General features: G+C 62.4%; 38 protein-coding genes (1 of these 38 running past the window's edge). 13 read left to right on the top strand and 25 right to left on the bottom strand.

The features are described 5' to 3' along the window. The 3 genes from KVQ74_RS25720 to KVQ74_RS25710 form a co-directional block, all read right to left on the bottom strand. On the bottom strand, nt 1-1,222 hold the 5' portion of the coding sequence (locus KVQ74_RS25720; protein ID WP_217834173.1) for an ABC transporter substrate-binding protein. 416 nt of this gene lie to the left of the window's left edge; the window shows 1,222 of its 1,638 coding nt (coding positions 1-1,222); it begins with the start codon at nt 1,220-1,222; the stop codon falls past the left edge of the window. 115 nt (nt 1,223-1,337) lie between these two features. Beyond that, entirely contained in the window at nt 1,338-2,612 is a 1,275-nt protein-coding gene (locus KVQ74_RS25715; protein ID WP_217834172.1) for an NAD(P)/FAD-dependent oxidoreductase, read from the bottom strand. 45 nt (nt 2,613-2,657) lie between these two features. Then, complete coding sequence (locus KVQ74_RS25710) at nt 2,658-3,326, bottom strand: haloacid dehalogenase type II (RefSeq protein ID WP_217834171.1); 669 nt, start codon at nt 3,324-3,326, stop codon at nt 2,658-2,660. A 672-nt stretch (nt 3,327-3,998) separates the two neighbouring features. Here KVQ74_RS25710 and KVQ74_RS25705 point away from each other — a divergent pair. Together KVQ74_RS25705 and KVQ74_RS25700 are read left to right on the top strand one after the other, a co-directional pair. Next, nucleotides 3,999-4,853, top strand: coding sequence for a GNAT family N-acetyltransferase (locus KVQ74_RS25705; RefSeq protein ID WP_217834170.1), 855 nt, complete (start codon nt 3,999-4,001; stop codon nt 4,851-4,853). A gap of 49 nt (nt 4,854-4,902) precedes the next feature. Next, nucleotides 4,903-5,610, top strand: a complete 708-nt coding sequence (locus tag KVQ74_RS25700; protein ID WP_217834169.1) for a cupin domain-containing protein — start codon at nt 4,903-4,905, stop codon at nt 5,608-5,610. Nucleotides 5,611-5,710: 100 nt separating this feature from the next. Here the strand turns inward: KVQ74_RS25700 and KVQ74_RS25695 are convergent, their stop codons facing one another. Continuing rightward, on the bottom strand, nt 5,711-6,220 hold the full coding sequence (locus KVQ74_RS25695; RefSeq protein ID WP_217834168.1) for an SgcJ/EcaC family oxidoreductase: 510 nt from the start codon (nt 6,218-6,220) through the stop codon (nt 5,711-5,713). A gap of 172 nt (nt 6,221-6,392) precedes the next feature. Between KVQ74_RS25695 and KVQ74_RS25690 the strand changes: the two genes are divergently transcribed. Genes KVQ74_RS25690 through KVQ74_RS25675 form a run of 4 tightly spaced genes read left to right on the top strand, consistent with a single transcriptional unit; the run spans nt 6,393 to nt 11,015 of the window. Continuing rightward, nucleotides 6,393-7,577 carry a sensor histidine kinase gene (locus KVQ74_RS25690; RefSeq protein ID WP_217834167.1) on the top strand — a complete coding sequence of 395 codons (1,185 nt, stop codon included), beginning with the start codon at nt 6,393-6,395 and terminating at the stop codon, nt 7,575-7,577. Continuing rightward, nucleotides 7,574-8,242, top strand: a complete 669-nt coding sequence (locus tag KVQ74_RS25685; protein WP_217834166.1) for a response regulator — start codon at nt 7,574-7,576, stop codon at nt 8,240-8,242. The genes KVQ74_RS25690 and KVQ74_RS25685 overlap by 4 nt, the downstream gene beginning before the upstream one ends. Beyond that, a complete protein-coding gene (locus tag KVQ74_RS25680; RefSeq protein WP_217834165.1) occupies nt 8,239-10,566 on the top strand; it encodes an ATP-binding protein in 2,328 nt (775 codons plus the stop codon). Before KVQ74_RS25685 ends, KVQ74_RS25680 begins: the two co-directional genes overlap by 4 nt. Next, nucleotides 10,563-11,015 carry a response regulator gene (locus KVQ74_RS25675; RefSeq protein WP_092296368.1) on the top strand — a complete coding sequence of 151 codons (453 nt, stop codon included), beginning with the start codon at nt 10,563-10,565 and terminating at the stop codon, nt 11,013-11,015. The genes KVQ74_RS25680 and KVQ74_RS25675 overlap by 4 nt, the downstream gene beginning before the upstream one ends. Nucleotides 11,016-11,085: 70 nt before the next feature. Here the strand turns inward: KVQ74_RS25675 and KVQ74_RS25670 are convergent, their stop codons facing one another. The 7 genes from KVQ74_RS25670 to sfnG all read right to left on the bottom strand — a co-directional run bounded on the left by KVQ74_RS25670 (nt 11,086) and on the right by sfnG (nt 18,363). Next, on the bottom strand, nt 11,086-11,877 hold the full coding sequence (locus KVQ74_RS25670; protein WP_217834164.1) for an ABC transporter ATP-binding protein: 792 nt from the start codon (nt 11,875-11,877) through the stop codon (nt 11,086-11,088). 6 nt (nt 11,878-11,883) lie between these two features. Beyond that, a complete protein-coding gene (locus tag KVQ74_RS25665; RefSeq protein ID WP_217834163.1) occupies nt 11,884-13,215 on the bottom strand; it encodes an ABC transporter substrate-binding protein in 1,332 nt (443 codons plus the stop codon). A gap of 42 nt (nt 13,216-13,257) precedes the next feature. Next, complete coding sequence (locus KVQ74_RS25660) at nt 13,258-14,325, bottom strand: branched-chain amino acid ABC transporter permease (RefSeq protein ID WP_217834162.1); 1,068 nt, start codon at nt 14,323-14,325, stop codon at nt 13,258-13,260. Between the two features lie 21 nt (nt 14,326-14,346). After that, complete coding sequence (locus KVQ74_RS25655) at nt 14,347-15,228, bottom strand: branched-chain amino acid ABC transporter permease (RefSeq protein WP_217834161.1); 882 nt, start codon at nt 15,226-15,228, stop codon at nt 14,347-14,349. Nucleotides 15,229-15,231: 3 nt separating this feature from the next. Further along, nucleotides 15,232-16,035 carry an ABC transporter ATP-binding protein gene (locus tag KVQ74_RS25650; RefSeq protein ID WP_217834160.1) on the bottom strand — a complete coding sequence of 268 codons (804 nt, stop codon included), beginning with the start codon at nt 16,033-16,035 and terminating at the stop codon, nt 15,232-15,234. Between the two features lie 13 nt (nt 16,036-16,048). Continuing rightward, nucleotides 16,049-17,134: an AMP-binding protein gene (locus KVQ74_RS25645; protein WP_217834159.1), complete on the bottom strand. Its 1,086-nt coding sequence runs from the start codon at nt 17,132-17,134 to the stop codon at nt 16,049-16,051. Nucleotides 17,135-17,262: 128 nt separating this feature from the next. After that, nucleotides 17,263-18,363: a dimethylsulfone monooxygenase SfnG gene (gene sfnG, locus KVQ74_RS25640; protein WP_217834158.1), complete on the bottom strand. Its 1,101-nt coding sequence runs from the start codon at nt 18,361-18,363 to the stop codon at nt 17,263-17,265. Nucleotides 18,364-18,435: 72 nt separating this feature from the next. Between sfnG and KVQ74_RS25635 the strand changes: the two genes are divergently transcribed. Both KVQ74_RS25635 and KVQ74_RS25630 read left to right on the top strand, forming a co-directional pair. Continuing rightward, nucleotides 18,436-18,654, top strand: coding sequence for a hypothetical protein (locus tag KVQ74_RS25635; protein WP_217834157.1), 219 nt, complete (start codon nt 18,436-18,438; stop codon nt 18,652-18,654). 31 nt (nt 18,655-18,685) lie between these two features. Then, the gene (locus KVQ74_RS25630; RefSeq protein WP_217834156.1) at nt 18,686-19,918 is read left to right on the top strand and encodes an acyl-CoA dehydrogenase family protein; all 1,233 of its coding nucleotides are present in this window, start codon (nt 18,686-18,688) and stop codon (nt 19,916-19,918) included. A gap of 59 nt (nt 19,919-19,977) precedes the next feature. Here KVQ74_RS25630 and KVQ74_RS25625 read toward each other — a convergent pair whose 3' ends face one another. The 4 genes from KVQ74_RS25625 to KVQ74_RS25610 all read right to left on the bottom strand — a co-directional run bounded on the left by KVQ74_RS25625 (nt 19,978) and on the right by KVQ74_RS25610 (nt 25,996). Next, the gene (locus KVQ74_RS25625; RefSeq protein ID WP_217834155.1) at nt 19,978-21,360 is read right to left on the bottom strand and encodes an efflux transporter outer membrane subunit; all 1,383 of its coding nucleotides are present in this window, start codon (nt 21,358-21,360) and stop codon (nt 19,978-19,980) included. Continuing rightward, complete coding sequence (locus KVQ74_RS25620) at nt 21,353-24,535, bottom strand: efflux RND transporter permease subunit (protein WP_217834154.1); 3,183 nt, start codon at nt 24,533-24,535, stop codon at nt 21,353-21,355. Before KVQ74_RS25620 ends, KVQ74_RS25625 begins: the two co-directional genes overlap by 8 nt. After that, on the bottom strand, nt 24,532-25,671 hold the full coding sequence (locus tag KVQ74_RS25615) for an efflux RND transporter periplasmic adaptor subunit (protein ID WP_217834183.1): 1,140 nt from the start codon (nt 25,669-25,671) through the stop codon (nt 24,532-24,534). The genes KVQ74_RS25620 and KVQ74_RS25615 overlap by 4 nt, the downstream gene beginning before the upstream one ends. Nucleotides 25,672-25,858: 187 nt before the next feature. Continuing rightward, nucleotides 25,859-25,996 carry a hypothetical protein gene (locus KVQ74_RS25610; protein WP_217834153.1) on the bottom strand — a complete coding sequence of 46 codons (138 nt, stop codon included), beginning with the start codon at nt 25,994-25,996 and terminating at the stop codon, nt 25,859-25,861. Between the two features lie 232 nt (nt 25,997-26,228). On the opposite strand from KVQ74_RS25610, the gene KVQ74_RS25605 reads away from it, so the two are divergent. Next, on the top strand, nt 26,229-26,909 hold the full coding sequence (locus tag KVQ74_RS25605; RefSeq protein WP_217834152.1) for a hypothetical protein: 681 nt from the start codon (nt 26,229-26,231) through the stop codon (nt 26,907-26,909). A 163-nt stretch (nt 26,910-27,072) separates the two neighbouring features. Here KVQ74_RS25605 and catA read toward each other — a convergent pair whose 3' ends face one another. The 3 genes from catA to KVQ74_RS25590 are packed head-to-tail and all read right to left on the bottom strand — an operon-like array spanning nt 27,073 to nt 29,467. Next, nucleotides 27,073-28,008 (bottom strand): catechol 1,2-dioxygenase, encoded by a 936-nt coding sequence (gene catA / locus KVQ74_RS25600; protein ID WP_217834151.1) that lies wholly within the window; start codon nt 28,006-28,008, stop codon nt 27,073-27,075. Nucleotides 28,009-28,039: 31 nt separating this feature from the next. Continuing rightward, complete coding sequence (gene catC, locus KVQ74_RS25595; RefSeq protein WP_217834150.1) at nt 28,040-28,330, bottom strand: muconolactone Delta-isomerase; 291 nt, start codon at nt 28,328-28,330, stop codon at nt 28,040-28,042. Between the two features lie 15 nt (nt 28,331-28,345). Next, nucleotides 28,346-29,467 (bottom strand): muconate cycloisomerase family protein, encoded by a 1,122-nt coding sequence (locus tag KVQ74_RS25590; RefSeq protein WP_217834149.1) that lies wholly within the window; start codon nt 29,465-29,467, stop codon nt 28,346-28,348. A 141-nt stretch (nt 29,468-29,608) separates the two neighbouring features. Between KVQ74_RS25590 and KVQ74_RS25585 the strand changes: the two genes are divergently transcribed. The 4 genes from KVQ74_RS25585 to KVQ74_RS25570 all read left to right on the top strand — a co-directional run bounded on the left by KVQ74_RS25585 (nt 29,609) and on the right by KVQ74_RS25570 (nt 32,867). Next, nucleotides 29,609-30,499 carry a LysR family transcriptional regulator gene (locus KVQ74_RS25585; RefSeq protein ID WP_217834148.1) on the top strand — a complete coding sequence of 297 codons (891 nt, stop codon included), beginning with the start codon at nt 29,609-29,611 and terminating at the stop codon, nt 30,497-30,499. Nucleotides 30,500-30,614: 115 nt separating this feature from the next. Next, nucleotides 30,615-31,130, top strand: coding sequence for a GNAT family N-acetyltransferase (locus KVQ74_RS25580; protein WP_217834147.1), 516 nt, complete (start codon nt 30,615-30,617; stop codon nt 31,128-31,130). 38 nt (nt 31,131-31,168) lie between these two features. Next, on the top strand, nt 31,169-32,209 hold the full coding sequence (locus tag KVQ74_RS25575) for a GSCFA domain-containing protein (protein WP_217834146.1): 1,041 nt from the start codon (nt 31,169-31,171) through the stop codon (nt 32,207-32,209). Continuing rightward, nucleotides 32,178-32,867, top strand: a complete 690-nt coding sequence (locus KVQ74_RS25570; protein WP_217834145.1) for a hypothetical protein — start codon at nt 32,178-32,180, stop codon at nt 32,865-32,867. The genes KVQ74_RS25575 and KVQ74_RS25570 overlap by 32 nt, the downstream gene beginning before the upstream one ends. Before the next feature lie 49 nt (nt 32,868-32,916). Here the strand turns inward: KVQ74_RS25570 and KVQ74_RS25565 are convergent, their stop codons facing one another. The 7 genes from KVQ74_RS25565 to KVQ74_RS25535 all read right to left on the bottom strand — a co-directional run. After that, nucleotides 32,917-33,786, bottom strand: coding sequence for a TauD/TfdA dioxygenase family protein (locus KVQ74_RS25565; RefSeq protein WP_217834144.1), 870 nt, complete (start codon nt 33,784-33,786; stop codon nt 32,917-32,919). Between the two features lie 74 nt (nt 33,787-33,860). Beyond that, entirely contained in the window at nt 33,861-34,097 is a 237-nt protein-coding gene (locus KVQ74_RS25560; RefSeq protein WP_217834143.1) for an MbtH family protein, read from the bottom strand. Next, the gene (locus KVQ74_RS25555; protein WP_217834142.1) at nt 34,090-34,770 is read right to left on the bottom strand and encodes a hypothetical protein; all 681 of its coding nucleotides are present in this window, start codon (nt 34,768-34,770) and stop codon (nt 34,090-34,092) included. Before KVQ74_RS25555 ends, KVQ74_RS25560 begins: the two co-directional genes overlap by 8 nt. Further along, complete coding sequence (locus tag KVQ74_RS25550; protein WP_217834141.1) at nt 34,767-43,883, bottom strand: non-ribosomal peptide synthetase; 9,117 nt, start codon at nt 43,881-43,883, stop codon at nt 34,767-34,769. The genes KVQ74_RS25555 and KVQ74_RS25550 overlap by 4 nt, the downstream gene beginning before the upstream one ends. Next, the gene (locus KVQ74_RS25545; RefSeq protein ID WP_217834140.1) at nt 43,880-47,998 is read right to left on the bottom strand and encodes a non-ribosomal peptide synthetase; all 4,119 of its coding nucleotides are present in this window, start codon (nt 47,996-47,998) and stop codon (nt 43,880-43,882) included. Before KVQ74_RS25545 ends, KVQ74_RS25550 begins: the two co-directional genes overlap by 4 nt. After that, nucleotides 47,995-57,087 (bottom strand): non-ribosomal peptide synthetase, encoded by a 9,093-nt coding sequence (locus KVQ74_RS25540; protein WP_217834139.1) that lies wholly within the window; start codon nt 57,085-57,087, stop codon nt 47,995-47,997. The genes KVQ74_RS25545 and KVQ74_RS25540 overlap by 4 nt, the downstream gene beginning before the upstream one ends. 326 nt (nt 57,088-57,413) lie before the next feature. Further along, nucleotides 57,414-57,671, bottom strand: a 258-nt coding sequence (locus KVQ74_RS25535; RefSeq protein ID WP_217834138.1) for a hypothetical protein, incomplete at its 5' end; no start/stop codon positions are given.

Raw genomic sequence — 57,671 nt, 5'->3', positions numbered from 1 at the left:
GCTGCAACAGCACGGCGATGTCCACCGAACCGGTGGCGGCTGGCGAGGCGACCAGCGGCATGCTGATGTTTTCCATGCCCGCTTTCTTGAGCAGGAACCTGGCTTTTTCCGGGTCGTAGACGGTTTGCGGCAGGTCGGCGTTGTAGTAACGCGAACCGGGCGCAATCGGATGGTCGTTGCCAACCACGGCGAAGCCACGGAATACGGCGGACTTCACTTGCTCGCGATCCAGCAGGTACTTCATGGCCTGGGTGAATTCGGCGCTTTTGCCCGGCATCTGATCCTGGCGGATGATCAAGTCAGTGTAGTTGCCCGACGGCGCATCGACGACCCGATGCTTGGCGCTGGCCTTGATCCGGCTGGTGGAGCGCGGGTTGACCTCGTTGATCATGTGTACGTCGCCGGACAGCAGCGCGTTGACTCGCGACGGTTCGTCGGCAATCGCGATGAACTCGATCTCGTCCAGATACGGCAGGCCCGGTTTCCAGTAACCGGTGTTGCGCGCGGCAATCGAGCGCACGCCCGGTTTGAACTCCTTGACCTTGAACGGCCCGGTGCCGATGCCCTGGTTGAAGTCGGTGGTGCCTTCGGGAACGATCAGCAGGTGCGATACCGCCAGGATCGACGGCAGCTCGGCGTTCGGCGCACTCAGGCGAATCTGTACTTCGTTGGTGCCGGTGGCCTTGATCTCGGCAAACTGCTCCATCAACGGCATGACCTTGGAACCGGTCAGTGGATCCTTGTGCCGCGACAACGAGAACACCACATCGGCGGCGCTGAGGGTCTTGCCGTTGTGAAACGTCACGTCCTTGCGCAGGGTGATGGTCCACAGCGTTGCGTCGACGTTATCGATGCGCTCGGCCAGCTCCAGTTGCGGCACCAGATGCGAGTCAAAGCGGGTCAAGCCGTTGTAGAACATGTAGTGACGCACATAGTCCGTAGACAGCGCGCCTTTGGCCGGGTCGAGTGTGTCGGCGGTAGAGCTGGACATACCGGCGACGCGAATCCGACCGCCCGGCTTGCCCTTGCCCGAGGCGGCGGCTTCGTCGGCAAACAGCTTGCCGGCAGCACCGAACAGGCTGCCGGCGCCGGCAGCCGCGACCCCGGCCACGCCGAGCATTTGCAGAGCGTGACGGCGTGACATGCCGCGATTGAGGCCTTCGAACACCCGCAGGCTTTCTTCGCCGGAAATCAGCGGTGAGTCGTTCTTGTTGTCAGTCATATCAGTGGTACCTGTCGAAGTTAAGAAGGCTCAAGTGTTCCGGTTGACCGGAACGTCCTGGAAACGCAAACGACGGTGAAGCCACAACAGCAACTCAATGCAAGCAGTCCTGAACTCAATGCAAATAGTCCTGGAAGCGGTAATACGCGCCCACGAACGGCAGGAACCACGGTTTGCCGAAATGCCCCGGGATCGCCGGCCAGTCGAGTTCGCGCCAGGGGTTGGCCTCGACGTTGCCGGCCATCACGTCAGCCATGACCTGCCCCATGTGGACCGACATCTGCACCCCGTGGCCGCTGTAGCCCATGGAGTGATATACGCCGCCATGCTGGCCGGCCCGAGGTAACCGGTCGGACGTCATGTCCACCAGGCCGCCCCAGCAATAATCGATCTTGACGTGCGCCAGTTGCGGGAACATCTGGATCATCGCCGCCTGCAGCACTTTGCCGCTCTTGGCGTCATTGACACTGTCGGACATGGCGAACCGCGCGCGGCCGCCGAACAACAAGCGGTTGTCCGGCGTCAGGCGGAAGTAGTTACCGATCATCCGGCTGGTGACATAGGCGCGCCGGCCCGGCAGCAACTGGTCAATCAGCGAACGTGGCAGCACCTGCGTGGCAATCACGAAACTGCCCACCGGCACAATCCGCCGCCGATACCAGCCCAAGCCACCGTGCTGACAGGCGCCGGTCGCCAGCAAGACTTGCCCGGCGTGCAGCGAACCCTTGCTGGTGTTGACCTGATAGCCGCCGGCCTGGGCTTTCCAACCCAGTACCGAGGTGCCTTGGTGGATCAGCGCACCGTGACGCACCGCCGCTTCAGCCAGACCGACACCAAAACGCCCGACGTGCATCTGCACGCCATTGCGCTGCAGCAAGCCTCCGTGGAATTGCGCCGAATTGACTTCGGCGCGGGTCTGTTCGGCTGACAGCAACTCGACGTCGGCATCGACTTCCTTGCGAATCAGTTCGCACGTGCGGGCCAGGCCTTCGTAGTGCATGGGCTTGGCGGCCAGCTTCAGCTTGCCGTTGCGCAGCAGGTCGCAGGCGATCTGTTCCTTCTCCACCAGCGACACGACGCTCTGCACCGCACTTTCGTAGGCCTGGTAATAGGCCCGCGCCCTGTCGGCACCGAGACTGGCGCTGAGGCTGGCGTAGTCCTGGGCCACCCCGGTGTTGCACTGCCCGCCATTGCGTCCGGAAGCCTCGCCGATCACCCGCCCGGCTTCCAGCACCACCACACTGGCGCCCTTCAAGACCAGCGCCCGGGCCGCTGCCAACCCGGTGAAACCACCACCGACGATGGCCACATCGACTTGCCCGGGCAACCCGCCCAGTTGTGCGCCGGTGAACGCCGGTGCGCTGTCGAGCCAGTAGGATTCACTGCCCATGTTCAATCCGCCTTTGCCAGTAAGCCTTGCCAATTAAGGGTGCCGTTACAGACCGACCAGCCCAGCCAGACCACCGATGTCCGGGATCTGGTGGTAGCTGTAGAAGGCATTGCCCGGGACTTCGTGGCCGCGAGCGACGAACGCCTTGTTCTTGATCTTCATGTCGTGGGCGGGCATCAGGTCGTAACGGAAGCTGGAGGACACATGCAAGATGTCTTCCGGGCCGCAGTTGAGGTTGTCGAGCATGTACTCGAACGCGGCCAGACGCGGCTTGTAGGCTTGAGCCTGTTCAGCGGTGAAGACCTTGTGAAATGGTGCGCCCAGCTTGTCGACGTTGGACATGATCTGGCTGTTGCTGGCGTTGGAGAAAATCACCAGAGGAATCTTGTCAGCGATTTTCGACAGACCGGCCGGTACATCCGGGTGTGGTCCCCAGGTCGGCACGGCGTCGTAATACAGCTGGCCTTCCTCGCGGTACTCGATACCCCAGCGCTTGCAGGTCCGCGCCAGGGCGGTCTTGAGGATTTCGTCATACGGCATCCAGTCGCCCATGACCTGATCCAGACGATAGGCCGAGAAATCCTTGACGAACTGATCCATCTGCTCCGCCGGAACGCGATCAGCGAAGAGTTCGCGGGTCATCGTGCCCATGTGGAAATTGGTCAGCGTACCGTAGCAATCGAACGTAATGAATTTGGGGCGAAGAAAGCTCATTGAATGCGTTCCTGAAGTTCGTTGAGGTCATGGCGCGACGAGCATTTGGCTTCGTTGGCGAAGCAGTGATGCAACGCTGCAGCACACCGTCATTACAACACCGTGAATTCAGCAGATGGCGTTAAAAGCGACCTCCGTTCGATACAAATCACCGTTTTGGCCACCTGCCTCAGCAGACTTTGCGGCCCGCTCCAGACTTGGGCAAACCCTGCATTTATGCGCCCTGATGGGCATTTATAGCGCTGTACACCCGGTCTGTGTCGCGGTTGACCGCAGAAACTGCGCCGGGCCGAATGAAAACGGGCGCTGGCGTGCAGACGCGCCCGTTTGGCCGCAGTCGAATCTGTTGTGGCGGCTTGCAGCTATCGATCAAATCGCGTTATACGAGGCGAACGCACAGACCCGCTTTGCCCATCAAGCCTTCATTAATGCGCGTACTTTCGGACAGGCCCGACGACGCATCGAACCAGGTCTTCGGGACGAAAAAAACGCCAAGCATTTGCTGCCGGGTCCAGGGTGTAATTTGGTAGTAAGTATGGTCTTGTGACCTCCCTTTCACTAAATCTGCCGAAGTTTCGCCAGCCTCTTGTCAGGGCTTTGTCCAGGTGGGATACAGGCATCAATACGCCGGACAACCGGCCACCCGCGCACATTGTCTATCGGAGACTCGCCATGTCCGCCCCGCTCCCTGCTTACGTCTATCGCCCGATGATCGCCAACGACCTGCCGCTGGCCCACGCGCTGGCCGTGCAATTGAAGTGGCCTCACCGGCTGGAGGATTACGCCATGCTGCAACGCGTCAGCAAAGGCGTGGTGGTGTTTGATGGCGAGCGCCTGATCGGAACGGCGTTCACCTGCCCTCAGGGGGATTTCAGCACCATTGGCCTGGTGATCGTCAGCGACGACTATCAGGGCAAGGGCATCGGCCGCAAACTCATGGAGCAAGCGCTTGATGCTTGCGAATCGAGTACCCCGATCCTCAACGCGACCCTGGCCGGCGCACCGCTTTACAGCAGCCAGGGCTTTGTCGAGTTTGGCCGCATCGAGCAGCGTCAGGGCCAAGCACTGGCCGCTGCACCCGGGCCGCTGGCCGATGGCGAAGAATGCCGGCCGCTGCACGAGACAGATCAACCACGCCTGCTGGAACTGGCCAACGCCGGCAGCGGACTGAATCGGCAGGCCGTGCTCAGCGATCTGCTCCCGGTGGTAGAACACTCGGTGGGGATTGTGCGTGAGGGCCAACTACGGGCCTTCGCCCTGCTGCGTCCGTTCGGTCGCGGTCGTTGCATCGGCCCGGTGATTGCGGAAAACGTCGAGCAAGCCAGGCATCTGATTGCCGTATTACTGGCGACAGTGCCGGACGCCTTTGTGCGCATTGATATCCCGGCCGATTGTGGTCTGGGCGACTGGCTGGAAACGGCCGGACTGAAAAAAGTCGACACCGTGGCGCAGATGGCCAAAGGCACACCGCCGCAAGCAACCGATGGTGTTGAGCAGTTTGCGGTGGTCACTCAAGCCATCGGCTGAGCGTTTGGAATCTTCCGATCTGCCCTCATTCAACTGGAGTGTCACCCGCATGTCCCAACCTGCCATTCTGCTGTTGGCTCGCGCCGACGGAAGCCGCGTCGCCACGCCTTTCAAACAACAGCCATTGAATGCCGCTGATCCATTCGCTGACGGTCGCAGAGTCGCCTGGTCAGGGACTGACGGCGTGTCTGGCGGTATCGTCGATACTGCTGAAATCGTTGATATCGAGAACTTTCCCCACAGCGAAGTGATCGTGGTTCACACCGGGCATCTGACCCTCAAAACCGCGAACCAGACGCTGGAGCTGAGCATCGGTGACAGCGTCGTTATCGGTCGCGGCACCGCCGTGCGGATCGAGGCACAGGCCGGCACGCAATGGGCGTTTTGCGCCGTCGCCACGCAAGCGCCAACCCCCGGTCTGACGTTGCTTGATCCACTGGCCCTGCTGTCGCCCTCGGCCGCTCCGGAACCGCAGATACTGATTGGCCCGACGCCGCAATGCCGCTCACGCAACGCCTTTGAAGATGCCGCGACCGATCTGCGCGTCGGCATCTGGGACTCGACACCTTACGAGCGACATGGCCGAGCGCACAAACTCAACGAACTGATGTATTTGATCGAAGGCAGTGTGACGTTGCAGGCAGCTGATGGATCGAGTGTAACGATCAACGCCGGTGACAGTGTATTCGTCCCGCAAGGTGCGCCGTGTGCATGGAAGAGCACGCGGTATGTGCGCAAGGTGTATGCCGTTAAGTAGTAACGCTAGCCTCATGCATCGTTCAGCAGACAACTGAATACGAAAACGCCGGGCACCCGTCCCGGCGTTTTCGCGCAAGCGGCTTTGAACGACCGCTGACTTACAGGCTCGCCTGCGCCTCAGGCATGGCCGAAGAGTGGTGGTCGAGGATCTTCCACTCGCCATTGATACGCTCATAGACGAACGTGTAGCGCGCCTGCACCTTGCGGGTGGCGCCGTTGGCGTCGTGCAGCGTGAAGGTGTACACGCCGCTGTCCATGGCGGCATCCGGGCCCAGGCGATGGATTTCCCGCAAGTTGATCTGGCCCACGGGCTTGCCCGCGAGAAAGTGCTCGAAGTAGTCCTGGATCTCCGCCGGCGAAGTACGTACCTGATTGGACACGGTCGGCAGGAGCATCGCATCGGGGGCGTAGAGCGCGGTCACGGTTTTCGCGTTTCCGGTTTTCAGGGCCGCATTCCAGTGGTCGAACAGACTGGCGATCTCCTGATCGCTCTTGCTTTGCGGCTGCTCGGCGACGGTGCGATACACATAAGGACTGGCATCCAGGGCATGGGCCAGGGGAGCAGCCAGGGCAAACAACAAGACGATGGCGCTGTTTTTCATTTTCATCAGAGTGCTCCGGTGGGTTTCAATGCGTACACTTTGCCCACTCGGCTCACCGTCACCATCGGCCAACCGGCGCCATCGGCCTATGCTGATCGGCAGATAGGCCCCTCCCCCTCAACCGGGTCTAATACGCCTTCTCTCATGAGCGTTCGCTCTCAACGCCGGAGCATCATCCATGTCCACCCCACCCCATGATCCCGGCAGTGCCCTGGCCATTCGCAGCCACTATCGTCAGTCGCAAAGCCGCGCGGCACGCTTGCGGCTGCTGGTGGATACCGGCCAGGAGCTCACCCAGCTGCGCCCCTCGGCCATGCGCCAGCGCGCCTTGCAGCGAGCCTGCGCCTTTATGGCAATGGACCAAGGGGTACTGCTGGAATGGAGCGCAACCCAAGCCCCGCGAGCCACGGCGGAACATGGCAATAGCGAACGCCTGGCTGCGCTTTATGGTCTCGCCCGGGTTTCGACCCTGCACCCTGAGTGGTTGCCGCAGACAGACGCTTCCTTGCCTCAGGTGTTGAGCATTCCTTTGCCGGGGGCGGACGGACAACCGTTCGGCGTTCTGCTGTTGACCAACAGCGTGGCCCTGACCGGCCCCGACCGCGAAGACATGGAGTCCCTGCAACTGCTGGCGACCCTGCTGGCAGCCCACCTGGAAAACCATCGCCTGCTCGAAGCCCTGCAGGCCCGGGAGCGCACCATGTCGGAGCTGGTACACCGTTTGTTCACGGCTCAGGAGGATGAACGCAAGCGTGTGGCGTATGACCTGCACGACGGTCTGGCACAGACTCAGGCCGGTCTGCATCAGCGCCTGCAGGGTTTTGCCGGACGCTGCCCGACGCTGCCGCAGCCTCTGCAAAGCGAATTGCAGGCCATCCTCAACCTCGCCCAGGCGTGCGTGGGTGAAGGTCGGCAGTTGATCGGCGGCCTGCGGCCCGGCGTGCTGGATGACTTTGGCCTGTTCAAGGCGATCGACAAGGAAGCTGATCGCCTGCGCGACGCCGGCATCGAGGTGTTCTGGCAGCAGCAGTCCAGCGCACGCCTGCCGGGAGCCTGCGAAATCGCCCTGTTCCGCATCGCCCAGGAAGGTATCAACAACATGCTCAAGCACGCTCACGCCAGCCGCGCCCTGCTGAGCCTGCAACTGACAGACGGCCAGGCCTCGTTATCCCTGCAGGACAATGGCCGTGGCTTCGCGCCGGATACTCCATTGCCCGGTGGTGACAACCATCATCTGGGGCTGGCGGCGATGCAGGAGCGCGCCAGTCTGCTGGGGGGCGAGTTGTCCTGGCACAACGTCCCTGAAGGTGGCACCCGCCTGCATGCCCGCGTACCCCTGCCCACTGCCGAGGAAACCCGATGAACCCTGTCCTGCGTCTGGTCCTTGCGGACGATCATGAAGTCACGCGTACCGGTTTTGTCGCGCTGCTGGCCGGTCATCCGGAGTTCGAGGTCGTGGGTCAGGCCCGTGACGGCCAGGAAGCGCTCGACCTGTGCGAGCGCCTGCAACCTGACATTGCAATCCTCGACATCCGCATGCCGCTGCTTAATGGCCTCGGCGCCGCACGCTTGCTGCGGCAACGGCAACCGGCAATCAAGGTGGTGATCTTCACCATGGACGACAGTCCCGACCACCTGGAGGCGGCCATTGCCGCCGGTGCCGTCGGCTACCTGCTCAAGGATGCCAGCCGCGCCGAGGTGGTCGACGCCCTGCAACGGGTTGCCCGAGGCGAAGAAGCGCTGAACAGTGCCGTCAGCGCGCGTCTGCTGCGACGGATCGCCGAGCGCAACACTGGCGCAGGCGCCCCGGTCACTGCCCTGACCGCTCGGGAGCGCCAGGTACTGGGGCTGGTGGCCGGTGGTTTCAGTAACCGGGAGATCGGTGAAAAGCTCGGCATCACCACCGGTACTGCCAAGGTCCATGTCGAACGGGTGATCGGCAAATTCGGTGCGGCGGACCGCACCCAGGCCGCCGTTCGCGGCATCGCTTTGGGGTTGGTCGCGCAACCGGCGGGAGAGTGGTCATGAGGTTTGCGGTCATTCGGCATTGGGTCGATCTGCCGCTGCGGGGCAAGGCGTTGGTGGTGATTTCCCTGCCGCTGGTGATTCTCCTGTTGTCGTTGGTGCTGATCTACATCACCGAACGCCAGACCGCCCGCGCCGAGGAAGACGTGCGTCGGGTGCTGCTGGTACAGGGTGACATCCAGACCGTACACACCCTGCTCGCCGAAGCGGCGGCCAGCGTGCGTGGCTACCTGCTGACCCGGCGCGAGGACTTTCTGCCCGGCTACGAACAGGCTCGTCCGCTGATCCAGGACGCACTGCTGCGGCTGGACAAAAATATCCGCGACACACAAATGCGCGAGCACCTGCTGACCATCACCCCGCTGATCGCCGACAAGCTGGACGGGCTGGTCGCCCTGCGCAACAGTCAGCCCGGTGACCGGGCAAACATCACGGCGATCCTGATCGAAAACAAGCAGGTGCTGGATGTATTGCGCGAGCAGATCAGCGCCATGCGCATCCGTGAAGACGGCTTGCTGGCCGAGCGCAGCGCTGCGGCCTCTGCCACGCGCATGCGTCTGTTGATGGCCACGCTGCTGGCGGCGGTCTGCGGCCTGTTCGGGGCGATCGTCGCGGTGCTGTTCCTGTCCAAGGGGATCGTCGCCCGGGTGCAGCAGGTTCAGCGCAATGCCCAGCGCCTGGCGCTCGGTCAACCGTTGCGCCCCCAGGCGCCTGAGAAAGATGAAATCGGTCAGTTGGGCACCCGGCTGGTAGAAGCCGGGCAATTGCTGGCCGAACGCGAGCGGGCCTTGCGCGACAATGAGGAACGCCTGCGACTGATCATCGACGGGGTCAAGGACTACGGGATTTTCGCGCTCGACACCACGGGCCGGGTGACCAGTTGGAACGCCGGCGCCGAGCGCATCAAGGGCTACAGAGAGCAGGAAATCATCGGCCGTCACTTCTCGCTGTTCTACCTGCCGGAAGAATGCCCGGCGCACCCGGACATGGCCCTGCGCGAAGCCACCCGCAACGGTCATTACATGGAAGAAGCCTGGCGCTGCCGCAAGGACGGCAGCCGCTTCTGGGCCAGCGTGGTGATCACCGCACAATACGATGCCAGCGGCGCGCTGCGTGGTTTCTCCAAAATCACTCGCGACATCACTGACCGGCGCGTCGCGGAAATTGCCCTGCGCACCGCCCGCGAAGAAGCCGAAAGCGCCAGCCGCGCCAAAAGCGAATTCCTCTCGCGCATGAGCCACGAACTGCGTACTCCGCTCAACTCCATCCTCGGTTTTGCCCAGTTGCTGGAAATGGACTCACCCAACGGCCAGAGCCCACAGGTCGGCCATATCCTGCGCGCCGGCCGGCACCTGTTGACCCTCATCAATGAGGTGCTGGATATCGCCCGCATCGAAGCCGGGCACCAGCCGCTGAACGTCGAACCGATTGCGTTGGGGGCGATCCTGCAAGAAGTCCTGACCCTGGTTTCGCCGATGGCCAACGACGCCGGCATCCATTTGGCCGCCCTGCCCACGCTGAACGAACACTGCGGAGTGGTTGCCGACCGCCAGCGGTTGATTCAGGTATTGCTCAATCTGTTGTCCAACGCCATCAAATACAACCGGCCTCAGGGGCAGGTGCGAATCTCGGTGCAACTCATCGACAACCGCCTTGAGGTGGCCGTCAGTGACACCGGCCAGGGCATTCCACTGGATCGCCTGGATCAGTTGTTCCGCCCCTTCGAGCGTCTGGGCGCCGATCCGCGTGTGGAAGGCACCGGCCTGGGTCTGGCGCTGAGCAAGAATCTGCTGGAAATGATGGATGGCAGCCTGCGGGTGCACAGCACACCGGGCCAGGGCTGCTGCTTTACCCTGCAATTGCCTTTTGTGCAGGTCGCGGCAACCGATGCGCCTCCGGCGCCGCAGCTGCCGGAGCCCGTGCAACCGCCGCGCGTTGACCCCGTGGAATATCGCGCTCAGGTGTTGTGCATCGAAGACAATCTGTCGAGCCTGGCGCTGATCGAAACCTTGCTGCAACGCCGTCCGGGGATTCGCCTGCTGTCGAGCATGCAAGGCCAGATGGGTCTGGATCTGGCGCGCCAACATGGGCCACAGTTGATTCTGCTCGACGCCAACCTGCCGGACCTGGATGGCCTGCATGTGCTGCGCCGACTGCGTGAATCGCCTGCCACCGCCGATACCCCGGTGCTGATGATCACCGCCGACGCCAACGCTCTGACCCACCGCGATTTGCTCCGGGCCGGTGCGACAGCGATCCTGACCAAACCCATTCATATTCCGGCGTTTCTCGCCCATCTTGAGCAGCACTTACCGGAGCCTGCATGAACCACGATTTGCGCATCCTGATCATCGATGACCAGCGCCCCAACCTCGATCTGATGGAGCAGTTGCTGGCTCGCGAAGGTCTGCACAACGTCTTGAGCAGCACTCAGCCACTGCGAACACTCGACCTGTTCAACAGCTTCGAACCGGACCTGGTGATCCTCGACCTGCACATGCCCGAGTTCGACGGTTTCGCGGTACTCGAACAGCTCAACCGACGAATCCCGGCAAACGATTACCTGCCGATTCTGGTGCTGACCGCCGACGCCACGCGCGACACCCGCCTGCGCGCACTGGCGCTGGGCGCACGTGACTTCATCAGCAAACCGCTGGATGCCCTGGAAACCCTCCTGCGGATCTGGAACCTGCTGGAAACCCGTGCCCTGTACAAAGCCTTGCGCCAACAGGTGCCGGCAGAACAGATCGAACTGCTGCGTCGACATCGGGAGTAAGCGGCACTAGCCGAGTGATGTCCGGAACCTGCGAAACCCGTTGCCCGACTTGTGGACGTTCACGGTTCAATCAATGCATGCGCTCTGATACGCCAAGTGCCCCAAGGTAATAGTTCTGAATCTCCTCGCGCCCGGCGAGCTCAGCGACCGGGCCAGAGTCGACGACTTGGCCGTTTTCCAGCACATAGGCAAAATGTGCGTAGTCCAGGGCCAGATTGATGTTCTGCTCAGCGACCAGCAGGCTCAAGTGTTCATCACGATTGAGTCGAGCCAGAATGTCGAAAATTTCCTCGACCACCTGCGGCGCAAGGCCCATTGACGGTTCATCCAGCAATAACAGTCGCGGGGCGGACATCAGCGCGCGTCCGATGGCCACCATCTGTTGCTCGCCTCCCGAGGTGTAACCGGTCAGGCGCTTGCGCAGTAACCGCAGCCTGGGAAAGTAGCCGTAGACCCTTTCCAGTCTGACTTTGAGTTCGGCGCGAGACGGCCTGGAGATGAACGCGCCTATCAACAGGTTCTGCTCGACGCTCAGGTGACTGAAACAATGTCGCCCCTCCAGCACTTGTGCCAGCCCGGCTCGTACCAGTGTCGCCGGATCGGCGCGGGTGATCGACTGCCTCAGATAATGAATCTGCCCGGCAACGACGTCACCCCGTTCGGCGCGGATCAGGCTGGAAATGGCCTTGAGCGTAGTGCTCTTGCCTGCACCGTTGGCGCCCAGCAGCGCCACGAACTGGCCTTCGCCAACCTGCAGGCTGACACCGCGCAGGGCGAGAATGACTTGCTCGTAAAATACCTCGACCTGTTCTACCGACAATATCACCGGTGTCGACAAGTGCTCGCGCGGGGTCTGGCTCATGGATACTTATTGCTCCTTGCTGCAATCGCGGGGCGTGATGCCCTTTTCCTTGGCGTACTGCGCCGCCGATGCTTCAATTATCGGCCGCAACAAGCCACGATCGGCCTGCACCCAGTCGCTGATCAGATTCCAACGCTGACCATCCCATTGCTGGAAGCGCACGGCACCACCACCTTCATGATCGGCGCACGACAGTTTCAAGGGCTGCACCAACCCCTTGGCGCCTAGCGCTTGCAGGCGTGCGTCGTCCAGATCCAGATGTTCGAACCCCCAGCGTACCTGCTCACCGGTCAACGGCTTTTCACCAAACTTTGCCTGGGCGATGCGTAGCGCTTCGACGTTGAGAATGCCGTTCACTACACCGAGGTTGTAATACACGGTGCCAAAACGCTTGGCGTCGGCAAGATTGCCCTGGCCTTTGTCGGGAACATCCTTCTGAATGCCTTTGAGCACCGGAAAGTCCGTACCCGACGGGTGCGTGGTGATCGAGATAAACCCCTTGGCGGCAGCACCGGCCGGGATCACGTCTTCTTCGGAGTTGCTCCAGATATTGCCGATGATGTGATCGACCGGATAACCGACTTTTTGCGCCGACTTGAGCGCCACCGGATTCATCACCCCCCAGCCGCGCAGAATCACCCAGTCCGGTTTCAGGCGACGGATATTCAGCCACTGCGATTGCTGCTCGTTGCCGGGATGCGGCACCTCGAGCGTCGTCAACTCGAAGCCGTAGTTTTTGGCCAGGGTTTCCAGCACGCTGTTGGTTTCCTTGCCGTAAGGCGAGCCGTGATAAAGCACAGCGATCTTCTTGCCCTTGAGCGTCGCAATGCCGCCGTCACGCTGACCTATGTAATTGACGATGGCCGACACTTCGGAATACGGGTTGAGCTGCAACGGAAAGACATACGGAAACACGCTGCCGTCAGTGGAGTCGGTGCGCCCGTGATTGATGGTGATCAGCGGCAGCTTGTCGGCGGTGGAACGCTCCAGCGTTGCATAGGCAATGCCGACCGAAAGCGGATTGGTGGCAGCGGCTGGGGCGCCATTCAATCCGCCCTTCAGACGCTCGTAGCACTCGACACCCTTCTCTACCACGTACTCGGTTTCGCACTCCGACCAGGTCAGCTTGACCCCGTTGACTCCGCCATTGGCATTGACGTACTGCATGTAATCGATGAACCCACCAAAGAAACCGGTCCCACCGGCGGCATAAGGCCCGACCCGATAACTCTGCAACGGGAAATATTGCTCGTTGGCCGCCTGCACGGCAGACGCAAGGCCTGAACCCAGCAACGCCAGAGCAAGCGCCACGCGTCGCAGGGAAGTTCGGTGGTTCATAGGCAAACTCCTTGATGATTACGAAGTGTTTAAAGGGATGAGTCAGTAACGCAAAGGCCATACGCGCAGCCGCAGCCGAAAGCGCTGCCACAACCGCGCCAGGCCTTCCGGCTCTTTGATCAGAAAGACAATGATCAAAGCGCCAAAAAGCACTTTCTGGAGGTTTTCCAGCTGTCCGGAATCGATCACGCCAACCGGTAGCAGCGCACTGAGATTGCCCAGCAGGATCGGGAACAGGACGATAAAGGCGGCGCCGAGAAAGTTGCCCAGCACACTGCCCAGCCCGCCAATAATGATGATGAACAGCACTTGAAACGAACGGCTCAGATCGAAACCGTGGGGTTCGACGGTGCCCAGATAAGCGAAGGCCCACAATGAGCCGGCAATCCCCAGATAGAAGCCACTGATGGCGAAAGCCAGCAACTTGGCCTTGAGCAGGCGGATGCCGATCACCGCAGCGGCGGTGTCCATGTCGCGCACCGCCATCCAGTTGCGCCCCAACTCGCTGCGTACCAGGTTTTTGCCGAGCCAGAACAACAGCACCAAGAGTCCGAGGGTCAGCAGATAGCGACCTTGCGGCGAACTGAAGTCCACCCCTGCGATAATCAGTGGCGGCGAAGTAATCACTCCTGAGGCGTTGTCATTGGTGAACCAACTGAACCTGGTCAGTACCCACTCCACCACGAACTGCGCAGCCAGGGTCGAGACCAGGAGGTAGAAACCCTTGATGCGCAAACTCGGCAAGCCAAAGACCAGTGCAACCAGCCCCGCTATGACGCCGCCCAAGGCAAAGCTCAGCAGCAACGGCATGCCCGCCACCCGCAGCTGCAAGTTGTAGGCAGCGAACGCGCCCACGGCCATGAACGCCGCCGAACCCAGTGACAACTGCCCGGCAAAACCGGTCAACAGGTTCAGGCCCAAACCGGCCAGGGAAAGCACCATGAAAGGAATCAGAATCGCACTGAACCAATAATCGTTGCCCAGCCAAGGCACGCCGACGAAGGCAAACACCAACAACAGCAACAAGCCGATCCGGTCCTGGCGCAAACGAAAGATTCGACGCTCGGCTGCATAGCGCCTGGCGAGTTGTCCGGCTTCTTGATAAAGCATTGCAATGATCCTTGTTGAAAGTCAGACGCGCTCGATGGCCCGCTCGCCAAACAGGCCGGCAGGACGAACCAGCAGGAACACCAGCGCCAGCACATACGGCACCCAGTTTTCGATACCGCTGCCAATGATCGGACCGAGGTAGATTTCGGCAATCTTTTCCGCCGCGCCGATGATCAGGCCGCCAACGATCGCTCCACCGATCGAAGAAAAACCGCCAATGATCAACACGGGCAGTGCTTTGAGCACCACCAGCGACAGGGAAAACTGGACCCCGAGTCGTGCGCCCCAGAGCAGTCCCGCTACCAGGCCGACGAAACCCGCCGCCGCCCAGACCACCGCCCAGATTCGAGGCAAACGAATGCCGACGGCCAGCGATGCCAACGGATCATCTGCCACCGCGCGCAGAGACAAGCCGATGCGTGTGCGGTTGAACAAAAACGAGAGGACAATCACCAGCAATGCGGCAGTGCCTGCGGCAAACAGATCGAACTGCGATATCAACATGCCGTGGATTTCCAGCGGCTCATCGGGTATGCCCAGCTCCAGGCCGTGTACCTGCGCGCCCCATAGCGCCTGAGCCAAACCTTCGATCATGTACGACAGGCCCAGCGTGGCCATGAACAAAATGATCGGCGGGCGGTTGACCAGCGGCCTCAACACGGCTCTTTCGATCAGCAGGGCCAGCACGACCATGCTCGTCAGGGTCACAAGGAACGCCCCCCAGAACGGCAAACCGCGCTCGAGCAGGCTGACAAAAGTCAGCGCGGCGAACAGCACCATCGCGCCCTGGGCAAAATTAAACACGCCCGAAGCCTTGTAGATCAGGACGAATCCGATCGCGACCAGCGAGTACATGACTCCGGCCAACAGGCCACCAATCAATACCTCAAAGAAGAACTCCATCACTCATTGACTCCGGGCAGGCTGCGAACGGCGGGTGCCAAGGTAGGCGGCAATCACCTCAGGGTTGTTGCGCACTTGCTCCGGTGTGCCATCGCCGATCTTGCGGCCGTAGTCGAGTACCACGACGTGATCGCTCAGGCCCATCACCACGCCGATGTCGTGTTCGATCAGAACCACGGTGGTGCCCAACTCACGGTTGATATCGCGGATGAACTGGCTCATTTCCAGTTTTTCCTGCGCGTTCATGCCCGCCATCGGCTCGTCCAGCAAGAGCAGTCGCGGTTCGGCCGCCAATGCCCGAGCCAGTTCGACGCGCTTTTGCAGGCCATAGGACAGCTTGCCGACCAAGGCGTGGCGCCACGGATGAATGCGCAAGAATTCGATCACCCGTTCGGCATGTTCGCGTTGCTCGTCATCTTCCGCCCCTGCCCGCCCGATGCGCAGCATCTGCTCGATCCAGGTGCTGCGGCGTTTGAGATTGCGACCGGTGAGCACGTTGTCGAGCACGCTCATGCCTTTGAACAACGCAATGTTCTGGAAGGTACGGGCGATGCCTCCTTCAGCGGCCTGATGCGGACGCATATGGTGTCGTGTTTGGCCCGCGTAGGTAATCGAGCCGCTTTGCGCTTGGTAGACGCCATTGATGACGTTGAGCAACGAACTTTTACCGGCGCCATTGGGGCCGATCAGGGCGCAGATTTCCCCGGTGGCCACTGCAAAGCTGATCGAGGTAACGGCTTTGACGCCCTTGAACGACAGAGAAATATCGTCAAGCGTCAATAACGGCACAGGAGCGACTGCTGTCATGGATCATGGCCCGTCAGGCAGATTGGGGAATGAGAGTGATCGCCGGCTCGGCCTGCACTTCAATATTTTCATCGTTGCGCAATGGCTGAGGATGTATACCCAGGGCCGCATAGAACACGGCGCTCTGTGGCGTCAGTGAATCCCCCACCAGCAACGCTGTACTCAAGCGACTCATGCCCAGCACATCGCGCAGCGGGCGGCGTATCAGCCAATAACCGAGTGCGCGGCGCAACAATCGGGGTCCGGGCTGCATCGCCCATTGGTAAAGCCGATGACTGAAACTGCCCGCCGGCGGCAAACGCTCTCTGGCCCAGCCTTCAAGACGTGCGTAGGACTCACGAGTGCCCAGCACCAAGGTCGGGCCGAGCTCACGTCGGTCGCTATCGCGAGTGCTCAGTGCCTCGGGAAAGTTCAGGCAAAAACCGGCCACCAGCCACGGCGCCAGCAGATAGCGAGCCTGTCCGCTGGCGGCAAACACTCGAGCAGCCAGGGCCTGATCCCGGTTCGTGAGATGTTCCCGGGCCACCAGTCGCCGCGCGTCGAACAACAGATCAGCGTCAGTCAATTGCACATCACGCTGGCCCTGGGGCGATGGCAAAATAAATGCGGGCCTGATCCCTCGGGCAACCGGCTGCGCAGATTCGCCGGCAACAGCGCCGAGCAATTGCTCGTAGGCGATCAGCCCCGGAATGCTGCCAACGCTCAGGCCGCGTTTGTCCAGGTAGATCAGCCGAACAGGTGCAGTCTGCTGCACTTGCAACACTTCATTCAGTCCTTGGGCAAATACCCATTCAGGCGTTTGCGCGAGCAGCCATTGACGATTATCCGTAGCCGGATCAAGCAGGCTGACGCTCCCGCCCAGCCATTGCGCGGCCAATGCCATCAGCAAGGCTTCAGCCTTCGCCTCGCTGACAATCACCAGTGTCTGCGTCGAAGCAAAACCTTGCTCGCGCAAGGCCGTCGCCAGACGCTGCACATCATCTGCCAGCTCGCGCCAGGTGCGTGCCTGCCAGATGCCGAGTCGTTTGTAGCGCAGGGCAATCTGCGCACCACGATTGTTCGCCTGCTGCAATAAAGCGTCGGCCAGCGAGTGGGTCATGTTGAACGTCCACGGTTAAAGGAACAGAAAATGCAACCTGATCAGCGACCCTGCATTCCTTGCCGGCTCATCCAACCACTGCTAGCCACGAGATGCCGCGAGTCTGACCCGCGACATCCTTTGCAACCTCACGCCGGCACGCCGAGTTTCTGTTCCACGGCGGCGGCTTCCAGCTCGCGCACCAGCGGCAGGACTTTTTCGCCGAAATACACGACCTCTTCCTGGAAGTGCAGAAACGCCGACAGCACCAGGTCGACCCCCACGGACTTGAGTTCGACGATGCGCTCGGCAATCTGCCGTGGCGTGCCGATCAGGTTAGTCTTGAAGCCATCGTTGTACTGCACCAGATCCTGGAAGGTGGACTTGGCCCAGTTGCCCTCGCCTTCAGGGCTGGACTTGCCCGCCTGTCTGGCCGCATCACCGAAGGCGTTGACGGCTTCCGGGTCGGCCTTGTCGATGATTTCGGCAAGCACGGCATGGGCTTCTTCTTCGGTGTCACGGGCGATGATGAACGCGTTGACCCCGACCTTCACCGAATGCCCGTTGGCAGCGGCCTTGGCACGGATGTCATCGACCTGGGCCTTGATCCCTTCCACGGTATTGCCGTTGGTGAAATACCAGTCGGACACCCGTGCCGCCATGTCCCGCGCGGCACGCGAGCTGCCGCCCTGGAAGATTTCCGGATGCGGTTGCTGGATCGGCTTGGGCCGCAGGTTGTAATCATGAAAGCGATAGAAGTCGCCTTTGAAGGTGAAGTTATCGGTGGTCCAGATGCCTTTGAGCGCACGGATGAATTCTTCGGAACGGCGATAACGCTCGTCGTGCTCAAGCCAGTGTTCACCAATCGCGGTGAACTCACCCTTGAACCAGCCGCTGACGATATTGACCGCCACACGCCCAGCGGTGAGCTGATCGATGGTTGCCAGTTGTTTGGCCGCCAGTGCCGGGTTCCACGGCCCTGGCAGAATCGCGGCGATGACCTTGAGTTTTTCGGTGGCCGCCAGCAACGCGTGACTGAACGCGACTGACTCATGCTGATATTCGGCACCGTAACCGGCGGTGAAACGGATCTGCGTCAAGGCATATTCGAATCCGGAACGTTCGGCGAGCTGAGCCAGTTTGCGGTTGTAGTCGATGGTCCAACTGGTGCGTTGTTCGATTTTGCTGACGACAAGGCCCCCACTTACATTGGGGACCCAGTAGGCAAACTTGACGGGTTGCTGACTCATATGAAACTCCTCGGATGGGAAGTTCCGAACGGCACGGCATTCGGATCGACAGGGTGCACAACACAAGGAGACATGAGCAGCAACCGTGCCATCGCAATAACTTCAATAAAAACAACAAGCTATTCAAAGCATGGGAATTTCGTCGCTGTACGGATAGTCGGCAAGCTGCTGAGCCACTGTTTGCCAGACAACAGCCACATCCTGAATCCGAAAACAAAACGCTTTAAAAACAGCCTGTTACGTTCAGGCATGGTGTATGCAACAGCGCATGGGACCCGTTCGTTCGGCTGATCGCCGATCAATTCGCCCCCAGGAGCACGCCATGACTGAGACGACAGCAGCAAACCCACTTTCGCTGGGAACCGACTACGAAACGCTCGCCAACCGCTTCCGTCCCATTTTCCGTGAGATCAGCGCCGGGACTGTCGAGCGCGAGAAAACCCGCGCCCTGCCCCACGAACAGATTGCCTGGCTCAAACAGGCCGGCTTCGGTGCCGTGCGGGTGCCAACGCAATACGGTGGCGCCGGGGCTTCCATTGGCCAGCTATTCGAACTGTTGATCGAGCTGGCCGAGGCCGATTCAAATATTGTTCAGGCGCTGCGAGCGCATTTCGCTTTTGTCGAAGACCGCTTGAACGCACCGCCCAGTGACGACCGCGATCAATGGTTCGCGCGTTTCGTGAAGGGTGACCTGGTCGGTAACGGATGGACGGAAGTGGGCAGCGTCAAGCTTGGCGACGTGATCACCAAGGTCACTGGCACAGGTGATCGCCTGTTGCTCAATGGCACCAAGTACTACAGCACCGGCAGCATTTTCGCCGACTGGATCGACGTCTATGCGCAACGAGCCGACACCGGCGCCGACGTCATCGCCGTGGTCGACGCCCGTCACCCTGGCGTGCGTCACAGCGATGACTGGGATGGGTTCGGTCAGCGCACCACCGGCAGCGGCACCTCGGTTTACGACAATGTGCCGTTGCCGGCCGAACACGTCATCCCGTTCGAAGAGCGCTTCAAATACCAGACGGCGTTTTACCAACTGGTGCTGCTGGCCGTGCTCGCCGGCATCGGTCGCGCGGTGGAGCGTGATATTGCCCGGGAAGTACGTGACCGCAAGCGGGTGTTCAGCCATGGCAATGCCGGTAGCGTCAGTGAGGACGCACAGATCCAGCAAGTGGTCGGCCAGATCGCCGCGCAGGTGTATGCGGCCCAGGCAGCGACCCTGCGTTCGGCCGCCCCCCTGCAACGCGCCTACGTGGCACGGTTCGGCAATGATGCCCAGGTCGAGAAGGCAGCCAACATCGATGCCGAAATCGAAACCGCCAAGGCGCAGGTGATCGTTTCGCAGCTGATTCTGAGCGCCGCCACAGACCTGTTCAACGCGCTGGGCGCCTCAGGTGTCAGCGTCAACAAGGCACTGGATCGCCATTGGCGCAATGCCCGGACAGCGGCCTCGCACAACCCGCTGGTCTACAAGGCACGGATCGTCGGCGACTGGCACATCAACGGCACCGAGCCGCCGTATGTCTGGCAGATTGGCAGCGGCAAAGCCTGACCTGAAAAGCACTGCCTGGAGCGCTTCCAGGCAGTGAGCGGGGCAAGTGGCACTGGCGTCTATCCACCCAATGCGTTCACCAGAATCGCCTGATTCTGCCACTGCGCGGTTTTGACCTGGGACAGGGCATTCTGCGCCGCCAGTTGCACCCGCTGCGCCTGCAACACGTCCAGGAACGGCGCCTCCCCTGCCCGCCAGGCTCGCTGAATCTGCTCGGTGGCAGAACTGGCCTGCGTGGCGGCGCTGGCGAGAAGGGCCTGACGCTCGGCATTGCGTTGAGCGGCAGCCAGGGCCGATTCGACTTCCGAAACGGCCGTCAATACCGTCCGCCGATAGCTCAGCAGTGCCTGCCGCGCCTCGGCATCCCGAAGGTCAACCACATTGCGCCGACGCCCACCATCGAACACCGGCACGCTGGCATTCACCCCTGCCAGCCAGAAGGTCGAGCTGGCCAGATTGGCGGCGCTCACACCATCGATCAATGTTCCCAGTGCCGCCGACAGACTAAGACGTGGCAGCAAATCCGCCCTGGCCACACCCACCCGGGCATAGGCTGCAATCACGCGCGCTTCCGCTGCGCGAATGTCTGCACGACGGCGCAACAGGTCGGCGGGCGTTCCGGCGTCCGGCAGCGATACCGTGGAAACATTGGCCCGGTTGTCCTTGAACTGTTGGTACAGCGCCTCGGTCGGTTGCGCGAGCAACACCGACAGCCGATGCAGCGAGCGCTGCCAGTTGAGTTGCAGCGCCGGCACCTGGGCCGCTGTGGAATCCGATTGCGACCGGGCGCGCAACACATCGGACTCCGGCGCATCCCCCGCCGCATACAGGCGCTCCGTCAGTTGCAAAGTTTCGGCTTGGCTGGCCGCGCTTTGCCGGATGATGGCCAGCCGCTCCTCCAGACCGCGCGCCTCGGCATAGGCCTGGACCACTTCCGAAATCAGCGCCACCCGCACACCGCGTGCCTCTTCGCCGGTGGCGTCGAGGTCGGCATCGGCGGCTCGCACGCCTTCGCGGATACGGCCGAACACGTCGATTTCCCAGGCTGCACTCGCCCCCAATGACAGCGGTTCGGTGATCAAGGAGTCCGTGTAACCCGCCTGGTCAGCAGAGATCCGCTGACGCGCCGCGCTCGCTGCAAGATCGACTTGCGCAGCGCCTGACGCTGCGCTGATGTTACGCAGTGCTCGCCCGGCATCAATGCGTGCCAAAGCGATTTGCAGGTCAAGGTTCTGCCCTTGGGCACGCTCGACGAGACGATCCAGCAACGGGTCCTGGTACAGCGTCCACCAACGATCGGCGACACCGACCGGGCGCTCCGTCGGTGTGTTGACGAAGCTGTCGACCGGCGGCTCGCTCTGGGGTGGCAGCACCTGCGAAGCGCAGGCGCTCAACAGCGCGGCGCCCAGCATCAGGCCCGGAATGCGAAGGAAGTTATTCATGAGCCAGACCCCGTTCACTTGCAAAAGATTGAGCCGGAGCCTTGCGTTCGCCCCCGGCCAGACGACGGATCATCACGTAGAAGACCGGAGTAAACAGCAGACCGAACAAGGTCACACCGATCATCCCGAAGAACACCGCCGAGCCCACGGCCTGACGCATTTCGGAACCTGCGCCTTCGGACATCACCAGCGGCAACACGCCAAGGATGAACGCCAGCGATGTCATCAGAATCGGCCGCAGGCGCAGGCGACAGGCTTCGACCACTGCCTCGACGATGCCTTGCCCCTCGCTCTCCTGCTGACGCGCGACTTCAACGATCAGAATCGCATTCTTCGCCGCCAGGCCGACCAGCACGATGAAACCGATCTGGGTCAGGATATTGATATCCAGGCCCATCAGGCGTACGCCACCGGCGGCCGCCAGCAGGCACATCGGCACGATCAGCAGGATCGCCAGGGGCAGACTCCAGCTGCCGTACTGCGCGGCCAGCACCAGATAGACAAAAATCACACACAGCGGGAATACCAACATGCCCGTGTTGCCGGCGGTGGTCTGCTGATAGCTCAGGTCAGTCCACTGATAAGTAATGCCGGCAGGCAGCGTTTCAGCGGCCAGACGCTCCATGGTCTTGATCGCGAACTCCGAACCCAGCCCTGGCAATGTATCGCCATTGACCTCGGCGGTCGGGAACAGGTTGTAACGGGGAAACCGCTCTACGCCGAGAGCTTCATGCAGGCGCGTGACGCTGGCAATCGGCACCATCTGCCCGGCCTCGTTACGGACTTTGACCCGGGCCAGGTCCTCCGGCGTGACCCTGTAGGGCAGATCGGCCTGAGCCGTGACACGGTAAGTTCGCCCCACCAGGTTGAAGTCGTTGATATAGCTCGAACCGAAGTAGGTTTCGATCGCCTGGTTGATCTGGCTGCTGGGCACACCGAGCATTTCGGCACGCTCGCGATCCAGTTCAACGAACACCTGTGGGGTTCTGGCCGAGAACGGTGAGTAGACACCGGTCATACCCTGAGTCGCGTTGGCGGCGCTGATCAAGTCCTCGGTTGCCTTGGCCAATGCTTCGGTACCCAGCCCCGCGCGATCCTGCAAGCGCATGGAAAAACCACCGGTGCTGCCGAGGCCTTGGACCGGTGGTGGCGTGGCGACAATCACTGACGCACCGCTGACTGCTTTCAGGCGCTCACGCAGATCCGCAGCGATTTTGTCAGACGTCAATCCGTGCAACTTGCGCTCCGACCACGGTTGGAACACCGGCGCCAGACCGGCCGAATTCGATGAACTGGTCCCGGTGACCATGGAGAAGCCGGAGAATGTAGGCACCCGATCCACGCCCGGTACTTGCAGGGCAATCGCCTCGATCTGTTGGGAGATTTCGTTGGTGCGCTCCAGCGAAGCGCCGTCGGGCAACTGCACGATAACCACCAGGTAGCCACGGTCCTGTGCAGGAATGAACCCCTTGGGCGTGGACACCAGCAAATACGCCGTCCCCGCAATCAATACCGCGTAGATCGCCAGCATCAGCGGCGTACGCGCCACCAACCCGCGCACGCTGTTCGCATAGGCGGTAGAGAGCCGCAGAAAACCACGGTTGAAGCCATCGGTGCCGCGTTTGAGCCAGCCCATCACGCCGGATTTGGCGGCTTGATGCTTCAGCGGTTCGTGGCGACGCAAAATCATTGCCGCCAGCGCTGGCGACAGGGTCACCGAGTTGAACAGTGAAATGGCCGTGGCCACTGCGATGGTGATCCCGAACTGACGGAAGAACTCACCGGAGATACCCGGAATGAACGCGGTCGGAATGAACACCGCACATAACACCAGGGTGATGGCGAACAGCGCACCGCCGATTTCCTGCATGGTAATCAGGGTCGCTTGCAACGGGGTCTTGCCTTCGGCCAGATGCCGTTCGACGTTTTCCACCACGACAATGGCGTTGTCGACCACGATCCCCACCGCCAGCACCAGGCCGAACAGCGTCAGGTTGTTGATCGAATAACCGAGCATTGCCATGACCGCGAAGGTGCCGACCAGCGACACCGGAATCGCCAGGATCGGAATGATCGACGCACGCCAGCCTTGCAGGAACAACAGGATCACCAGCACCACGAGAATGACGGCCTCGTAGATGGTCTTGCCCAACTCGCCAATGCTGTCGGCGATGAACGCAGTCGGGTTATAGCCGACGCTGTATTCGATGCCTTCAGGGAAATCCTTGCTCAGGGTCTGCAGGGTTTCTTCGACCACCTTCATGGTCGCCAGCGCGTTGGCACCCGGACGTTGCAGGACTTGCAGACCGATAGCCGGGTTGCGCAGATAGTAGGTGTTGTTGACGTAGGCCAGGCCGGCGATTTCCGTACGCGCCACATCCTTGAGTCGCACCAGCCGCCCCGCTGTACCGGACTTGATGACGATATTGTCGAAGTCCGCAGGCTCTTTCAGCCGGCCCTCGAAAATCAGGTTCGGCTGGAAGGCTTGCGAAGCCACTGGCGGCTGAGCAATCACGCCACCGGCGACCTGGGTGTTCTGCGCACGCACCGCGCCAATGATGTCGGCCGGTGTCAGGTTGAACGCAGCCACACGCTCCGGATCGAGCCAGATACGCATGGAGTATTCCCGTGCGCCCAGTGGATTGATGTCACCGACCCCATCGATACGCTTGAGCACATCGGCCACGTTACGGATCGCGAAGTTCGAGACATAGAGCTGATCGTAGGTGCCCTTGGGCGACGAGATGAAAATCGTCGACAACTGCGTCGGTGACGACTTGCGCACCGTCACCCCACTGCGTTGCACCGGCTCCGGCAGGCGCGGCGTGGCCAGCGCCACGCGGTTCTGCACCAGCACCTGAGCCTTGTCGACGTCAGTGCCACTTTTGAACGTGACGGTGAGGTTCAGGCTGCCATCAGACGTCGCCTGGCTGTACATATAGAGCATGTCTTCGACACCGTTGACTTCCTGCTCGATCGGAATCGCCAGCGTTTCCGCCACCGTCTGGGCAGAGGCACCAGGATAGGTCGCGGTGACCACCACGGTCGGTGGTGCGATGTCAGGGTATTCGGATGTCGGCAAGACCAGATAGGCGAGCCCGCCGACGATCAGCAATACGATCGACAACACGATTGCCAGCACCGGCTGCTCGATGGAAGTACGCCCAATGTTCATAGCGAGCCCTCCTGCTTCTCTGCTGCCTTGGTTGTCTGCGCCACCGCCAGTTCCCGGGCGGTAGCCGTGTCACCGGCGCGTACGCGCTGCAGACCATCGACGATCACCCGGTCCTGTTCCTGCAAACCGCTGGAGATTTCGCGCAGACCGTCGTGCAGTTTGCCGAGGGTCACCGGACGGATTTCCACTTTGTTCTGCGGGTTGAGCACGTAGACGACCTTGCGGGTCGCATCGACGCTGATCGCGGTATCCGGCAGAAGCAACGCCGGGTAAGCCGCCTGACTGGAGAACTGCACCCGGCCGAACTGGCCCGGACTCAGGCTCAGTGCCTGATTGCCGACCCGCGCGCGCTGGCGCAAGGTGCCGGTGGAGGGATCGAGGCGGTTATCGATAAAGTCCATGCGCCCGGTCATGCTCGGCTCGGTTTCTCCCGGCAAGGTGATCCGCACCTGGCTCTGATGGGGGCTGGCACCGACCTGACGGCGATATTTGAGATAGCTCTGCTCGTCGATATCGAAGTAGATATCGATCGGGTCGAGCGAGACGATGGTGGTCAACAATGTCGCACTGCTGTTGCCGCCATTGACCAGATTGCCCTCACTGATCAGCTTGCGGCTGATGCGTCCGCTCATCGGTGCGGTGATGCGAGTGAACTCCAGATCCAGCCTTGCGTTGCTCAGCGCACCTTCGGCGCTCAACACTTCGGCCTGCGCCGCCTGGCGCGCCTGCAAACGCTGATCGTAGAGGCTGCGGGCGATGGTTTTGGATTCGATCAGGACATGGGCGCGGGCGAACTCCTGCTCGGCCAAGGCCAATTGCGAACGCACTTGCGCCAGTTTGCCTTGAGCCTGTATCACAGCCGCCTGGAACGAGCGTGAGTCGATCACGAACAGCAAATCGCCCTTCTTGACGATGGCGCCGTCCTTGAACGCGACTTTCTCCAGATACCCGCTGACCCGCGAACGGACTTCGACCGAATCGGTGGCCTCGAAACGACCGGTAAAACTGTCCCAGTCAGTGATGACCGACTTGACCGGTTTGCTGACGGTGACGCTCGGCGCCGCTGGCGCGCTGCTGGCCTTGTCCGGCTCACAACCGCTCAAGGCCGCGATCAGGGCAAGGCTCACGGCGGACATGGCCAGGCCTTTGACCACACTGGATTTCAATGGGCAAGACACAGCCGACTTACCCGTTTTTGACGAGTTCACTTGAGTAATCTCCGAAGTTGGCCATTGAGTCATCGAACTTCAATGCCAAATGGATGGACTGAATCGGAAACTCAGGCCACCTGATTAAGAATCGACAAAGCACGAAGTGATCGGCTCAGTCTTCAGCTGCTTGTTCGTTGTGAGAGTTGTTACGTTCAACAAAAGCGCCGGACTCTTCAGCCTGTGCAGCCAACTGCGCAGTAAGCGTGAACAGCGCAACGATCAGGGCAACAGTCTTTTTGAAGTCATGCATGTGTGCGGTCTCAGTGGGTTTGGATGGAAAGAATTTTCCGTAACCACAGGGCGTGGATAAACCGCTGAAAATCGAAAAGAATTTTGACCGGGGGACAAGAACGCAGCGCGCCGACTGGTTGACCTGCCCGCCAGGTACTAGCCTGCATAGCTGACAGGCAAACCAACAACGCATGCAAAACACATGGAGTGTCATCCGCGCAGCCACGGTTGTCATGACAAGGAGTTCAAAAATGCCATTGGATAAAACGTGCTTCTCTCACGCCAAAGATTTTTCTGAATTCAAGCAGGCCAATTACCTGGGCCCAGGCAATGGGGTCACAGTGCTGACAATAGGTAGCGGGGGCATTTCTCACTCAGCGACCATTGAACCGGTCGACGAAGGCATGTGTTGGGCGTATTGCTGTTTATGGGTGCGGAACATCAAAGCCAACAAACGCTACAAGGTAACCACCCTCGACAATATTTCGGCATCAGAGATCCAGCGAGACATGATGTCGCGCCACTCGAGATCCGACACATCGAACGCCCTGATCCTGGCATTGGGCGGGCAACAGACCGCCCATGAAGATGTTCCCGGTTTATTGACCAGTGCTGACACCATTGCGGCGTGCTTGAACAGCTACGCAAAAGCGAAGGCGAACTTTCTGATGCTCACGCTCAAGGGCGGAACCCAATGGGCACATGCCGTTGTAGTGAAGCTCAATCGAAGCTCGACGGGGGGATACCTGAACTGGAGTTATCCCTGTGCAATGTTCGACCCCAACATCGGACAAGGCATGTACAACAATCACGCCGATATGGCGGCGGACATACTTGCCCTTAATCAGGCCTACTCGATAGATTTTGCCAGCCAGTCGGTGGTGACGTCGGTCAGGGCTCAATTGATCTCGTACAGCAGTGGGGTGAATTGAGGCTCGGCGTCGACCAACCGGAGTCAGCCCGGTAATCCCTTGCCCCGCTTGTCTCCCGCGCAGACGGAACAAAACGTTGTCCCCGCACGATGCTGGCTTTGCTCGTGTAACTCACCGGCGGCAGGGAGAAGTCTGTTCTCGCTGCCGCCGTTTTCGCTCTGGCTCAGCCTTCCTGCAAAGCCCGAGGACGCTGGCTGCGGGCTTCTGAATCCGCGCTTTCCGCGGCCTGCAACTGGAAGTTGAACTCCAGATCGGCGAAGCGCTTGCCTTCCAGACCACGGGCCTTCGCCGCCTCGGCGTCATCAACGAAGTTGAGCGTTCCGATCAGCCCGTCACGGGTGGCGTAGGCAAAATCATCCCAGAGGTACTCATCGCCGTTGAAGTTGATTTGCGTCGTCAAATGACGCTGGCCCGCTGCGGAAATGAAGAAGTGGATATGCGCCGGGCGCTGGCCGTGACGCCCCAGATGATTGAGCACTTCCTGCGTCGTGCCGCCTGGCGGGCAACCGTAGCCGCTCGGCACGATACTGCGGGCGCGATAGCGGCCCTGATCGTCGGTGACAATGCGTCGACGCAGATTGAACGCCGACTGGCTGGGGTCGAAATAGGAGTAAGTGCCGTGGGTGCTGGCGTGCCACACATCGACGATCGCGCCCGCCAACGGGTTGCCCCGCTCATCGAAAACCCGGCCATGCAGGTACATCGGCGTGCCCGGATCGGTGCCGTCGTCCATACGCGCCTCGCCTTGCGAAAGCGGCGCACCCGCCACGTAGAGCGGGCCTTCGATGGTGCGCGGGGTGCCCCCCGCCAGACCTGCCTGGGCATCTTTCGCGTCCTGGAGCAGATCGAGGAAATGCTCGATCCCCAGCCCCGCCACCAGCAACCCGGCCTCTTGATTGGCACCCATGCGGTTGAGGTAATCCACCGCTTTCCAGAACTCGTCGTCGGTGATTTCCAGGTCTTCAATCAGCCGCGCCGCATCCTGCAACACACGCAAAATGATCTGTTTGAAACGAGGGCTGCCCTGGTCGTTGTCGACACCGGCCACCTCCTGGAAGAACGTTTGTACCTCAGGCGTTTGCGAAATCTTCACGGTCATTTGTCATCACCTCATTATTCTTGTTGGCGCATTATCGATCAGTCGCGTGAATCGAGGACGGATGGCGGCAAAGGCCATCGACCTCGATGTCCATGTACGGAAACAGGGGCAATTGCATCAGGGTGTCATGCAGCGCCTCGACGCTCGGTACATCGAACACGCTGTAATTGGCGTAATGCCCGGCGATGCGCCACAGATGACGCCAGGTGCCTTCGCGTTGCAGCCGCTGCGCCAGTTCTTTCTCGTCAGCCTTGAGCTGCGCGGCCTTCGCCGGGTCCATGTCCAACGGAAGTTTTACGGTCATTTTTACGTGAAACAGCATGGGGGTTCTCCTTGATCAACGGCGAGCAAAACGACGCAGGCGTTCTTCATCCAGCGTCAGCCCCAGGCCGGGGGTGCGCGGAACATGAAGCTGGAAATCGCGGTAGACCGGCGGCTCGGTGACAATTTCCTCGGTCAGCAACAGCGGGCCGAACAGCTCGGTCGCCCAGGTCAGTTGATTGAGGGTAATGAAGGCGTGAGCCGAAGCCAGAGTGCCAATGGCGCCTTCGAGCATGGTGCCGCCGTACAGCGCGACGCCCGCAGCCTCGGCAATCTGCGCGGTACGCAGCACCGCACGTGGGCCGCCATTCTTGGCGATCTTCAGGGCGAATACGCTGGCGGCGCCGTCGATGACCAGACTCAACGCGTCCTCGACACTTTCAATCGACTCATCAGCCATGATCGGCGCCGGGCTGCTTTGATTCAGCCGCACCTGGCCGGAACGATTGGTACGGGCAATGGGCTGCTCGATAAGATCGACACCGTTGTCACCGAGAATCCTGCACGCCCGCAGCGCCTGTGACTCATTCCAGTATTGATTGACGTCAACGCGCACACTGGCGCGATCGCCCAGGGCTTTCTTGATGGCGATGACGTGCGCCAGATCCTGATCGACAGGGTTGGCGCCGATTTTCAGTTTGAAGATTCGATGGCGACGAATATCGAGCATCTGCTCGGCCTCGGCGATGTCCCGGGCGGTATCGCCGGAGGCCAGCGTCCAGGCCACTTCCAGGCTGTCCCGTACACGCCCGCCGAGCAGTTCGCTGACCGCCAGGCCCAGGCGCTTGCCCTGCGCATCCAGCAACGCGCTTTCGAGGCCGGACTTGGCGAACGTGTTGCCCTTGGCGATCTTGTCCAGTTTCAGCATGGCGGCGTTGATGTTACCCGCCTCCATACCTTTCAAGGCAGGCGCCAGATGAGCGTCGATGTTTTGCTTGATGCTTTCCGGGCTTTCGTAACCGTAGGCCAGGCCACCGATGGTGGTGGACTCGCCGATGCCTTCCACACCGTCCGAGCAACGTACCCGGATGATGACCAGGGTCTGCTGCTGCATAGTGTGCATCGCCAGCTTGTGCGGACGAATGGTCGGAAGATCGACAATGAGGGTCTCAACGCGTTCGATCACAGCATGTGTCATTGCAGGCATCCAGGACTTGATGGCTCCGTCCGCCATGGGGCGCGTGGGAGCTGTTGTATTTATTCGGCCCCTGAAGCATTGCGTGGCAGGGCCGTTTACGTCCAATATCGATTGAATATCCTTGTATACCCGGGAGGTATGATGGAGCTTCGACATCTGCGTTACTTTCAGGCGCTGGCGCAGACACTGAGCTTCACGCGGGCCGCCGAGCAGTTGCACATGGCGCAGCCACCGCTCAGCCGCCAGATCAGTCAACTGGAAGATTTGCTGGGCACCCCGCTGGTGGTGCGCGAACGCCCATTGCGCCTGACCGAGGCCGGGCGTTTTTTCTACGAGCAGAGCGGCAGTCTGCTGCTGCAGCTCAACAGGATTGCCGAAAATACCCGGCGCATCGGCCTGGGGCAGCGCCACTGGCTGGGTATCGGCTTCGCGCCCTCGACCCTGTACGGCGTCCTCCCCGAACTGATCCGCGAACTGCGGCTCGACACCGAACTGGAACTGGGCCTCAACGAGATGACCACCCTGCAACAGGTCGAAGCGTTGAAGGCAGGGCGAATCGATATCGGTTTCGGACGCATTCGGATCGACGACCCCGCCATCCAGCAGATCGTCATCACCGAAGACCCGCTGGTTGCCGTGCTGCCGGCGGGTCATCGATTGCGTGGAGCGCCGGCATCGCTGGCCACGTTGGCCGAGGAATCGTTCATCCTCTACCCGGCCAACCCTCGCCCCAGCTACGCCGACCACCTCATCGCCCTCTTCGCCAACCATGGGCTGGGGATTCGCGTCGAACAGTGGACCAACGAACTGCAAACCGCGATCGGCCTGGTGGCGGCCGGCATCGGAATCGCAATCGTGCCTGCCTCGGTGCAACAGCAACATCGCACCGACATCGACTATGTGCCGATCATCGAGCCTGAGGCGGTGTCCCCGATCATCATCAGCCGCCGGATTGGCGATATGAGCGTGATCGTTCAGAGGTGCATGGCGCTGATTGAGAAGACCGATCAGCGCACGGCATGCGAGGGCTGACAGCGAGAGGCAAGGCTGTGCTCAGTCAGCACCCGGTGCCTGGGCCGTTGATTGATCTTTGCCTCCATACCCAGTAAAAAACCCTCTCCCCTTTTGCCCTTGCAAGGAGCACCGGATGCTCGAACTCACCACGGAACGCCTCGACCTGCGCACGATGGTCGAAGCCGACTGGCCGCTGTTTCTCAGGCTGCATTCCGAGCCGCAAACCATGCAGTATGTGTTCGGCGAAATTGCCGAGGAGCAGATTCGCAAAGGCTTCGAGCATCGGCTCCCGGCGTGGGGGCCGCAGTCGGATCACTGGTTGTGTCTGGTGGTGATCGACAAGGCCAGCGGGCAGGAACTGGGAGTGACCGGTTTGCGGATTCTGTCGCCGGGACATGCCGAGGTGGGTTGTCTGCTGTTGCCGGAACATCAGGGCAAGGGCTTTGGCACCGAGTCGCGCCAGGCGATCATCGACTATGCTGCGGCCATCGGACTCGACTCACTGGAGTCGACCGTGACCGACGGCAATATCGCGTCCTGCAAAGTTCTGGAGAAATGCGGCTTCGTGTTCGAACGCCGTGTGCCGCAGGCCTATCAGATTGGCGACCGATGGTTTGACGACCTGATCTACCGCTATCAAATCAGCTGACCCTTTTTCTCCGCGACCCGCCAAGGAGGCCTCTCGTCGTGAATCCCTATCAATGCCTGCCGCCCCGCGCCTTCTGGCGCACGGCCGTGGCCGACAAGTCCGTGCAGGACATCAGTGAACTCTGGACCCCGGAATTCGAGATCGGCAACAAGGACACCATCGTCACCGCCGGCTCGTGTTTTGCCCAGCATATCGGCCGGGCGCTGGTGGAACGCGGGATGAACTGGCTGGACGCGGAACCGGCCCCGGCCGGGTTGCCGGAGGCCGACTGGAAAGCCCGCAACTACGGCGTGTTTTCCTTCCGTACCGGCAACCTGTACACCCCGGCGATGTTGCGCCAGTGGCTCGAATGGGCGTTGGGTGTGTGCCCGCCCTCCAGCGAAATCTGGACTCACGACGGACGCTTTTATGACCCGTTCCGCCCGGCTGTGGAACCAGAAGGTTTTGCCAGCGAGCAGGCGTTGCTTGAATCCCGCGAGGCAACCCTGGCAGCCATCCGCACGGCCATCACCCGCGCCAGGGTGTTCGTGTTCACCCTCGGCCTGACCGAAGCCTGGGAGCATCGTCAGACCGCCCTGCTTTATCCCGTGTGCCCCGGCACCGTGCGCGGCAGCTTCGATCCGCAGCTTCACCGGTTTCGCAATTTCGGCTTTCTCGATACCTATCGCGAGATGACCAGAGCGCTGGAACTGATGCGTTCGGTCAATCCGCAACTGCGTCTGTTGCTCACCGTTTCGCCGGTGCCGTTGACCGCGACCGCCACCGGACAACATGCGTTGAGCGCCACCACTTACTCGAAATCGGTGCTGCGCGCCGTCGCCGGGCAACTCTGCGAGGACCTGAACGACGTCGATTATTTCCCGTCCTACGAAATCATCACCGGCACGCCGTTCAAGGGCGCCTTCTACCAGCCCAACCAACGGGAAGTCACCCCGGATGGCGTGGCGTTCGTCATGCGGCAGTTTTTCGCCGGGCTCGACGCCGTGCAGTCGGTGCAAACATCGGCCGGCGCGCCCTCCACTTCCGTGTCCAGCGAGGATCTTGTCTGTGAAGACGCCGTACTCGACTACTACGCCTAGATTCCTGCTGTTGGGCGACTCCCATGCCGGTGTCATCGGCAAAGCGGCGCAGGCTCGTCAGGTGCCTTTCAGCGGTGGCCCGCTGGGGACCGGACGGGATTTCGCCGTCGACTTCTTCAGCCTGACCCGCCAGGACGTGGTCTTTCGGGATGCCGAGATGCAGCGCCTGTACCGCCAGGCCCTCGAACCGTTCGCCGTGCCACAACTGGCCCATGTAGCGGTGCCGCTGGTGAGTACTTTGGGCCTGAGCCTGCACTACCTCGCCACGGCGCCAAACTGGACCTGTTACCAGACCCCGGACGGTGAGTTCGACGAAGGTTTTTTCGCCGGGCCATTGTTCGCATCCATCATCGATACCCTGTCCCGGCCCGCGCTGGCCTTCTACGAACAGGCGCTGGCACTGAACCTGAAGGTGTTCGCCGTGCTGCCACCGCAACGGGTGCCGGAGCTGTCCAACCCGCAAGTGTTCATGGCCGCCCAGCGGCTGCTGATCGAGAGTCTGCACAGCCTCGGCGTCGAGCTGATCGATGTGCGCGCGTCGGCGAACGATGAACACGGCTTCCAGCAACCGGCGTTCTGCGAAGTGGATGACCCGCTGCACGGCAATCTGGCGTTTGGCGTGTTGATCGTCGAACAACTGCTCCGGCGCGGCCTCTAGAGGCCCGCTCTCACAAGGGCAACCCATTCCAATGTGAAAGCGTTGCGGCTCAAGCCTTGGGCTGTGTCCCCAGGATCGTCACCCGCTCGCCATAACGCGAATGCGGGAAATAGTCCCAGACCGCGTGATGCTGGGTGCAGCGGTTGTCCCAGAACACCAGGGTGTTCGGCGCCCAGCGCACGCGGCAACTGAGCACCGGTTCCCGGGCGACCAGATCGAACAGCATGTTCAGCAGCACCTGACTTTCGCCTTCGGACAACTGGACGATGTGCGAAGTGAATCCAGAATTGACGAACAACGACTTGCGCCCGGTTTCCGGGTGGCGGATCACCACCGGATGTTCGGTTCTGGGCAGGTTGTCCGGCGCCTTATAGCCCTTCCACGGAATCGCGCCATCGTGGATCGCCGTCAGCTCACCGAGAAACTGCTGCATCGTCGGCGAGAGCATTTCGATCGCCAGGTGCATGTTGGCAAACAGCGTATCGCCGCCGGTGCCAATGGCCGGGGTTTCCTTGACGTACAGCATCGAGCCCATGGACGGCGCCAGGTCCGCCGTACCGTCGGTGTGCCAGGTTTCGCCGGCGACGTAGCGCGACTGGGCATTGGCGCGGATCACCACCAGCTCCGGGTCATCGCCGTCGATGTCCTCCACCGGTAAAGCACGCAGCTCACCGAACAGCCGACCAAACGCCTTGTGCTCGTCCACCGTCAGATGCTGGTCGCGAAACACCAACACATGATTCTCCAGAAAGGCCCGGCGGATTTCCGCGAGTTGCTCGTCATTCAGCGGCTGCGCAAGATCAACGCCGCTGATTTCGGCGCCGATGATCGGCGTGATCCGCTCAACACGAATGCGCTGGTACGGCGCGCGCTTTTCTGCGGCGATGCGCTCGATTGCCTTGAGTGCCAATTGATCCATGTTCCCTCACCTTTTTATTGAAGCCCCCAGCTCTACCCTGTGGGAGCGGGCTTGCCGCGAAAGCGGTTTGTCATTCAAATCCGTTGTGACCGATCCGACGCCTTCGCGAGCAAACCCGCCCCCACAGGGTCGCGCAACGAGCGTGGCCGCATGTCGGTCCAGTGTTGATTGATGTAGTCCAGGCAAGTCTGGCGCTCGCCGCGCATCCCCGCCTCATTCCAGCCGCAGGCCATCGGCTTGCCCGCCGGCCACAGGGAGTACTGACCCTGGGCATTGATCACCACCTCGAATTGCAGCTCTGCGTCACGCATATCGTTCTCCTGTTGAATGGGATTGCAGCGTTGCCAGGCTTCGACCCAGCCCTTCGGCGAGCGCGTTGAGCAGCGAACATCGCTGCTCGTCCGTCGGCGCACAGGCCCGCACATACACCCGCACCGACGCCCCGCAGACCTCTGCGTAGACCTGGGCGTCCTCAGCGGCGAAGGCCCGGGCCGAGATTTCCGCGTTGGCACTGGCGTGGGTCTGGGCAAATGACGCGGCACTGGCCTCGGTGTTCAATTGCGCGTAGTAGTCGGCGAAGGCTTCGGCATTGCCAAAATGCTCGGCGATCATCGCGGTGTTGGCCGGCGCGAGGCCGTAGCTCAGCGCGCTGGCATGGGCCTGGGCGTAAGCCGCGTCGTAGGCATAGGCCCGTCGATACAGCGCCAGCAACACCGGTTTGAGCGTGGCCCGCCATTCACCCTGGCGCCCGAGCAGACCGAGTGCCGCTCGCCGATGCAGACTTTGCAAAGCCAGCAGCGCCGGCCGATGCTCCGGCAATGCCTCGCACAACAACGGCATGACCACCTCGGCTTGCCACTGATGCAGCAACCGGAACGGCACAGGGCCGTCGAAGCGCGGAACCAGGGTTTCGGTCGACCGGGTTTCGTACAGCACGTGCGTCAGTGTCAGCAGCCATCGCGGCGCGGCGATCGGTTCAGTCATGTCGACGCCTCCCGCGCGCCGATCACCTCGGCAATCATCCGCGCCCAGCGCCCCGCGACGATGCCGTAGTGGTCGGTGTCCAGCCGCTGCCAGCTCAGCAGCCGCGGCAACAACGCTCGCCAACTGTGTTGCAGGTCGTCCATGTTCCAGGCATTGCCCAGGCCATAGGGATTGGCGTGCCCGGCGATGAACATCCGCGCCGCCGTCGCGGCCAGTGCCGGCGGCTGGAAGTCGGCCATGCTGCTCATGTTGTTGCGGCAGCAAACCGTCAGCCGTTGCAGATAGGCCAGACGCTCGTCGGACATCGCCTGCCCTTCACCGTCCGGCCAGCGCTGGGCAAACTCGCGCTGGAACACCTGCTCGATGGTTTGTTCGTCGATGCCCACCAGTTCGGCACCGGCATCTGGCGCCGGTGGATCGATCAGGTACAACAGCGGCTGTCTGAACCCGGTTGTCTGCGCCTGCTGACACAGCGCCTGCGCCACCCAGGCGCCGAACGACCAACCGGCCAGACGCCATGCACTGCCCGCCGGGAGATGGGCCTGAATCGCATGCAGATACCACCGCGCGCGCTCGACCACGCTGATGTTCGGCAACGCCGGCAGGCGCAGCGCCGGGTCGGCGATCACGCAGACGCCCAGATCAGGATGCAGCGCCGACACCAGTTCGCGGTAAGCCTGAACATCGCCGCCCACCGGATGGATCAGGTACAGCCACTCCTGGCCGGCGCCCGCGTGCCATTGATCGATCCGCACCGCATCGCTCCAGTCCTGTGGCGCAGCGATTGGCACCTCGACCGTGCAGGCCTGCACCAAGGCCAACACCTCGTTGAGGCTGACCTTGTGACTGAACTGCGACAGCTGGAACACCTCGCCGGTGGCCGCTTGCAACTCGTCGATCAGATCGAGCAAGGTCAACGAATCCGCGCCGAGGTCGTACAGCGAATCGTCGTCATCCAGCTCGCCAACCCCGAGCCACTTGCACAGGCACTCGCGCAGGCGTGCCGGCAGATCGGTGCCTTTCGGCGCCTCGACTGGCGCACTCCCGGCACCATGGCGAACCGGATAAAAGCGGCGCGCCGTGTCGATCCCGGTGGTGGAAATCAGCAATTGCGGCAATTGCGTCGCCATCGCCAGATCGAACACCCGGCAGCCCTCTTCAGTCGACAAGCCGACGGTCAAATGCTCCTGATGCGCGGCATCCCCGCCGTTGTTGGTCGTCGCCATGCCGATATCGCGCCAGATATCCCAGTTGATGCCCAGGCGCACGCAAGCGCTGGCGGCATTCGGGCAATAGTGAGCGAATCCGTCGAGTACGCCACTGGCCGCCGCGTAATCCAGGTGACCGGCACCGCCGAACAGCGCCGACATCGACGAGCAGTACAGAACGAAACCCGGCGACAGTTGCTCGATCAGGGTTTCGACGGCCAGCATGCCGCGCGTCTTGGCCGCCGTGGCCTGAGCCATTTGCCCGGCATCGCGATGACGAATCAGGCTGCCCGCACCGACACCCGCCGCATGAATCACCCCGGCCAGACGACCATGACGCCGGGCCAGTTGGTCGAGGACTTGCGGCCATTGCGTCAGGTCGGCGATGTCCGCCTGAACGCAATCGATCCGCGACGCATAAGGCGCCAGCGAAAGCGGCAACTCAGCCTGGCGCGAGAGCAGCACCACCCGCCGCGCCGGTGCCTGTAACAGGTGTTCGCACAAGGTACGACCGATCCCGCCGCTGCCGCCCAACACCAGGAATGTGCCGTCCTCCGGCAGCAGGCTGGAAGCCACGCTCGCGCTCGGCGACGAATGAGCAATCAAACGCGGTTGCCACACATAGCCATCGCGAACCGCCAGCCGCCGAGGCAGTGATGCCGGATCGCTCAGCACTGCCGCCAGTTCCCCGGCCTGTGCGCCGATGGATGGAGAAGACCAGTCGAGCCAGTGACAACGCACCGGGTATTCCTGTGGCACCACTTCGCAGATCCCGGCCAGCGCCGCCAGTTCAGGGCGCCGTACTTCGCCCGCCACCGGACACGCCTGCCACGACATCAACCACAGCCGCAGCCGGGTCGTGCGCGAGGTTTGCCCCCACGCCTGCATCAGCGCGCTGACCGTATCCAGGCAAGCCCACTGCGCCAGGTCGAGGCTTTGCTCATTGACCGCGCCGGACACCGCCAACGGCAAGGCATGCAGCCAGTCCATCTCGACCAACGCGGGTTCAGCGACTTCATCGAGCAACCGGGCCAGGGCGTCGGCGTCCAGCGGGTCCAGTTCGAAACGATCCGTGCCCAGTCGCTTGAAACCGTTGCCCGCACGCACCTGGATCACTCGCCGATAAACCGTGCCCAACGACTCCAGCAACGTGGCGTTGGGTGCTTCATGGCTGCACAGAATCACCCCTTCACGCCTGGCCCCTTTCGCCATCGCACTCAAGCGCCGGACACGCATCCACTGCCGTTGATGGAACCAGTCGGCCAGCGGCTGCCGCTCGATACCCGGCGACGGTTCCTCAACGACCGCTGCCGTCGCAGCCGGCTGAAAGCGACAGGTCTGCAGATCGAACGATGACGGCGGCAGATCCCACGGCGGTGGCGCCGAGCGCTGCGGCCAGTCGAGGTTCACGCCTTCGTACCAGGCCTCCAGCAGCACCAGCGGCGAATGATCGCGGGCAATCAGTTTTACGCCCGAAACCGCGACGTCCCTGATCGATGTCGGCTGCAACGGAACGTCGTCACCGGGCCGGCAGACCATCGCGAAACGCCAGCACAATTGACGGCGACCGGACTGCAAGTGCCGTAACAGCGCGCCGTGCTGCTCGGGAAACCTTTGCAGATGCGCCTTGACCGCCGCGATATCGCGCAACAATTCCGCGCGGCTGTGGGCCGAGATCATCAGCAACGGCAGCGTGTCCTCGGCCGTATCCGGCGTCTTGGGCGCGGCGCCGACAATCACATGGGCGTTAGTGCCGCCGATGCCGAAGCTGCTGACGCCGGCCAGACGCCGGCGCCCTGGCGACCATGGCCGGGACGTGGTGGGTATGTAGAACGGTGAATGCTCAAGGTCGATCTGCGGGTTGATCCGGCCAAAACCGAGGTTCGGCGGCAGCACGCCATGGAACACCGCGAGACTGGCTCGAATCAACCCCACCACCCCCGCTGCCGCACCGAGGTGACCGATCTGGCTTTTCACCGAGGCCAGCGCGCAACTGTCGGCAGGCGCGTCGCCGAAAGCCTTGGTCAACGCCGCGACCTCGATCGGGTCACCGAGCAAGGTGCCGGTGCCATGGGCTTCGACGTAGCCGATGTCCGCACCGGTCAATCCGGCCCGGCTCAAGGCATCGCTGATGACCGCGCTCTGCCCGGCCACCGATGGCGCGGTGTAACTCATCTTGGCCCGGCCGTCATTGTTCAGCGCCGAGCCTTCGAGCAGCGCGTAGATCCGGTCGCCATCCGCCCGGGCCTGGGCCAACGGCTTGAGCACCACCACCCCGTAACCACTGGCGCCGATGGTGCCGCTGGCGTCGTCGCTGAACGGACGGCACAAACCGTCGGCGGAAAAAATGTGCTGCGAACGATGACGATAGCCATCGCTCAGAGTCGGGTCGATCAACACCCCGGCCGCCAGCATCACATCACTGTCGCCCTGGCGCAGCATCGCGCTCGCCATGTGGACGGCGATCAGTGAACTGCCACACGCCGCCTGGACGCTCAGGGCCGGGCCGTTGAGGTTCAGGTGGTAAGCGGCTTTGGTCGCGAGAAAATCCTTGTCGTGATGCAGCGCCATTTGAAAACCGTCCGGCAGATCGCCTGCGGCGGTGTCGCGCAACATCTGCTGGAAGTACGTGGTTTCGCCGCAACTGGCGATCAGGCCGATACGCGGGCCGTCGGCCGCCGGAACGATGGCCGCGTGTTGCAGGGCCTGCACGCAGCCCATCAACAGATGGCGTTGTTGCGGGTCCATCAGGCGTGCTTCCTGGCGACTGATGCCGAAATACTCGGGGTCGAAATCGAGCATGCCCGCCAGTTGGCTGCGGGCGCCGACCAGACCTTCGCTCGCGGCAAAACGTTCGATACCCAACGCGTTGCCTTGCACCATCGCCCAGAACTCGCCGAGGTTCTGCGCCCCGGCCACGTTCACCGACATGCCGATGATCGCCATCGGCTGATGCCCCGCATCGGCTTGCCGCACACGCTCGACGGCCGTCCCCGGCGCTGCCGACAAATGCGCCGCCAGCCGCCGGATCGTGACGTGTTCGAACAGATCGGCCATTGCCACCGGGTTCGGCAGTTCCTGGTTGTAGCGCGCGTGCAGACGCATCAGGCCGAGACTGGTGGCGCCGGCCTCGAAAAAGGTTTGCTCCGGTTCGATGTCCCGGCCGATGACGGCGCTGAACAGCTCGCTCAATTGCCGCTCCAGCGCGCTCAACGCCACGACCGGTTGCGGCGGACTGCGCCGCTCCAGTGCCTCGCCCAACCCCGGCAAGGCCTTGCGGTCGACCTTGCCGCTGGGGGTGCGCGGCCAGAGGTCGATCCGGCGATATTCGTCGATCCGCACATGCGCCGGCAGTTGCCGCGCCACCTGGCGATCCAGTTGCCGGGAGGTCGCCGGCTCGCCATCGAGTTGCAGCCAGGCGATCAGCCGGGGTGGTTCGGCCTGAACCGCCACCACCGCGTTGACCACTTGCGGCACGTGCATCAGCGCCGCTTCGATCTGCCCCAGCTCCAGGCGATGGCCGCTGAGTTTGATCTGCTGATCGTCGCGGCCCAGGTAATGCAGGCAGCCTTGTGCGTCGGCCCAGGCCAGATCGCCCGTGCGATAGAACAAGCGGCTGTCGCCCTCGGCCTGTGGCAGTTCGACAAACCGCGCCGCGTTCAACGCCGGATCCGCCAGATAACAACGGGCAACCATCGGCCCCGCCACCAGCAGGTAGCCCCGGCTGCCGCTCGGCACCGGGCGGTCGTGCTCGTCCACCAGCAGCAAACGGGCATTACCGACCGCGTGGCCGATCGGCGCGCGCAGCGGCCAGTCCCGGGCCGTTGCCGGCAGGCGCAAGGCGCTGACCACGTGGGTTTCGGTCGGGCCGTAGTGATTGAACAGCGATGCGTGCGGCATTGCGCTGAACCACTGGCGCAGCGCGTCGGTGCAGAGCAATTGCTCCCCGGCGGTCACCACTTCGCGCAATGCCGACGGATAAACCCCTCGGGCGACGGCGGTTTGCGCCAGATGCTGCAACGCCACGCACGGCAGGAACAGACGCTCGATCCGTGCCTCCACCATATACGCCAACAACGCCTCGGCATCCTGGCGCCAGCGCGGCGTGATCAAGTGATAACAACCGCCACCGCAAAGGGTGCTGAAAATCTCCTGGAACGACACATCGAATGACAGCATGGAAAACTGCAAGGTCACCGACTTCGCCGGCAACTGACCTTCGGTGCGCTGCCATTGCAGCAGATTGCACAGGGTTCGTTCCGACACCTGCACGCCTTTCGGCGTACCCGTGGAGCCCGAGGTGAACAGCGTGTACAGCGGCCGCTCGCCGGCATGACGTGGACGTTCGAACGGCCGCGCCTCTGCCTGCAAATCGACGCGGTGCAGATCAAAACGTCCGCCATCCAGATCATCCAGCGCCGCTTCGGTCGCGCGGCTGAACAACAGGCAATGGGGCTGTGCCTGCTCCAGCACCTGACGCTGGATCGCCAGCGGGTACGCCGGATCGAGCGGCACGGCGGTCAGATTGAGTTTCGCCAGCGCCAGCAAGGCGACGATATGCTCCACCGAGGTATCGAGGAACAGCACGACATGCAGCGGCGCGTCGTTGCCGACCGGCAGCGGATGACGCTCGATCACGGTGGCGGCCAGGGAATCGGCCAGCGTATTCAGCTCGGTATAAGTCAGGCGACGCGAACCCTGCACCAGCGCAGTGGCGTGCGGCGTACACAGCACCTGATGCTCGAACCAATCCGCCAGCGTATTGAACGGCAGCTCGCCGCCGGGGCCTTCACTGGCGACCGGCAATCCGAGTCGATACGGCCCGAGCAGATCGTCCAGAGTGGCCGTCGGGGTTTCCAGCAACAAGTCCAGACCACGGCGGAACAACGCGTTCACCGCGCGCATCTGTTCGGCATCGAAGTAACTGCACTGATATTCCCACCAGCATTCCAGTTGCGACCCCGAGCCGACCATCAACAAGGTCAGCGGGCATTTGGCGTGCAACCGCTCGCTGAATTCCAGGTTGGCGTGCAGGCTCGAATCGGCCAGAGCGGCGTAATCGGTGTTTTCCAGCACAAACATGAAATCGAACAGCGCGTTGCTCGACGACAGCCGCAGGTCTTCCACCAGATCCGCCAGGGCCACGTCCTGCAGCGCCAGCACCTCGCGCACGCTGGAAGTCTGCCTGCGCAGTTGCTCGCCCAGCGTAAGCGCGTGTTCGACGGCGGCAGGAATCAGCACGGTGTTGGCGAACATACCGACGCTGGCCTCGAACTCCGCCAGCGGCCGGTTCGACACCGGGCTGGCGATCCGTGGCCGCTCGACCCCGGTCAGCGCATACAGGCTCCAGGCAAAGACACTGAACAGCACTTCGAACCGGGTCAGTCGCTGTTGCGTGCAGAACCGTTCGAGGGCGGCACTGCGCACCACGCCCAGCGGCTCCCGGAACAACCTGGCGTCCGCGCTGATCGCGCGCATCGGTGTCAGCGCGGACGACGGTTCTTCCTGACGTCGGTGCAGCTCGGCCAGCGCGCGGCGCTGATCGCGATAATGCGCATCGACGCTCCACTGCCGCTGCCACTGACCAAACTCCAGCGCGCTCAGGCGTGGTGCCGGATCAGGCGTTTCGCGATTCTGCACAGCGTCGGTGTAAAGCTGCGTCAGGTCGTCGAACAACAAGTTCACCGACCAGCCATCGACAACGATGTGATGCAGGTTCAACAACAGCCGACAGCTGCCATCAACGAACGGCAACAGCCACGCCTGAAACAGGGTCGGCGTGGTCAGGTCGAACGGCGTATCGAATACCAGCGCCGCGAAGGCCTGCCAGTTGTCTTCGGTGAAGTGCCCTGGAGCGAAGGTACGACAGGTCGGCCCCTGATCGGCAATCACTTGATCGAGCCCCTCGGCGCCGGCCACGAATGCCGTGCGCAATCCCGGATGACGCGCCACCAGACGCCCCACCGCCTCGGCCAGCGCCGACACATCGGCGCCCGCCGCCAGGTGCAGAATCAACGGCACGCTGTATGCGGTCGAGGTGGGTGTACGTTGCTGAAGCAGCCACAAGCGGCGTTGTTCAGCGGTGGCCGGCAGGCGTCGGGCATTGCTGATCGCTGGTGCGGGGGGATAGAACGCCTGGCTAGTCAGTTCATCGCTCAGGTGTTCGGCAAGTGTCGTGAAGGATTGGTCGAGCAACATGCCGATGCTGATTTCGCGCTGCCATTGGCGGCGAATCGCTGAACGCAGGCGCATGGCCTTGAGCGAGTCACCGCCACTGCCCAGCCAGTCGTCCTGTGCGCTCAGGGCCGGTTGCCCGAGCAGCGAGCGAACCTCGGCCAGCAACCAGCTCAGGGCCGGCGATGTCTGGCCCTCGCCCACTGCATCAGCCACCACCGGATGCCATGGTTTCAGCGTTTGGGCGAGCAAGCTGTCGCGGTCGATCTTGCCATTGGCAGTCAGTGGCAAACGCGCCAGCAGAAACAGTTGATGCGGGCGCATGTAGGGTGCCAGATGCGTGCGCAAATGCGCTTCGAATTCGTGGAAGTCGAGTTCCCCGCGCGGCACGATGAACGCCAGCAACTGGTGGTCTTCGGCCGCCTGGCGCCGGGCGCAGACGAACACCTGCGCCACCCCGCAATGCTCGAGCATCCGTTGCTCCACCTCGCCCGGCTCGATACGAAAACCGCGAATCTTCACCTGACGGTCGACCCGCCCCAGGTACTCGATCAAACCTTCGGCGTTGCGCCGCACCAGATCGCCGGTGCGGTAATGCACCTGGGCGCCGCCATCGAGTTCTGGCAGGCGCAGGAACTGACGGGCCGTCTCTTCGGGACGGTTGCGATAGCCACGGGCGACCCCGCTGCCACTCAAATACAGTTCACCGACCTCTCCCGCAGCCACGGGCCGCTGGTGCTCATCCAGCACCCACACGCCGGTGTCCGGCAACGCTCGGCCGATGGGCGCCGAGTCACCGGCAAAGTCCCGGCCAATCGGCCAGCACAAGGCGAACGTGGTGCATTCGGTAGGGCCATAGACGTTGAAGATCCGGCAGCGGCTCTGCGGGTTGGCGCGATACCAGGCACGCACGGCAGCGGCGCTGATCTGCTCACCGCCGATCAGTACCTGACGCAGGCTGGAGAAGCACGCCGGCCAATCGGCAATCAAGGTGTTGAACAGCGAAACCGTCATGAACAGGTTGTCGACCCGCGTTTGCTCCAGCACGGAGGCCAGACGCCGTGCATCCAGCACGTCCTCGTCGGCGATCATCACGCAGCAGCCGCCATTGAGCAGCGGCGCCCACAGTTCGAAACTGCACGCGTCGAACGCCGGGTTGGACAGGCAGGCAAAACGATCCGTCGGACGAATCTCGATATAGGCGTCGGTGTGCGCCAGTCGCAGCAAACCGCGCTCGCCGACTTCCACCGCTTTCGGCGTGCCAGTGGTGCCCGAGGTGTAGAACAGGAACATCACCTCGGTGAAGTCTTCTGCCAGGGGTTGTGGCGGGTAATCCGGCTGATCCAGCAACGCGTCGACGCTGGCCTGCCAGCAGGACGATAAGGCCGGCTCCTCGTTCAGCGTGATCAAGCCGACACACGCGGCATCGGCCAGCATCAATTCACGACGCTTGCTCGGGCTGGCGCGATCCAGTGGCACCACCACGGCACCGATCTTCAACGCACCGAGAATCACCGCCAGCCATTGCCAGCCGCGTGGCATGCACAGCGCCAGCGACTGGCCGGGCCGTATGCCGCGCGCCTGCAAGCCTCTGGCGATACGTTCGCTGGCACTGGCAAGTTCGGCGTAAGTCAGCGTCAGCGATTGATCGATGACCGCCGGGGCCTGCGGATTACGCTGCACCTGTTCGGCGAAACGCGCGAGCAAGGTCGTCTGATTGGCAGCCCTCATGACTTCACCTCCTGTGCGTCAAAGCGTTGCAGCTCCTGCCCGATGACCTGCGAGACCCGATGGATTTCCGCACTTTCCAGCATGTCCCAGTGTCCGCCGCTCACCAGTTTCGCCAAATAGCCGTCACCGGCCCGACGGCGCCAGAAACCGCGCAACTCATGCAACTGACGGCGGCTGAAATCCTCCCGCGCCTGGATCAACACCACGCGCCCCGCCCGTGGTGCGCACTCATAGGCCGCCATGGCCAGACGATTGTGGTTGTAAATATTGAAATAGCGCTCGACCTGCGCGTCTTCGATGCCGGGGTACATGCCGTTGAAGCGCACCAGTTTGTCGCGGAACTCGGCCATGTCGACGGTGCCGATCTGCTCGCGGAAACCCGGATCGTCGCTGCCCTGAGTGTCGAGCAGCACCACGGTCACCTGGAGATGCCCCGCCGCCGTCAGCAGCCGGGCCATCTCATAGGCCACCAACCCGCCGAACGACAAACCGGTGAGGATCAGCGGTTGCGCTGTCAGCGGCTCGATCAAACGCAAGTACGCCTCGGCCATCGCTTCGACCGTCGGCTCGGTGCTCTCCCCCGGATTCAGCCCCGGCGATTGCACGCCATAGACGCCGATCCCATCGGGCAGCACCTTGGCAAGCGACAGGTAACAGAACGCCGTACCGCCCGCCGGGTGAATGCACACCACATTGCTGCGGCCTGCGCCACGGCGGAATTCGATCAGGTTGCCTTGCGCCACGGCCGGGTTGGCCCCGACCCGCAGCCAGCCGCCGAGCGCTTCGATGGTCGGGTAGCTGAGTACCACCCGCACCGGCACTTCGACGGCAAACATCCGGCTGATTTCATGGGCCATCTTGATCGCGGCAATGGAGGTGCCGCCGACATTGAAAAAGTTGTCGCGGATGCCAATCTGCGGCGCCAGCAACAGGCTTTTCCAGATCTGATACAGGGCCAGTTCAATGTGATCCCGAGGGCTGCTCAGGTTGACCTGCCGATTGGCCATTTGCTGATCCGCCAGTGCCGTCAGCGCAGCGCGGTCGACCTTGCCGTTGGCCGTCAACGGCAAAGCATCGAGCCACAGGTAACTGCCAGGGATCACCGCTCGCGGCAGCGTTGTCGCCAGATGCGCATGCACCGCCGCTTCATCCGGTTGCCCGGCGACCACGCAACAGGCCACCAGACGCTGCTCCTGCGCCGTTTCGCCGAGCATCAGCACCACCGCGCTGCGAATGCCGGGAAACGCTTCGAGCCGGGCCTCGATCTCGCCCAGCTCCAGGCGCACACCGCGCAGCTTGACCTGGAAGTCGTTGCGCCCGAGAAACTCGAGTTGGCCATCGGGGCGATAACGCGCCAGATCGCCGCTGCGGTAAAGCCGATCTCCGGCCACGAACGGATTGTCGATAAAGCGCTCGGCGCTGAGCTGCGCCAGTCCCAGATAACCACGGGCCACACCGACACCACCGATGTGCAAGTGCCCGGTGACGCCTACCGGCACCGGCGCATCGCGCTCATCAAGCACGTAAAAACGATTGTTGGCGATGGGCCGACCGATCGGCAGTTGCCGGGCCGGCACCTCGGCGCCCGGCTCCAGCGTCCAGAGGCTGTTGATCACCGTGGTTTCGGTCGGGCCGTAGACGTTGTGCAGACGCGCATGGGGCAAACGCTCCTGAAAGCGTCGGGCCAGGGCTGGCGGCAGCTCGCCGCCGCCGCTGAACACGTCGGTCAGGGTCGAACACAGACTGACGCCCTCGACCTCGAGAAACAGCTGCAGCATCGCCGGCACGAACACCAGCGCCGTGACCCGTTGCTCGCGCACTTCGCGCGCCAGATAGGCCGGTTCGTAATGCCCGCCAGGCCTCGCGATCACCAGCCGTCCGCCGGTCGCCAGCGGCCAGAACGTCTCCCAGGCCGAAGCATCGAAACCAAACGGGATTTTGTGCAGCATCGCCCCGGCCTCGCCGCAGACCTGCAAACACCACAGCAGCAGATTGCTCAGGCCACGGTGGGCAACCATCGCCCCCTTGGGCAGACCGGTGGTGCCCGAGGTGTAGATCACGTAGGCGAGATGATCGGGCGTGACTCCGACGCTGCGCGGGTCAAGGTTGTCCGGCGACAACGACGCCCAATCCGCGGCATCGTGCTGGAGGTCGAGCAGCGGCGCTTCCCAGGTCGAACCCTGCAGCGCCTGGCGCAAAATCCCGTGTGCCGCACCCAAGGTCAGCAACACCGCCGGGGTGCTGTCGCCGAGCATGTGGCTCAGGCGCCCCAGCGGATAATCCGGGTCCAGCGGCACGTAGGCGCCGCCCGCCTTGAGCACCGCCAGCAACGCCACCGGCAACGCCAGCGAACGCTCGACGCACACCGCCACGCGTACATCCGGACCGACACCCAGACTGCGCAAATGCCGCGCCAGACGATTGGCCCTGGCATTCAGTTCGGCGTAGCTCAGCGACTCATCTTCGAACACCACCGCACAGGATTGCGGGTTACGCGCAGCCTGGGTTTCAACCAGTTGATGCACGCACTGCGCCGGTTGTGTCAGGGGCGTCGAGCGGTTGAAGTCGACCAGAATCCGTTCCCGCTCAGCTTCGCTCAGCAGCGCCAGCGCACCGATCGGTTGCTTGGCGTCCAGGGCGATCTGCTCCAGCAGATGTCGGTAATGTCCGCTCAGGCGTTCGATGGTCGCGGCGTCGTACAGGTCGGTGTTGTATTCCACCAACAAGTGCAGCCGCCCTTCGCGCTCGACCCACTCGAACGCCAGATCGAACTTGGCCGTGGCGCTGCTGGTGCTGTGCGGCGCCAGTTCCAGACCGGGCATCTGCACGGCGTTGCCAGGGGTGTTCTGCAACACCAGCATCACCTGGAACAACGGCGAATGCCCCGGATCGCGCGGCGGGTTGACGGCTTCCACCACGCGATCGAACGGCACGTCCTGATGGGCGTGAACATCGAGCATTTGCCCGCGCACTTCGCGCAGCAATTCGGCGAAGGTCTGCCGCGGGTCCAGATGTTGGCGCAGCACCAGCGTGTTGACGAAATGGCCGATCAGCGGCTCGATTTCCGGGCGGTTGCGGTTGGCGAATGGCGTGCCGATGCACAGATCCTGCTGCCCGCTGTGACGCCACAACAGCACCGCCAACGCGCCCAGCAGGACGTTGAACAATGTGCCCTGGGTCTGCCGGGCCAGCGCCGTGAGTTCGCGCAGGGTGCCGCTGTCGAGGGATGAGCTGAACGTGGCGCCGACGTAGCGCTGCACCAACGGTCGCGGCCGGTCGGTGGGCAAGGTCGACAGCGCCGGCGCATCACCGAGCGTACGCCGCCAGTAATCGAGCTGAGCGTCCAGCACCGCGCCCGCCACGCGCTGTTGTTGCCAGCAGGCGTAGTCGGCGTATTGCACCGGCAACGGCGCCAGACTCGATGCCCCGCCCTGCCGATAGTCGCCATACAGCGTGGCGACTTCGTGCAAGATCACGCCCATCGACCAGCCGTCGGCGATGATGTGATGCACGCTGTACAGCCACAGGTATTCATCATCAGCCAAGCGCAGCAACGAGGCACGCAACAGCGGCCCGGTGGCCAGATCGAACGGCGCCCGGGCATCCTGTTCGACGGCGCTTTTGACGCGCTGCTCGCGTTCGTCCGCCGCGAGCTGACGCAGGTCCGTCACCGGCAACGATTGCGGCATCAATGAATGCACCACCTGACGCGGTTCGCCGTTCACACGGCAAAATGTGGTGCGCAGGATTTCGTGGCGACTCACCAGTTCATTCAGCGCCCGCTCCAGCAGCGCCACATCCAGCCGCCCCTTGAGCGTCACCGCCGTGGGCACGTTGTAGAACGGATTGCCAGGCTCCAGTTGATCGAGAAACCACAGCTGCCGTTGTGAAAACGACAGCGGGCAGGCGGTTTGCTCGCCATCACGACGGGGAATCGCCGCGCCCTCCTCCTGGCCGCCGAGCAAGGCAATCAGTGCCTGCTTGTGACGCTTGAGCGCCTGGGTCAGCTCCTCGGTGAGAAAACCACGGGGCGCCTTGCAGCGCAGCTTGTCGCCATCCACTTCGAGCACCACGCCCTGGCGAGCGAACAACGTCAGCAATTGATCGGCATTCATACCTCAAACTCCTCCATGTCATCGTCGCCAGGGCTTTGCATCGCCGGTTCCAGAACAAATGTCTCGACCGGCGCGCGGTGTTGCTCATCGGCCGTGCGCAGGCCACCGACCATTGAGTAGATCAACTCATGGCTTGGCCCGAGGTCGAACAGCGCAGTCAATTGCTGCCCTTCGATGGAACCGATTCCGCACAGGCCCAGGCCCTGTTCGACGGCGGTCATGCTCAGCAACTGAGCCATGGCGCCGCTTTCGATATGGCAGAAGTCGCGGCTGCGCTCTCCATACAGCGGCCGGATCGCCGCCATGTCAGCGATGAAAAACAGCGAGAACGCGGCGTTCTCGTATACCGGACGATTGACGAAGTAGTCGTAGGTATCCGGGTCGAGCAAACCGCTCTGCAGCGCCAGCAACCGGTGCTGGCGGGGATCGTAGTAATACGCGCCACCAGGCACGCCGAGCACCCGCTCCGGCTTGACGTAAAGGTAGGCCTGAAGCGGATACAGCCCACCGGCCGACGGGAACTGGTACTTCGCCTCGCCATCCAGTTGCCCTTGCGCCAGCGCCGCCAGCCAGTGCGCGAAGGCCTCGCTGGCAATCGGCCGCGCGTCGTACTGGCGTACCGAGCGGTACTCGCTGAAACGCCGGGCAAACGCCGGGTCCTGCGGCAGCAGCAATTCCACCGCCGGCAAGGCTTGAGCGAAGCGGCGGCGCCCGTGTTGTTCAGCCTTGAACTGCGCTCGCTGTTGCGGATCTTCGATGATGTCCTGGGCGATATTCGCGGGCTGCCGGACGTTGCCGAGCAGATCCTGACGCGCCCGGTTCTGGCGATACATGCCGAGCAAATGCAGCAACGTCGGCTGGGCCAGCAACTGCGCCACATGCGGGCGGAACTGCAAGGCGCCGGACAAGGCGTTGCTGATCCGCACGATATCGATTGAGGTGGCGCCGAGGTTCAGCAGGTTGGCATGGGCAGCGATGGCATCACGCTTGAGTACGCCCTGCACGATCTCCACCAGTTGCTGTTCCTGCGGGCCGTCGACTTCCAGAGTCGGTCCCTGCGTCTCGGTCTCTGTCGGTTCCGGCAGGCGTTTCTTGTCGACCTTGCCATTGGACGACAATGGCCAGGCGTCGACGAACGTGAATGACGTCGGAATCATGTAGGCCGGCAATTTGTCACTCAGGTAATCGGTGAAGTCGCTGGCCTGCAAGTCTGGATCGGCCTTGAGCACATAGCCCGCCAGACGTTTCTCTCCCAGTGTGCTGCCGAGTATTCGCACCACCGCGCTTTGCACGCCCGGATGACGGTTGAGTGCCGCTTCGATCTCGCCCAGCTCGATACGGTAGCCCTGGACCTTGACCTGATTGTCTTCACGACCGAGGAACTCGATGTTGCCATCCGGCAGCAAGCGCCCTAGGTCGCCGGTGCGATACAGGCGTTCGCCGGTCAACGGATGAGCGAAGAAACTGCCGGCGCTGAGTTTTTCGTCACGCCAGTAACCTTTTGCCAGACCGATGCCGCCGATGTACAACTGGCCCGCCACCCAGGTCGGGCGCACTTGCAGGGCTTCGTCCAGCACGTAGAAACGCTGGTGATCGAGCGCCTTGCCGTAGGGGATGCTGCGCCAGTCGGGATCGACCTGTTGCACGGGATAGCAGATCGACCAGATCGACGCTTCCGTCGCACCGCCGAGGCTGATCAGTTGCAAGTCCGGCTGCAACGCCCAGGCACGCTCCGGCAACGTCAGTGGAATCCAGTCACCGGACAGCATCGCCACCCGCAGGCAGGCCGGCAACGCACCGCCCTCGCCTTCAACGTATTCGAGCAACATGCCGAGCAGCGCCGGCACCGAGTTCCACAGGCTGATCCGATGACGCTCGATCAATGCCAGCCAGTGCGCCGGATCGAGGGCCAGTTGCGGTTCGAGGATCACCACCGCCGCGCCCACGGCCAGGGTGCCAAAGAAGTCATACACCGAGAGATCGAAACTCAGCGACGAAATCGCCAGCACGCGATCATCCGGGCCGACGGCAAAGCGCCGGTTGATGTCGAGCAAAGTGTTGACCGCCCCGCGATGGTCGATCACCACGCCTTTGGGCTGACCGGTGGAGCCGGACGTGTAGATCACGTAAGCGAGGTCGTCTGGTGTGATGTGCACCGGTTGCAACGTCGCGGGATCGGTCATGACGTCAGCGGTTACGGCGACGGTGCGGACCGATGCCGGCCATTCGATTTTGTCGAACAGCGCCGCTTGGGTCAGCGCCAGGGAGGCTTCGGCGCGCTGCAGAATATGCCGTAAGCGCTCGGAGGGCTGGGTCGGTTCAATCGGCAGGTAAGCGCCGCCGGCATAAAGAATCGCCAGGGTCGCGACCACTTGCTCCCAGCCGCGCTCCATCACCACCGCGACCAGACGATTGGGCACGACGCCTTGAGCCTGAAGCCGGGCGCCCAGTTGCCGCGCTTCCGTACGCAGTTGGGCGTAGGTGAGTTGTCGAGCGCCAATCACCGCCAGCGCCTGCGGCGTGGCAAGGGCCTGACGCTCGAACAGTTCGTGCATCAGCGGCAGCGTCTGCACGCTGTCGACCGGCGCCGGCAAACGCGCCAGGGGCAGCAGCTGCGGCGTGTTCGCGCCCCACGCCGCTGGCTCGCAGAGGCTATCCAGCAGCGCGTTATAGGCGACGAACATCTGCTCGATCATGCCTTCGGGGAACAGTTCGTCGATGCTGTCCCAGTTGAACAACAGCCGCCCTTCCAGCTCCAGCAAGGTGTGGTCGAGCCACACCTGCGGGGTCTGGGTGATGCTGTGCATGTGCCTGGCGTTCAACGCGTCCGCGAGGTTGAATTCCGCCAGCTCCGGCGCGGCCTCCGACAGGGTGCTGTTGAACACAATCGGCATCGCCGTCTGCTGCACACCCCGTGCCTGGGACAACTCGCGCAGCACCCGCACGCCGCTGACCACCGAATGATCGATGTCCCGCCAAAGTTGCGCCTGCACCGCGCGGGCCTTGTCGGTGAAACTCCGCGCGCCGTCGATGCCGACTTCCAGCAACACCAGCGAGGTGAAGTCGCCGATGATTTCATCGACGTCCGGGTGCAACGGCATGCGGTTGAACAGCGGCAGGCTCAAGGTGAAACGTGGCGTGCGACTCCACAGCGCGAGCACTTCGCTGAACGCGGTCAGGAGCATCACCGAAGGCGTCACCGCAAACTGCTTGGCCACGGCTTTGAGCTGTGTCCACTGCGCCGCTGACATATCGCGGTCGCGCCGGGTGAAATGCGGGTTGGCAATGCTCTCGGGCTGGCGCACCAGCGGCAGGTCCGGCGCCGGTGCCAGGGTGGTCACTCGCTCGCGCCAGTAGCTCAGCGCCTGCTCGTAGCGGCTGCCATTGCGCAGTTGCTGTTCGGCCAAGACATAGTCGCGGAAGGTCAGGCCCGGCTCGTCCAGGTCCAGGGTCGGATCGACGTAGTACGCCATCAGCTCCCGCGCCAGAATCTGCGTGCTGGCGGCATCAACGATCAAGGCATCGAGGCTGATGTGCAGGTGAGTGATGCCGTCATCGAGCAACGACAGACTGAACTCGAACAACGGCCAGCGACTGGCATCCAGCACCTGATGGGACTGGCGTTCGCGGGTCGCTTCGAGCGTGCGTTGCGCCACCTCGGCGGACAAACCACGCAGGTCGCTGCGCGGCATGCGGTAGGTCGGCACCTGTGCCAACACCTGTTGCGTGCCGTCGCTGAGGAACACCACGCGCAGCATGTCGTGACGCAGGATCATGCGGTTCAGCGCCTGCTCGAACCGCTCGGCGTCGAAGTCGGGGATGCGCAGTTCTTCATAACCGTGGGCACTGACCCCGCCGAGGCTGACCGTGGCCTCGCGACCGAACCAGTAGGCTTGCTGGATATCGGTCAGGGGGAATGGCGCGTGCCGGGCGTGGCGGTCCGGCTCGATCGGACTGAAGGCTGGCTCAATGCGGACTTCATCGTTGCGCAAAGCCTGCACCTGCGCCGCCAGATCCATCAGCACCGGCGTCTGGAACAGGCGGCTCAGGGACAATTGCGCGCCCATGCGCTGGTTGATCGCGTAGATCATCCGCGTCGCCAGCAGCGAATGGCCGCCAAGGTCGAAGAAGTTGTCGTGGATGCCGACCCGCTCGCATTTGAGCACTTCGACCCAGATCCCGGCCATTTGCTGTTCGATGTCGTTACGCGGAGCAACGTAATCGGCCCCGGCGCTACGCTCGGGTGCCGGCAGCGCCTGACGGTCGAGCTTGCCGTTGCGGGTCAGCGGCAGTTGCGAAAGATGAACCCAGGCACTCGGAATCATGTGCTCGGGCAGCTGTCGTTGCAGCTCGGCGCGCAGGGTTTCGCCGGTGGCGGAGCCGACCACGTAGGCCACCAGCCGTTTGTCGCCGGGCACATCCTCGCGCAGCAGCACAGCGGCTTCCTGCACGCCGGGTTGCTGTTGCAACAGGCTGTCGATCTCGCCGAGCTCAATGCGGAAACCGCGCAGTTTGATCTGTTGATCGATGCGTCCCAGGTACTGCACGTTGCCATCGGCCAGGAACTTCGCCAGGTCGCCGCTGCGGTACATTCGAGCGCCCGGTTCGTCACTGAACGGGTCCGGCAGGAAGCGTTCGGCGGTCAGGTCCGGGCGATTCAGATAACCCCGGGCCAGACAGGCGCCGGCAATATACAACTCGCCCGCCACGCCGACCGGCACAGGATTCAGATGCTCGTCCAGCACGTACAACCGCGCATTGGCGATGGGCCGGCCAATGGGCGGCGCGTCCGGCCAGGATTCGGCATTGCTGCACGTCAGGCTGAACTGGCTGACCACATGGGTTTCGGTCGGCCCGTACTGGTTGTGCAACTGCGCGCCGCCGAGTCCACGGACAAAACTGCGCAGCTCATCGTTGATTTGCAGGGCTTCGCCGGCGGTGATGATCTCGCAGCCGCCGGCCGGCATCGGTGCATCGACCTCGGTCAGACCGGCGAGTTGCTGCAACACGGCAAACGGCAGAAACGCGCGCTGCACGCCTTCGGCCACCAGGGTCGGACGCAGCGCCGCTAGGTCCTTGCGGCTGTCTTCGGTCATCAGCAACAGGCTGCCGCCCTGACAGAGCGTGCTGCAGATTTCCTGGAACGAAACGTCGAAATTCAGCGAGGCGAATTGCAGCACGCGTTGTGGTGTGGTGGTCTGGTCGAGTTGCCAGGCGATCAGGTTATCCAGCGCACGACGGCTGTGCGCCACGCCTTTCGGTCGCCCGGTGGAGCCGGAGGTGTAAAGCACATAACCGAGGTTTTCCGGGTTCACCCGCACCTGCGGATCACGGATCGAATGCTGCGCCCATTGCGGTGCGTCGGTGTCCAGGCAGCAGATCGGCAACGTTTCGCTGACGGGCAGACCGGCTCGCAGACTGGATTGCGTCAGCAGCAAGGTCGGCGCGGCATCGTTGAACATGAAGGCCAGGCGCTCACCCGGATACGCCGGATCGAACGGCACGTACGCCGCTCCCGCCTTGAGGATCGCCAACAGACCGATGACCATCTGCGGCGAGCGCTCCAGGCACAAGCCGACGCGATGCTCGGGACCTGCGCCTTGTTCGATCAGGTAATGCGCGAGCTGGTTGGCGGCCCGATTCAGTTCGCCGTAGCTCAGTTGTTGGTTCTGGGCGAGCAACGCTACCGCGTCAGGAGCCTGCCGGGATCGGGCTTCGAAACGCGCCATGCAATCAGGTGTCGATGAGGTATCGCGGGCGGTGCGGTTCCAGTCGTGCACGATCCGTTGCCGTTGTTCGGCGCTCAGCAGATCGATCATTGCCAGCGGTCGCTCGCAATCCTCGACCATCTGCGTCAGCACCCGGCGCAGGTACTCGCCGAACTGCACGACAGTGTCCCGCTCGAACAGACCGGAGGCGTACTCCAGACCGCCGACAATCTGCCCGTCACGCTCGCTGAGTGCCAATTGCAGATCGAACTTGGCGACATGGTGACTGCTCGAGACCGGAGTGACCTCCAGCCCGGTCAGCAACAGGTCCGAGTCCTGATCCTGCTCCCAGGCGAACAACACCTGGAACACCGGGCTGTGGGCCAGGCTGCGCGGCGGGTTGAGCAACTCCACCACTTGCTCGAACGGCAGATCCTGATGTTCCTGGGCCTCCAGCGCGACGCGACGCGCCTGTTGCAGCCATTGTGCGACCGACGGTGTACCCGAGCGGGTCATGCGCAGGGCCAGGGTGTTGACGAAGAAACCGATCAGCCCTTCCAGTTCCTGTTGCGGACGGTTGGCCGAAGGTACGCCGATCACCACGTCGCTCTGCCCCGACAGGCGCGACAGCAACAGCGAAAAACCGGCCAGCAACGTCATGAACAGCGTGGTGCCTTGCTGCATGCCCAGAGCTTTCAGACGCGCAGTCAACATAGGGTCGAATTCCAGCGGCACGAAACCGCCGAGGTAATCCTGCACGGGTGGACGCTTGTGATCGGTCGGCAGCTCCAACAACACCGGCGCGCCCGTGAGGGTTTCGCGCCAATAGCGGGTTTGTCGATCCAGCACGTCGCCGGTCAACCACTGCTTTTGCCACACGGCGTAATCCACATACTGCACCGGCAGCGGCGGCAACGGGTCGTCGCGATCCTGCAACGCGGCCTCGTACAACTGGCCCAGTTCGCGGGTCAGCACGCCCATCGACCAGCCGTCGGAGATGATGTGGTGCTGGGTCAGCAACAGCACATGGTCGTCCGTCGCCAGCCGTACCAGGCTGACGCGCAGCAGCGGGCCACGGCTCAGGTCGAACGGTTTGGCACCCTCTTCGTCGATCAAGCGGATGAGGCGCTCTTGCGAGTCGTGCCCCTGCAAGTCGATCACCGTCAGCTTGATGCAATGCGCGGGCGGCGAGACTTGTTGTCGCCCTTCCCCTTCAACGGCGATGAAAGTAGTGCGTAGCGCATCGTGTCGCGCCACCAGTTGATTGAAGCTGCGTTCCAGTGCCGGAACGTCCAGAACGCCGCGCAAACGCTGGTTCAACGGCATGTGATACGCCGCGTTGCCGCCCTCCATTTGCGCCAGAAACCACAGGCGCTGCTGGGCGGACGACAACGTTTGCGCACCCGAGCGTTCAACACCCGTGATGGCCGGGCGAGCCGCGGCCTGACTGGCTTGCAGCCCTTCGGCGAACTGCTTCAGAACGGGTGCTGCGAACAACGCCGAAGGCGCTACTTCCAGACCCAGCGTGTGTCGAACCTGAGCCAGCACCCGCATAACCAGCAACGAGTGCCCGCCGAGAGCAAAGAACTGATCCTCACGTCCGACCCGCTCCACGCCAAGCACTTCGGCCCAGATCCCGGCAAGCGCGGTTTCCAGCGAACCTTGCGGGGGTTGGTAATCCTGCTGATCGAACGCTTGGCTGTCCGGTGCCGGCAGCCCTGGGCGATCGACCTTGCCGTTGGCGGTCAGCAGCAGTGCATCGAGACGCACGAACGCCGTCGGCACCATGAACTCCGGCAGGCTGAGTTGCAACTGCTCACGCAGGGAGCGCGGGGTCAGTGCCGCGCCGGTACTTTCGCAGTAGTAGGCGACCAGTCGGGGTTCGCCGGGGTTGTCCTCGCGCAACAGCACCACGCTTTCGCGAACGCCGGCGATGTCCGCCAGACGGGTTTCGATCTCCCCCAGCTCCAGGCGCAGTCCGCGCAACTTGGTCTGAGAGTCATTGCGTCCGAGAAATTCCAGTTGGCCATCGGCCCGATAACGCGCCAGATCGCCGGTGCGGTACAAGCGTTCGCCCGACACAAACGGATTGTCAATGAAGCGTTCGGCAGTGAGTTGCGGCAGGTTCAGATAGCCCCGCGCAACACCGACGCCACCGATGTGCAATTCGCCCGCGACACCCATGGCAACCGGTGCGCCCTGAGTATCGAGCAGGTAAATGCGGGTGTTCGGCAACGCCCGGCCGATCGGCAGTACGCCGTAGGTCTGGCTCGCGTCGTCGTATTCAAAACAGGTGCTGTCGATGCTCGCTTCGGTGACGCCATAGGCCTGGACGATTTGCACCTGATCGCCGCAGAGCTGGCGCAGTTGTCGCGCGCTGTAGGCGGTCCAGATGTCCGAGCCGCACACCACGGTGCGCAGAAACGACAAGTCGTGACCGGTCTCTTCGACCCAGGCCAGCAACGGGTTGAGCAGCGCCGGTACGAAGTCGGCAAAGCCAATGCGCGCCTCGTTCAACAGACGATACAGCGCCGGCGGATCCATCAGGGTTTCCCGTGGACAGAGCACCAGAGTGCCGCCGAAACCCAGCGCACGAATCAGATCCGCACTGAACACGTCGAAGGAGAAACCGGCCATTTGCAGGTGATTGATCGGCTCGCCCAAGGCGTAAAGCTGCTTCCAGGCGGCGCTCACGGCGATCAGCCCGCGATGCTCGACCATCACGCCTTTCGGAGTGCCGGTCGAGCCGGAGGTGTAGATCACGTAGGCCAGGTGTCGAGACGTCAGTCCGACAGCGCAAGGGTCGAGGTTGTCGGGTGACTGCGAAGCCCAGAGGCTGGAATTGGCCAGATCAAGCAGTGTGGGTTCAACCGTTGAATGCTCGAGCGCGACGAGCAACGGGCGGCGGGCTTCACCGTGAGTCAGCACGACCGGCGGCGCGCTGTCAGCCAGCATGTGGGCCAGCCGCGCCTGCGGATAAGCCGGGTCCAGCGGCACATAAGCACCGCCGGCCTTGAGCACCGCGAGTACCCCGACCAGCATCTCCAGCGAACGCTCCAGGCATAACCCGACTCGCACGTCCGGCCCGACGCCAAGATCGCGCAAGTGGTGAGCGAGGCGATTGGCGCGTGTGTTGAGGTCGTGATAACTGAGCGCCTCATGCTGCCAGCGTGCAGCAATGGCGTCGGGGTCGCGCAGTACCTGCGCTTCAAACAGATGGTGTACGTACTGATCTGCATCGAACGGCTGCGCCGTGCTGTTCCAGTCGTGAACCAGGCGCTGATAGTCGGCGTCGCTCAGTACCGCGTCATCTGCTGTTTTTTTGGATGAAATGCCGGGCTGCGCAGGAGTCGTCCCACGCAAGGAATTGTTGTCGAACATCGGAGGCTACCGTCCATGACTGCTTTATTTTTGTGATCAGGCAGGGACAGTGCGTACCCCACCAGTCAGGCTCCGGCATCGAATGCCGGTTCGGTCATTCGAAATTCAGGAAGAAGGCGCGGCGCGCGCGGGTTGGTTCACGTCACGGTCGGACGTGGGCACACGCATGAAATTGAAGGGGGATTGGCTGGCGATAAGCACCGCAACACGGTCATCGCAAACAGCTGGAGAATTGACGGGTGCATTGGCGACATCCATCGCCCTGCCCATTACATCGACGATTGCAAACCGCGTGACCAATTGAAACCTCGACTTCCATTTGAGGGTCAACGACGAGGAACAACCTGCGCGGGGGTGACAGCGCCAGGGTGGTCCCGATCGGCTGCGATTACCGGGTCTGTAGACACACGGCAATCTTCTGGCGCCGGGTTTGTGACCCGATGCGCCGCCGGATAATAACCATGTTTTTTGCTGGAGAGGTACACAAAATGTAGGAAATTTGCGAAATAGCCGTAGGACATCCCTTCGTCCGGGTACTTTTTCGTAGACAAAACAAAACCCCAACTGCTTTCGCAATTGGGGTT

It is taken from the genome of Pseudomonas botevensis (assembly GCF_019145475.1).
Classification (GTDB): domain Bacteria; phylum Pseudomonadota; class Gammaproteobacteria; order Pseudomonadales; family Pseudomonadaceae; genus Aquipseudomonas; species Aquipseudomonas botevensis.
The sequence above is the reverse complement of the archived record's forward strand: the minus strand, read 5'-3'. Positions and strand labels throughout refer to the sequence as shown.

Bases quoted from the DNA above. Each gene is read 5' to 3' on its own strand.
- KVQ74_RS25715 (WP_217834172.1), bottom strand. From the start codon at position 2,612: ATGGGCAGTGAATCCTACTGGCTCGACAGCGCACCGGCGTTCACCGGC.
- KVQ74_RS25710 (WP_217834171.1), bottom strand. From the start codon at position 3,326: ATGAGCTTTCTTCGCCCCAAATTCATTACGTTCGATTGCTACGGTACG.
- KVQ74_RS25705 (WP_217834170.1), top strand. From the start codon at position 3,999: ATGTCCGCCCCGCTCCCTGCTTACGTCTATCGCCCGATGATCGCCAAC.
- KVQ74_RS25700 (WP_217834169.1), top strand. From the start codon at position 4,903: ATGTCCCAACCTGCCATTCTGCTGTTGGCTCGCGCCGACGGAAGCCGC.
- KVQ74_RS25695 (WP_217834168.1), bottom strand. From the start codon at position 6,220: ATGAAAATGAAAAACAGCGCCATCGTCTTGTTGTTTGCCCTGGCTGCT.
- KVQ74_RS25690 (WP_217834167.1), top strand. From the start codon at position 6,393: ATGTCCACCCCACCCCATGATCCCGGCAGTGCCCTGGCCATTCGCAGC.
- KVQ74_RS25685 (WP_217834166.1), top strand. From the start codon at position 7,574: ATGAACCCTGTCCTGCGTCTGGTCCTTGCGGACGATCATGAAGTCACG.
- KVQ74_RS25680 (WP_217834165.1), top strand. From the start codon at position 8,239: ATGAGGTTTGCGGTCATTCGGCATTGGGTCGATCTGCCGCTGCGGGGC.
- KVQ74_RS25675 (WP_092296368.1), top strand. From the start codon at position 10,563: ATGAACCACGATTTGCGCATCCTGATCATCGATGACCAGCGCCCCAAC.
- KVQ74_RS25670 (WP_217834164.1), bottom strand. From the start codon at position 11,877: ATGAGCCAGACCCCGCGCGAGCACTTGTCGACACCGGTGATATTGTCG.
- KVQ74_RS25665 (WP_217834163.1), bottom strand. From the start codon at position 13,215: ATGAACCACCGAACTTCCCTGCGACGCGTGGCGCTTGCTCTGGCGTTG.
- KVQ74_RS25660 (WP_217834162.1), bottom strand. From the start codon at position 14,325: ATGCTTTATCAAGAAGCCGGACAACTCGCCAGGCGCTATGCAGCCGAG.
- KVQ74_RS25655 (WP_217834161.1), bottom strand. From the start codon at position 15,228: ATGGAGTTCTTCTTTGAGGTATTGATTGGTGGCCTGTTGGCCGGAGTC.
- KVQ74_RS25650 (WP_217834160.1), bottom strand. From the start codon at position 16,035: ATGACAGCAGTCGCTCCTGTGCCGTTATTGACGCTTGACGATATTTCT.
- KVQ74_RS25645 (WP_217834159.1), bottom strand. From the start codon at position 17,134: ATGACCCACTCGCTGGCCGACGCTTTATTGCAGCAGGCGAACAATCGT.
- sfnG (WP_217834158.1), bottom strand. From the start codon at position 18,363: ATGAGTCAGCAACCCGTCAAGTTTGCCTACTGGGTCCCCAATGTAAGT.
- KVQ74_RS25635 (WP_217834157.1), top strand. From the start codon at position 18,436: ATGAGCAGCAACCGTGCCATCGCAATAACTTCAATAAAAACAACAAGC.
- KVQ74_RS25630 (WP_217834156.1), top strand. From the start codon at position 18,686: ATGACTGAGACGACAGCAGCAAACCCACTTTCGCTGGGAACCGACTAC.
- KVQ74_RS25625 (WP_217834155.1), bottom strand. From the start codon at position 21,360: ATGAATAACTTCCTTCGCATTCCGGGCCTGATGCTGGGCGCCGCGCTG.
- KVQ74_RS25620 (WP_217834154.1), bottom strand. From the start codon at position 24,535: ATGAACATTGGGCGTACTTCCATCGAGCAGCCGGTGCTGGCAATCGTG.
- KVQ74_RS25615 (WP_217834183.1), bottom strand. From the start codon at position 25,671: ATGTCCGCCGTGAGCCTTGCCCTGATCGCGGCCTTGAGCGGTTGTGAG.
- KVQ74_RS25610 (WP_217834153.1), bottom strand. From the start codon at position 25,996: ATGCATGACTTCAAAAAGACTGTTGCCCTGATCGTTGCGCTGTTCACG.
- KVQ74_RS25605 (WP_217834152.1), top strand. From the start codon at position 26,229: ATGCCATTGGATAAAACGTGCTTCTCTCACGCCAAAGATTTTTCTGAA.
- catA (WP_217834151.1), bottom strand. From the start codon at position 28,008: ATGACCGTGAAGATTTCGCAAACGCCTGAGGTACAAACGTTCTTCCAG.
- catC (WP_217834150.1), bottom strand. From the start codon at position 28,330: ATGCTGTTTCACGTAAAAATGACCGTAAAACTTCCGTTGGACATGGAC.
- KVQ74_RS25590 (WP_217834149.1), bottom strand. From the start codon at position 29,467: ATGACACATGCTGTGATCGAACGCGTTGAGACCCTCATTGTCGATCTT.
- KVQ74_RS25585 (WP_217834148.1), top strand. From the start codon at position 29,609: ATGGAGCTTCGACATCTGCGTTACTTTCAGGCGCTGGCGCAGACACTG.
- KVQ74_RS25580 (WP_217834147.1), top strand. From the start codon at position 30,615: ATGCTCGAACTCACCACGGAACGCCTCGACCTGCGCACGATGGTCGAA.
- KVQ74_RS25565 (WP_217834144.1), bottom strand. From the start codon at position 33,786: ATGGATCAATTGGCACTCAAGGCAATCGAGCGCATCGCCGCAGAAAAG.
- KVQ74_RS25560 (WP_217834143.1), bottom strand. From the start codon at position 34,097: ATGCGTGACGCAGAGCTGCAATTCGAGGTGGTGATCAATGCCCAGGGT.
- KVQ74_RS25555 (WP_217834142.1), bottom strand. From the start codon at position 34,770: ATGACTGAACCGATCGCCGCGCCGCGATGGCTGCTGACACTGACGCAC.
- KVQ74_RS25550 (WP_217834141.1), bottom strand. From the start codon at position 43,883: ATGAGGGCTGCCAATCAGACGACCTTGCTCGCGCGTTTCGCCGAACAG.
- KVQ74_RS25545 (WP_217834140.1), bottom strand. From the start codon at position 47,998: ATGAATGCCGATCAATTGCTGACGTTGTTCGCTCGCCAGGGCGTGGTG.
- KVQ74_RS25540 (WP_217834139.1), bottom strand. From the start codon at position 57,087: ATGTTCGACAACAATTCCTTGCGTGGGACGACTCCTGCGCAGCCCGGC.